General features: G+C 65.5%; 52 protein-coding genes and 2 tRNA genes (2 of these 54 cut by a window edge). 34 read left to right on the top strand and 20 right to left on the bottom strand.

What is annotated here, in order from left to right:
• Both VRZ08_RS11790 and tsaD read right to left on the bottom strand, forming a co-directional pair.
• Positions 1 to 383, bottom strand: partial view of an NAD(P)H-dependent glycerol-3-phosphate dehydrogenase gene (locus tag VRZ08_RS11790; RefSeq protein WP_414532645.1) — the beginning only. It extends 607 nt beyond the left edge of the window; the window shows 383 of its 990 coding nt (coding positions 1–383); its start codon is at positions 381 to 383; the stop codon falls past the left edge of the window.
• Between the two features lie 36 nt (positions 384 to 419).
• Positions 420 to 1,493 carry a tRNA (adenosine(37)-N6)-threonylcarbamoyltransferase complex transferase subunit TsaD gene (tsaD, locus tag VRZ08_RS11785; protein WP_107353853.1) on the bottom strand — a complete coding sequence of 358 codons (1,074 nt, stop codon included), beginning with the start codon at positions 1,491 to 1,493 and terminating at the stop codon, positions 420 to 422.
• Positions 1,494 to 1,735: 242 nt separating this feature from the next.
• On the opposite strand from tsaD, the gene VRZ08_RS11780 reads away from it, so the two are divergent.
• The 4 genes from VRZ08_RS11780 (at position 1,736) to VRZ08_RS11765 (ending at position 5,885) form a co-directional block, all read left to right on the top strand.
• Positions 1,736 to 2,482 carry a uroporphyrinogen-III synthase gene (locus VRZ08_RS11780; RefSeq protein ID WP_264075118.1) on the top strand — a complete coding sequence of 249 codons (747 nt, stop codon included), beginning with the start codon at positions 1,736 to 1,738 and terminating at the stop codon, positions 2,480 to 2,482.
• Between the two features lie 51 nt (positions 2,483 to 2,533).
• Entirely contained in the window at positions 2,534 to 3,943 is a 1,410-nt protein-coding gene (locus VRZ08_RS11775; protein ID WP_414532644.1) for a COG4223 family protein, read from the top strand.
• An 8-nt stretch (positions 3,944 to 3,951) separates the two neighbouring features.
• On the top strand, positions 3,952 to 5,652 hold the full coding sequence (locus tag VRZ08_RS11770) for a heme biosynthesis protein HemY (protein ID WP_414532643.1): 1,701 nt from the start codon (positions 3,952 to 3,954) through the stop codon (positions 5,650 to 5,652).
• A 157-nt stretch (positions 5,653 to 5,809) separates the two neighbouring features.
• Positions 5,810 to 5,885 (top strand) — tRNA-Thr (locus tag VRZ08_RS11765).
• 503 nt (positions 5,886 to 6,388) lie between these two features.
• Here the strand turns inward: VRZ08_RS11765 and VRZ08_RS11760 are convergent.
• On the bottom strand, positions 6,389 to 7,171 hold the full coding sequence (locus VRZ08_RS11760; RefSeq protein WP_107342502.1) for a HAMP domain-containing protein: 783 nt from the start codon (positions 7,169 to 7,171) through the stop codon (positions 6,389 to 6,391).
• 849 nt (positions 7,172 to 8,020) lie between these two features.
• Between VRZ08_RS11760 and VRZ08_RS11755 the strand changes: the two genes are divergently transcribed.
• Positions 8,021 to 8,803, top strand: coding sequence for a B12-binding domain-containing protein (locus VRZ08_RS11755; RefSeq protein WP_414532642.1), 783 nt, complete (start codon positions 8,021 to 8,023; stop codon positions 8,801 to 8,803).
• Positions 8,804 to 8,978: 175 nt separating this feature from the next.
• A complete protein-coding gene (locus tag VRZ08_RS11750) occupies positions 8,979 to 10,064 on the top strand; it encodes a hypothetical protein (protein ID WP_414532641.1) in 1,086 nt (361 codons plus the stop codon).
• A gap of 26 nt (positions 10,065 to 10,090) precedes the next feature.
• On the opposite strand, the gene VRZ08_RS11745 is transcribed toward VRZ08_RS11750, so the two are convergent.
• A complete protein-coding gene (locus VRZ08_RS11745; protein ID WP_414532640.1) occupies positions 10,091 to 11,389 on the bottom strand; it encodes a RuBisCO large subunit C-terminal-like domain-containing protein in 1,299 nt (432 codons plus the stop codon).
• Between the two features lie 107 nt (positions 11,390 to 11,496).
• Positions 11,497 to 11,919, bottom strand: coding sequence for a secondary thiamine-phosphate synthase enzyme YjbQ (locus VRZ08_RS11740; RefSeq protein WP_164636376.1), 423 nt, complete (start codon positions 11,917 to 11,919; stop codon positions 11,497 to 11,499).
• A 224-nt stretch (positions 11,920 to 12,143) separates the two neighbouring features.
• Between VRZ08_RS11740 and VRZ08_RS11735 the strand changes: the two genes are divergently transcribed.
• Complete coding sequence (locus tag VRZ08_RS11735; protein WP_414532639.1) at positions 12,144 to 14,081, top strand: acyltransferase family protein; 1,938 nt, start codon at positions 12,144 to 12,146, stop codon at positions 14,079 to 14,081.
• A gap of 274 nt (positions 14,082 to 14,355) precedes the next feature.
• Here the strand turns inward: VRZ08_RS11735 and VRZ08_RS11730 are convergent.
• Positions 14,356 to 14,430, bottom strand: a tRNA-Gly gene (locus VRZ08_RS11730).
• 308 nt (positions 14,431 to 14,738) lie between these two features.
• Here VRZ08_RS11730 and trxA point away from each other — a divergent pair.
• From trxA to VRZ08_RS11715, 3 genes are all read left to right on the top strand, one after another.
• Positions 14,739 to 15,659: a thioredoxin gene (gene trxA / locus VRZ08_RS11725; RefSeq protein WP_414532638.1), complete on the top strand. Its 921-nt coding sequence runs from the start codon at positions 14,739 to 14,741 to the stop codon at positions 15,657 to 15,659.
• A gap of 26 nt (positions 15,660 to 15,685) precedes the next feature.
• Positions 15,686 to 16,363 carry an LON peptidase substrate-binding domain-containing protein gene (locus tag VRZ08_RS11720; RefSeq protein ID WP_107342517.1) on the top strand — a complete coding sequence of 226 codons (678 nt, stop codon included), beginning with the start codon at positions 15,686 to 15,688 and terminating at the stop codon, positions 16,361 to 16,363.
• Between the two features lie 90 nt (positions 16,364 to 16,453).
• A complete protein-coding gene (locus tag VRZ08_RS11715; protein WP_107342518.1) occupies positions 16,454 to 16,651 on the top strand; it encodes a Trm112 family protein in 198 nt (65 codons plus the stop codon).
• On the opposite strand, the gene VRZ08_RS11710 is transcribed toward VRZ08_RS11715, so the two are convergent.
• A complete protein-coding gene (locus tag VRZ08_RS11710; RefSeq protein ID WP_414532637.1) occupies positions 16,648 to 17,181 on the bottom strand; it encodes a DinB family protein in 534 nt (177 codons plus the stop codon). The genes VRZ08_RS11715 and VRZ08_RS11710 overlap by 4 nt on opposite strands.
• Before the next feature lie 93 nt (positions 17,182 to 17,274).
• Positions 17,275 to 18,636, bottom strand: a complete 1,362-nt coding sequence (locus VRZ08_RS11705) for a ubiquinone biosynthesis hydroxylase (protein ID WP_414532636.1) — start codon at positions 18,634 to 18,636, stop codon at positions 17,275 to 17,277.
• A gap of 97 nt (positions 18,637 to 18,733) precedes the next feature.
• On the opposite strand from VRZ08_RS11705, the gene tesB reads away from it, so the two are divergent.
• The 12 genes from tesB to VRZ08_RS11645 all read left to right on the top strand — a co-directional run bounded on the left by tesB (position 18,734) and on the right by VRZ08_RS11645 (position 30,754).
• The gene (gene tesB / locus VRZ08_RS11700) at positions 18,734 to 19,609 is read left to right on the top strand and encodes an acyl-CoA thioesterase II (protein ID WP_107342521.1); all 876 of its coding nucleotides are present in this window, start codon (positions 18,734 to 18,736) and stop codon (positions 19,607 to 19,609) included.
• A gap of 188 nt (positions 19,610 to 19,797) precedes the next feature.
• Entirely contained in the window at positions 19,798 to 20,136 is a 339-nt protein-coding gene (locus VRZ08_RS11695) for a P-II family nitrogen regulator (protein ID WP_011155840.1), read from the top strand.
• A gap of 75 nt (positions 20,137 to 20,211) precedes the next feature.
• Entirely contained in the window at positions 20,212 to 21,543 is a 1,332-nt protein-coding gene (locus VRZ08_RS11690) for an ammonium transporter (RefSeq protein ID WP_414532635.1), read from the top strand.
• 309 nt (positions 21,544 to 21,852) lie between these two features.
• Positions 21,853 to 22,191: a P-II family nitrogen regulator gene (locus VRZ08_RS11685; RefSeq protein WP_011155842.1), complete on the top strand. Its 339-nt coding sequence runs from the start codon at positions 21,853 to 21,855 to the stop codon at positions 22,189 to 22,191.
• Between the two features lie 37 nt (positions 22,192 to 22,228).
• Positions 22,229 to 23,671: an ammonium transporter gene (locus tag VRZ08_RS11680; RefSeq protein WP_011155843.1), complete on the top strand. Its 1,443-nt coding sequence runs from the start codon at positions 22,229 to 22,231 to the stop codon at positions 23,669 to 23,671.
• 259 nt (positions 23,672 to 23,930) lie between these two features.
• Positions 23,931 to 24,137 carry a nucleotidyltransferase family protein gene (locus tag VRZ08_RS11675; RefSeq protein ID WP_414532634.1) on the top strand — a complete coding sequence of 69 codons (207 nt, stop codon included), beginning with the start codon at positions 23,931 to 23,933 and terminating at the stop codon, positions 24,135 to 24,137.
• Positions 24,127 to 24,486: a DUF86 domain-containing protein gene (locus VRZ08_RS11670; RefSeq protein ID WP_107353873.1), complete on the top strand. Its 360-nt coding sequence runs from the start codon at positions 24,127 to 24,129 to the stop codon at positions 24,484 to 24,486. The genes VRZ08_RS11675 and VRZ08_RS11670 overlap by 11 nt, the downstream gene beginning before the upstream one ends.
• Positions 24,487 to 24,608: 122 nt before the next feature.
• Positions 24,609 to 25,835, top strand: coding sequence for an aminotransferase class I/II-fold pyridoxal phosphate-dependent enzyme (locus VRZ08_RS11665; RefSeq protein ID WP_414532633.1), 1,227 nt, complete (start codon positions 24,609 to 24,611; stop codon positions 25,833 to 25,835).
• A gap of 13 nt (positions 25,836 to 25,848) precedes the next feature.
• Positions 25,849 to 28,320 carry a DNA translocase FtsK gene (locus VRZ08_RS11660; protein ID WP_414532632.1) on the top strand — a complete coding sequence of 824 codons (2,472 nt, stop codon included), beginning with the start codon at positions 25,849 to 25,851 and terminating at the stop codon, positions 28,318 to 28,320.
• A 17-nt stretch (positions 28,321 to 28,337) separates the two neighbouring features.
• Positions 28,338 to 29,282, top strand: coding sequence for an outer-membrane lipoprotein carrier protein LolA (locus VRZ08_RS11655; RefSeq protein ID WP_414532631.1), 945 nt, complete (start codon positions 28,338 to 28,340; stop codon positions 29,280 to 29,282).
• Positions 29,283 to 29,293: 11 nt separating this feature from the next.
• Positions 29,294 to 29,890, top strand: a complete 597-nt coding sequence (locus VRZ08_RS11650; protein ID WP_414532630.1) for a class I SAM-dependent DNA methyltransferase — start codon at positions 29,294 to 29,296, stop codon at positions 29,888 to 29,890.
• A gap of 51 nt (positions 29,891 to 29,941) precedes the next feature.
• Positions 29,942 to 30,754: an exodeoxyribonuclease III gene (locus VRZ08_RS11645; RefSeq protein WP_414532629.1), complete on the top strand. Its 813-nt coding sequence runs from the start codon at positions 29,942 to 29,944 to the stop codon at positions 30,752 to 30,754.
• A 60-nt stretch (positions 30,755 to 30,814) separates the two neighbouring features.
• Here VRZ08_RS11645 and VRZ08_RS11640 read toward each other — a convergent pair whose 3' ends face one another.
• Both VRZ08_RS11640 and VRZ08_RS11635 read right to left on the bottom strand, forming a co-directional pair.
• On the bottom strand, positions 30,815 to 31,264 hold the full coding sequence (locus VRZ08_RS11640) for a cyclic nucleotide-binding domain-containing protein (protein WP_414532628.1): 450 nt from the start codon (positions 31,262 to 31,264) through the stop codon (positions 30,815 to 30,817).
• Positions 31,265 to 31,303: 39 nt separating this feature from the next.
• Complete coding sequence (locus tag VRZ08_RS11635; protein WP_011155851.1) at positions 31,304 to 31,990, bottom strand: response regulator transcription factor; 687 nt, start codon at positions 31,988 to 31,990, stop codon at positions 31,304 to 31,306.
• Between the two features lie 164 nt (positions 31,991 to 32,154).
• Here VRZ08_RS11635 and VRZ08_RS11630 point away from each other — a divergent pair, with 164 nt between their 5' ends.
• Entirely contained in the window at positions 32,155 to 32,724 is a 570-nt protein-coding gene (locus VRZ08_RS11630) for a L,D-transpeptidase family protein (RefSeq protein WP_414532627.1), read from the top strand.
• Positions 32,725 to 32,791: 67 nt separating this feature from the next.
• Here the strand turns inward: VRZ08_RS11630 and VRZ08_RS11625 are convergent, their stop codons facing one another.
• Entirely contained in the window at positions 32,792 to 33,451 is a 660-nt protein-coding gene (locus VRZ08_RS11625) for a YggS family pyridoxal phosphate-dependent enzyme (RefSeq protein WP_414532626.1), read from the bottom strand.
• Between the two features lie 170 nt (positions 33,452 to 33,621).
• Here VRZ08_RS11625 and VRZ08_RS11620 point away from each other — a divergent pair, with 170 nt between their 5' ends.
• The 4 genes from VRZ08_RS11620 (at position 33,622) to holA (ending at position 39,769) form a co-directional block, all read left to right on the top strand.
• Positions 33,622 to 35,295, top strand: coding sequence for a diguanylate cyclase domain-containing protein (locus VRZ08_RS11620; protein ID WP_414532625.1), 1,674 nt, complete (start codon positions 33,622 to 33,624; stop codon positions 35,293 to 35,295).
• Positions 35,296 to 35,500: 205 nt separating this feature from the next.
• Complete coding sequence (gene leuS / locus VRZ08_RS11615; protein WP_414532624.1) at positions 35,501 to 38,131, top strand: leucine--tRNA ligase; 2,631 nt, start codon at positions 35,501 to 35,503, stop codon at positions 38,129 to 38,131.
• Entirely contained in the window at positions 38,118 to 38,681 is a 564-nt protein-coding gene (gene lptE, locus VRZ08_RS11610) for an LPS assembly lipoprotein LptE (protein WP_107342534.1), read from the top strand. Before leuS ends, lptE begins: the two co-directional genes overlap by 14 nt.
• Positions 38,682 to 38,737: 56 nt before the next feature.
• Entirely contained in the window at positions 38,738 to 39,769 is a 1,032-nt protein-coding gene (gene holA / locus VRZ08_RS11605; protein WP_414532623.1) for a DNA polymerase III subunit delta, read from the top strand.
• 254 nt (positions 39,770 to 40,023) lie between these two features.
• On the opposite strand, the gene VRZ08_RS11600 is transcribed toward holA, so the two are convergent.
• The 7 genes from VRZ08_RS11600 to hemJ all read right to left on the bottom strand — a co-directional run bounded on the left by VRZ08_RS11600 (position 40,024) and on the right by hemJ (position 48,213).
• The gene (locus VRZ08_RS11600) at positions 40,024 to 40,914 is read right to left on the bottom strand and encodes a ParB/RepB/Spo0J family partition protein (RefSeq protein WP_414532622.1); all 891 of its coding nucleotides are present in this window, start codon (positions 40,912 to 40,914) and stop codon (positions 40,024 to 40,026) included.
• Positions 40,915 to 41,084: 170 nt separating this feature from the next.
• Complete coding sequence (locus tag VRZ08_RS11595) at positions 41,085 to 41,939, bottom strand: ParA family protein (protein WP_107342538.1); 855 nt, start codon at positions 41,937 to 41,939, stop codon at positions 41,085 to 41,087.
• Between the two features lie 28 nt (positions 41,940 to 41,967).
• Positions 41,968 to 42,639: a 16S rRNA (guanine(527)-N(7))-methyltransferase RsmG gene (gene rsmG, locus VRZ08_RS11590; protein ID WP_414532620.1), complete on the bottom strand. Its 672-nt coding sequence runs from the start codon at positions 42,637 to 42,639 to the stop codon at positions 41,968 to 41,970.
• 163 nt (positions 42,640 to 42,802) lie between these two features.
• Entirely contained in the window at positions 42,803 to 44,671 is a 1,869-nt protein-coding gene (gene mnmG / locus VRZ08_RS11585) for a tRNA uridine-5-carboxymethylaminomethyl(34) synthesis enzyme MnmG (protein WP_414532618.1), read from the bottom strand.
• Positions 44,672 to 44,833: 162 nt separating this feature from the next.
• Complete coding sequence (gene mnmE, locus VRZ08_RS11580) at positions 44,834 to 46,159, bottom strand: tRNA uridine-5-carboxymethylaminomethyl(34) synthesis GTPase MnmE (RefSeq protein ID WP_414532617.1); 1,326 nt, start codon at positions 46,157 to 46,159, stop codon at positions 44,834 to 44,836.
• Between the two features lie 86 nt (positions 46,160 to 46,245).
• Complete coding sequence (gene rho, locus VRZ08_RS11575) at positions 46,246 to 47,511, bottom strand: transcription termination factor Rho (protein ID WP_011155864.1); 1,266 nt, start codon at positions 47,509 to 47,511, stop codon at positions 46,246 to 46,248.
• A 261-nt stretch (positions 47,512 to 47,772) separates the two neighbouring features.
• Entirely contained in the window at positions 47,773 to 48,213 is a 441-nt protein-coding gene (hemJ, locus tag VRZ08_RS11570; protein WP_164571207.1) for a protoporphyrinogen oxidase HemJ, read from the bottom strand.
• 454 nt (positions 48,214 to 48,667) lie between these two features.
• On the opposite strand from hemJ, the gene VRZ08_RS11565 reads away from it, so the two are divergent.
• From VRZ08_RS11565 to dnaQ, 4 genes are all read left to right on the top strand, one after another.
• Positions 48,668 to 49,507: a pyruvate, water dikinase regulatory protein gene (locus tag VRZ08_RS11565; RefSeq protein ID WP_408018331.1), complete on the top strand. Its 840-nt coding sequence runs from the start codon at positions 48,668 to 48,670 to the stop codon at positions 49,505 to 49,507.
• Positions 49,504 to 50,112: a Maf family protein gene (locus VRZ08_RS11560; protein WP_107353891.1), complete on the top strand. Its 609-nt coding sequence runs from the start codon at positions 49,504 to 49,506 to the stop codon at positions 50,110 to 50,112. The genes VRZ08_RS11565 and VRZ08_RS11560 overlap by 4 nt, the downstream gene beginning before the upstream one ends.
• A gap of 96 nt (positions 50,113 to 50,208) precedes the next feature.
• Positions 50,209 to 50,808, top strand: a complete 600-nt coding sequence (gene coaE / locus VRZ08_RS11555; RefSeq protein WP_107342544.1) for a dephospho-CoA kinase — start codon at positions 50,209 to 50,211, stop codon at positions 50,806 to 50,808.
• Between the two features lie 35 nt (positions 50,809 to 50,843).
• The gene (gene dnaQ, locus VRZ08_RS11550) at positions 50,844 to 51,542 is read left to right on the top strand and encodes a DNA polymerase III subunit epsilon (RefSeq protein WP_414532616.1); all 699 of its coding nucleotides are present in this window, start codon (positions 50,844 to 50,846) and stop codon (positions 51,540 to 51,542) included.
• An 80-nt stretch (positions 51,543 to 51,622) separates the two neighbouring features.
• On the opposite strand, the gene secB is transcribed toward dnaQ, so the two are convergent.
• On the bottom strand, positions 51,623 to 52,096 hold the full coding sequence (secB, locus tag VRZ08_RS11545) for a protein-export chaperone SecB (protein WP_011155870.1): 474 nt from the start codon (positions 52,094 to 52,096) through the stop codon (positions 51,623 to 51,625).
• A 462-nt stretch (positions 52,097 to 52,558) separates the two neighbouring features.
• Here secB and VRZ08_RS11540 point away from each other — a divergent pair, with 462 nt between their 5' ends.
• From VRZ08_RS11540 to VRZ08_RS11530, 3 genes are read left to right on the top strand one after another with little or no spacing between them, the layout of a single operon-like run.
• Positions 52,559 to 53,266 (top strand): Tim44/TimA family putative adaptor protein, encoded by a 708-nt coding sequence (locus VRZ08_RS11540; RefSeq protein WP_107353894.1) that lies wholly within the window; start codon positions 52,559 to 52,561, stop codon positions 53,264 to 53,266.
• Complete coding sequence (locus tag VRZ08_RS11535; RefSeq protein ID WP_414532615.1) at positions 53,244 to 54,737, top strand: MltA domain-containing protein; 1,494 nt, start codon at positions 53,244 to 53,246, stop codon at positions 54,735 to 54,737. Before VRZ08_RS11540 ends, VRZ08_RS11535 begins: the two co-directional genes overlap by 23 nt.
• Positions 54,738 to 54,742: 5 nt before the next feature.
• On the top strand, positions 54,743 to 55,327 hold the full coding sequence (locus VRZ08_RS11530; protein ID WP_414532614.1) for a Smr/MutS family protein: 585 nt from the start codon (positions 54,743 to 54,745) through the stop codon (positions 55,325 to 55,327).
• Between the two features lie 331 nt (positions 55,328 to 55,658).
• Here VRZ08_RS11530 and hslU read toward each other — a convergent pair whose 3' ends face one another.
• Positions 55,659 to 56,662, bottom strand: the 3' portion of a protein-coding gene (gene hslU / locus VRZ08_RS11525) for an ATP-dependent protease ATPase subunit HslU (protein WP_012494055.1). Its footprint extends 298 nt past the window's final position; 1,004 of the gene's 1,302 nt are visible here — the last part of the coding sequence; the start codon falls outside the window, past its right edge; it ends in the stop codon at positions 55,659 to 55,661.

Below are 56,662 nucleotides of genomic sequence, written 5' to 3'. Positions count from 1 at the left end.
GCGGCCGGTGCCGCTTCGGCGATGATCTCGGTCATGAACCGGTGGGTGCCGTGCTCGATGCCCTTGGCGCAGGCGACCAGCGGGGTTCGCGGCGCGATCAGCGGCTGCAGCGACGTCACCACCTGGCGCAGCACCTGTGCCGGCACCACCAGCAACAGTGCGTCGGCGCGCGCCGCCTCGGCGAGGTCGCGCGTCACCTCGATCGAGGGTTCGAGCAGCACGCCGGGCAGGAAGCGGCTCTCGCGCGCCGCAATTAGATGCTCGGCATTGGCGGCATCATGCTCCCACAGCGTCACGCTTCGGCCCGCCCGCGCGGCGGTCTGCGCCAGCGCCGTGCCCCAGGCTCCGCCTCCGAGCACGGCAATCGACTTCAACGAACTCATCGCAACATCATCCAAGCCACCGACTTGAGCCCGGCCTTAGAACCCGGCGCGCGTGTTGGCAAATTTGGCCGGCGCGGTGGCGCCAGCGTCGAGCAGCCAGCGCGCGCGCGGCGCGGTATCCATCGTGTCGGTGAGGCCGAGCGCCAGCCGTTCGGCGCCGGCCCAGGCGATCATCGCGCCGTTATCGGTACACAGCGCCGGCGGCGGCACCATCAGCGTGGTCTGCGCCTTGGCGGCGACTTCACGCAGCATCCGGCGGATCGCCTGGTTGGCGGCGACACCGCCCGCCGCGACCAGCGCTTTCGGCGGGCCGAACCGTTCTTTGAACAGACGCAGCCCGGTGCCGAGCCTGTCCGCCACCGAGTCGAGCACCGCGGCCTGAAAGCCCGCGCACAGATCGTTGATGTCCTGCGGATCGAGCGGCGTCAGCTTGCCGGCCTCGTTGCGCACCGCCGTCTTCAGCCCGGACAGCGAGAAATTGGCATCCTGACGTCCGAGCATCGGACGGGGAAACGCGAAGCGGTTGGGATCGCCGGCTTCGGCCGCGCGTTCGACCTGGGGACCGCCGGGGTAGGGCAGGCCGAGCATCTTGGCGATCTTGTCGAACGCCTCACCGACCGCGTCGTCGACTGTCGTCCCGAGCCGGACGTAGTTACCGACGCCGAGCACGGCGACGATCTGGGTGTGGCCGCCCGAGGCCAGAAACAGGCAGTAGGGAAACTCGACCGCATCGGTCAGCCGCGGCGTCAGCGCGTGAGCTTCGAGGTGATTGACCGCAATCAGCGGCGTGCCGTGCACCAGCGCAATCGCCTTCGCGGTGGTCAGCCCGACGATGACGCCGCCGATCAGTCCAGGGCCCGCGGCCGCGGCCACCCCCGACAAACCGGCAAACGCCACGCCGGCTTCGTTCATCGCAGCTGCAATGATTCCGTCGAGCACGTCGACATGGGCGCGCGCGGCGATCTCAGGGACGACGCCACCAAAGGGTGCGTGTTCGTCGGTCTGGGAACGTACGATATTGGAGAGAAGCCGGCCGCTACCGTCGGCGCGGCGCTCGACCACGGCGGCTGCGGTTTCATCGCAGGTGGTCTCGATCCCCAGCACCAGCAAGGCTTGTTCACTAGTCAAATTGAGCCCTTGCGTTTGCGCCCGAACCAGCGTTCTCCTTGCCTCGCGTAGCATTGCGGGGTCTTGGAATGCAATCATCCCCTTGGCGCCCTGCGGCCCCGGCAGATTGCGTGGGAGCAGCGAAGCGGGGCGCTGCGGCGCGACCGGTTTTCACGCGGCTCAGGGTCATGCGGCCGGGCTACTTCGGATTCACTCTCATCAATCGACAGCCGAGGACGTAACGCGTGGCTTTGCTCGTCACCCGCCCGCAACCCGACGGCGACGCGACTGCGAAGACGCTGCGCGCCAAGGGTTATGACGTGTTGCTGGCGCCGATGCTGCGGTTCGAGCCGGTGCCGTTCCCCGACGATCCCGACGCGCACTACACCGGCGTGATCGTCACCAGCGCCAATGCGCTGCGTGCGCTGGACGACCAGCCGGTGCTGGCGCGGCTGTTGAAACTGCCGCTGTTCGCGGTCGGCAAGCACACCGCCCGCAAGGCGCAGGACGCCGGCTTTAGCGACGTGATCATCGCCGACGGCGATGCGGCCAAACTCAGGATCAAGATCCGCGACACCTTCAGCGGGAAAGACAAGCGCGCTGGCGCGTTGCTGTATCTGGCGGGCGCCGATCTGTCGCGCGACCTCGCCGGCGAATTGCGCGAAGATGGCTTCGAGGTGGTGATGCAGACCGCCTACCGGATGATGCCGGTACCGAGCCTGCCGGCCGAGGTGTGCGACGCTTTCGCGGCCAATCGCATCGAGGCTGTGCTGCACTACTCGCGGCGCAGCGCCCGGGCGTTCATCGACGCGACGCGGACCTCCGGCATCGAGATTTCGGCGCTGGCGATTCCGCAATGCTGCCTGTCGGAGGCGGTCTCCGAGGTGGTGCGAGAAGCCGGCGCCAACCAGGTGATGGTGGCGCGCAAGCCGGACGAAAAGGCGCTGCTCGAAGCGCTGGATCGGGCGCTCAGCCCGGCCAAAGTGAATTGATGCCGCGCCGGACCGCCGGCGCCGACAGGTAGCGACGAGGAAAATCCAGGGATGGTCCAGAACAGGCCCGAACACGAACAGGCTGCGGAACCGGCCGAGCTGGCTCAGCCGACCGGCGAGGAGATCAGCGCCGCGCCCGCCGGCGCCGAGGCGGAAGCCGCAACGGAGACAGCACCCGAGGCCGAACCGGCGCGGGGACCGGAGCAGGCGTTCGACATCGCCGCCGATCAGCGCGAGCAGGCCGAACAGGCTGCCGGGCTGCCGGAACCGGAATTTGCCACCACCACGGCTGCAGCCGATGCGTCGGCGACCGCGCAAAGCGCCGCAGCGCCGCGGAACAGCATCGCGTCGCTGATCCTGCCGCCGGTCCTGACGATCGCGATCGCCACCGGCCTCGTGGTCGGCGCCGCCAAGATGGGGCTGTTGCCGCAGTTCCTGTCGTCGACCGGCGTCACCGCCCCGCAGGCCGACTCGACGGCCCTCGACGCGCTGAACGCACGAATCGCCAAGCTCGAAGCCGCTCCCGCAACCGGCGCCGCCGCAGCCGCGGCGAGCGACACCGCGGCGCTGGAAGCGCTCGCGATCCGGATCACCAATCTCGAAGCGCGGCCAAAGGCGGCGGCCGATGGCGCTGCCACTTCCGATCCCGGAGCCACCGGCCGGATCGACGCACTGGAGAAGTCGGTGGCGTCGCTGCGCGACGATCTGACCGCGCTACGCGGCCAGACCGATCAGCTCGCCGCGACCATCAAGGAGCTGAAGGCGTCTCCGGACGCCGGCGCTGGCGAGGCCAAGCCGACTGCGGACGCAGCCGCCGCTGACAAAACGGCCGCGCTGGAGCAGACCACCGCCGCGATGGCGGCGATCGATCGGCGCCTCGGCGCACTGGAAACTGCCGCCAAGGCCGAAGCCGAAAAACCCGCGCCGAAGACGGCCCCCGCCGAAGACGGCGCGCTGCGCCGCGCGGTCGCCGCCACCTTGCTCGACCTCGCCGTCACGCAGGGCCAACCGTTTCAGGCGCTGCTGAAGGCCGCGGCGCCGCTCGCGCCCGATGCTGGCGCGCTGAAGCCGCTCGACCGCTTCGCTGCGAGCGGCGTGCCCAGCGCCCGTGCGCTCGGCCAGGAGCTGGTCGATCAGCTGCCCGGCCTGCTGCCCGACAAGAGCACCACGAACGCCAACTTCATCGACCGGTTTCAGGCCAACGCCGAGCGGCTGGTGAAGATTCAGCGTTCGGACGCGGTCGAAGGCATCGATCGCACCGCGATCGTCGGCCGGCTGACCGCGGCCGGCAAGCAGGGCGACATCGCCGCCGCGCTGAAGGAGCTGAAAGCGCTTGCGCCGGGTGACCGCGCTCCTGTTCAATCCTGGATCGACAAGGCGGAGGCGCGCGACCAAGCGCTCGCCGCGTCCCATCAATTCGCCACCGCAGCGCTCGGGGCGCTGCAGAAACCGTCGCCATAGGTCTGCCCATGCTGCGCATCGTTCTGTTTCTCGTGATCATCGCGCTCGCGGCGGCGGGCGCTGCCTGGGTGGCCGAACAGCCCGGCGAAGTGGTGCTGTCGTGGAACGACTGGAAGGCGTCGATGACGCTGCCAGTGTTCGCGCTGGTGCTCGGCGCCGGCGTGGTCGCCGTGATGCTGGCCTGGGCGATCATCCTCGGCGTGCTGCGCGCACCCGGTTGGATGAAGCGCGGCCGCAGCTCGCGGCGCAGCGCCCGCGCCCGCAACGCCATCACCCAGGGCCTGCTCGCCGTCGGCCATGGCGACAGCAGCGCCGCCCGTGCCCACGCCAACGCGGCGCGGCGCCATGCCCCGCACGATCCGCTCGCTCTGCTGCTGCAGGCGCAGTCGGCACAGCTCGAGGGCGACCGCGAAGGCGCCCGTCGCGCGTTCCTGGCGATGGCCGCCCGCAAGGACACCAAGTCGCTCGGCATGCGCGGGCTGTATATCGAGGCGCAGCGCGCCGACGATCCCTACGCGGCGTTGGCAATCGCCGAAGAAGCACTGCGGCTGCAGCCGACCTGTGCCTGGGCGTCGCAGGCGGTGCTCGGGTTCCGCTGCGCCCGCTCGGACTGGACCGGCGCGCTGGAGATTCTCGAGCGCAATCTCTCGGCCGGCCTGATCGACAAGAAGGCGTTTCGCCGGCAGCGCGCGGTGCTGCTGACCGCGCGGGCGACCGATCTGCAAGAAAGCGACGAGAGCCTTGCCCGCGACAGCGCGCTGGAAGCCAACAAGCTGGCGCCGACCCTGGTGCCCGCGGCGGTGCTGGCAGCCAAATATCTGGCCGAAGCCCATCAGGTTCGGCGCGCCATGAAGGTGATCGAGGCCGCCTGGCAGGCGCAGCCGCATCCGGATCTGGCCTCGACCTACGCCAACCTGAAGCCGGGCGACACCGCGACTGCGCGGCTCGGCCGGGTCGAGAATCTGGTCGCCAAGGGTCCGCAGCAACTCGAGAGCGCCGTTGCGATCGCCCGCGCGGCGATCGACGCTGGCTCGTTCAGCCGCGCCCGCGCCGCACTGCAGCCCTATCTCGACATGCCGACCCAGCGCGTAGCGATGCTGATGGCCGAGATCGAACACGGCGATCGCGGCGACACCGCGAAGGCGCGGGCCTGGACGCTGCGGGCAGTGCGCGCGCTGCACGACCCGGTGTGGACCGCCGACGGCTATGTGTCGGATCACTGGCGGCCGGTGTCGCCGGTCACCGGACGCCTCGACGCGTTCCAGTGGCAGGTGCCGGTGTCGGCGTTGCCGTCCAACAAGGTCGAGGTGATCGACGACAAGTTCCACGACGCCCTGATCGCCTCGGCGGCCGGCGAAGCGCTTCCCGCCAGCACGACGGCGGAAGCCGTCACCGTCACGGTGGAGGCGGCCCCGGAAACACCGATCGTGACGCCGAAGGAAACCACCGTTGTGGCCGATGAGCCCGCCAAATCGGACAAGCCAGCCAAGGCGACTGAGGCTCCGACTGAGGTGGCGGCCGCACCGGCGTCGTCTGCGGCGCCGCTGTTCCACCGCCGCAAGGAGGCGGCCCCAGTGATTCCGATCGTGCGGGCTCCCGACGATCCGGGCGTCGACGAAGACGCGGCACCTGAAGAGTTCGCCGAACGCTCCCAGGCACCGGCGACCGGGCAGAGCACTGGCTGGCGGGGTTACCGGCCGCCGCGCTGAGCCCGCGGCACGCTTCTGTTATTGGGACAACGTTCAACAAAACCACACCGGCGGCCGCTCCGACCGCCGGTTCAGGCACCCTGGTTCTTGCCAATCGGGCCGCCGCCCGATATCAGGAGCCGACGTTTCGGGCCGCTTCGTTAGCGCGCTCGCGGTCGCCGCAATAGCTCAGCTGGTAGAGCACGTCATTCGTAATGACGGGGTCGGGGGTTCGAATCCCTCTTGCGGCACCACCCTTTCTTCCTTCACCCGCACCGATCCTGAATCCGCCACGCCACGCGTGAGCTCGGGCGCAGCCGGGCCTCGGCTTCCAAGGGCTTGGTCAGGACGCTTCCGAAGCAAGCGCGTCCAGCGGAACATCTTGTTGTCGCCGGGTGTGATCTGACGCCGAGCCGGTCTCCATCCTGGCTCGCTCAAGCGCTTGGCACGACTAGGCCTGCCTTGGAGCGAACACCTGTCTGGCTGCATCGAACGCCCAGCGGAGCGTTCGGAGACATAGTCGACACATCGGACTGCGTTGGACGGGGCAGGGGGCGATGCTCCGTATCTTGGCCAGGCACAACCTCAAGACATTCGCCCGCCCCAAATAGAAAAGCCCGCGCGATGCGCGGGCTTTTGTTGGTACCGGCTCACCCGCCTGGGTGAGCCTCGATGTGATGATCTCAACGCTTGGTTTTGATCGTCGCGCCTTCAATGACTCGAGGAGGCGCGTTCAGGGTCTCGGAAGAGGCGCCGATCAGGCGCGCTTCGGAACGCCCAAACCGTTGTGCAGCCAGCTGCTCCACGATCGCGACAGCGTCTCGCTGACCGTCCGGCCATCCGTGAACAGCATCTCGCGGGCATTGCTGACGGCCCCCTTCAGATCCATCCACATTTCCTTGAGATTGGCCAGAATACCGTTCGTGCCGTCGAGGACGCGATGGCTCTTCAGCTTGGCCAGCTCGATCAGAGACTGCTGGATCTTGGCGATCGACCGCGCGATCCGGCCGATTTCATCCGAGCGGCTCAGCGCATGGATGCGAACGCTGGTGTCGCCAGATGCGAGGCGTTCCACGTCCTTCTCCAGTTCGCCGAGCGGGGCGAGCAGGCCGCGCGAAATCCGGGTGCCGACCAGACCGACCACCGCGAACACCACGACACCGGCGAGCAGCAGCATGGTGCGGGCAGCGCCGACACCGTAATCCGGAGTCGAGGTGACCACCGTCTCCGAAGCCTGAACCACCAGACCCTGACCTTCGTACGACGCCGGCATTACCACCGGCCCGGCATCCTGCTGCATCACCAGCATGCCGACGATGCTGCCGTCCGCGGCGCGGACTGGCGACAGCGTCGCTCCCCCTTGGCCGACCAGGCGGTCGAGCGACGCAACGCTCGCAGCCTGCTTGGCATGGCTATCGGTGACCTTGTGCAAGACCATTTCGCCGACACCACCGATGGCGACCGAGGCGAACAGCGTAATTCCCAAGACGAGGATCGAGATCTTCTGGGCTAGGTTTCGGTTGGACAGATCGAATTGCATCGTAGTTCTCCAGCTTTCTTCAATTAGGGGCGGCTTGCCCCCTAAGGTGAACAGCGTGAACAACGCTTTACTTATTAACGTTAACGATTTGCTAACTCCCGCGTAGACCTGCTTGGGACCACGCTAAGAAAACGCCTCACGCTGGAACGGTGAACGAGCGCTGGTAACCAGGCACTCGTTCGAGAGAATCGCGAATCACCATGAGCCAATTAGCCGTCTAACTCTTTGATTAAACAGGTAGTTGCTCAGTAAAACACGATCCGTGGAATCAGTTTTGCTCCGATTCGCGCGGCTGTAAATATATAGAGAAGTCAGTACCGTCGCTCGGCCGATCGCAATGGGAGTAAGTGGGCTTCACTCCTTTGACGGAGCCCCGATCGAGCGGTGTTCGTTTACTAATTCCCGACACCTGACATACCGCTCGACCGATCTACCGTCATGCCGAAGTAACAGTCGGCGACGCCGCTGCCTCGCGGCTTCTGCAGTGGCACGCAGCTCGATCCTGATCATATGGCCGCCGACTGCCGCCCAGGTCTGGGGCGCACCTCGGCCGAGCAGACGCGTTCATGCGCCGCGACCCTATGCCGCTGGCCGTGCTGCGCTGCAGTCCGGCGCCGCCGCTTGATCGCGGCGGCAGATGCGAATGCTTCGTTTTGATCCAGAGCAAAGACGAGTCTCCGTTTCCGGGGCTCCCTTCGCACCGCGGCAACGGCGCTGCCGGCTTTTCGACGGGCCAACAGCCGCGCGAGGCGATCCAATCCCTGCTTCCCCTCGGCAGCGGCCACGGTCTCATCGCACTCGTTCAGCATTCTGTTTTTTGGTCGAGGGCAACCAGATCGAGTGCGTGCCGTGCATACTGAAAGCATTGTCTCGACTGTTATTCCGCATCTCGTCGTCAAGCACACCTCCGCCAAGACGCGCGTCGCGCAGGATCCGGCGGAAGCTCGCGCCGCGGAACTCGCCCGACTCCTGATCGCGCCGAACCTCGCCGACGCGTTCGACCTGATCGACAAATCGCTAGCGCGGGCTGCGTCGCCGACCGCGTTGTTCACCGGCCTGTTCGAACCGACCGCCCGCAGCCTCGGCAATCTGTGGAGCGAAGACGCCTGCAGCGAATTCGAAGTCACGATCGGCCTCTGCCATCTGCAGACGGCGATGCGCCGGATCAGCTTCGATCTGTTGTCAGCGCCGCTGGCGCGCTCGCAGCCGCGCAGCGTGCTGCTGGTGTCGCAACCCGGGGAGCCGCATTCGTTCTGTGCGGCACTGCATGCCGAGCTGCTGCGTCAGGCCGGTTGGAATACCGTGAGCGAATTCCCCGACACTGATCGCGCGCTGTCGGATCTGGTCGCCAACGGCTGGTTCGATGCCGTCAACATCTCGCTGTCGCCAGCGCTGCGCCGCGAGCACTGGCTGCCGCGGATGGCCGAGACCATCCGCAAGCTGCGCGCCGCGTCGCGCAACCCGGCGCTCGCAGTGGTCGCCAGCGGCCGCGTATTCGCCGAACGCAGCGACGCCGTTGCTCTCGTCGGCGCCGATGCCGCGACGATTTCGTCGGTGCAGATCGAGCGCTGCCTGATGCGCTCGTTGCTCAATCGCACCGCGCGTCCGGCGGCGAACTTCGCCTGGATCTGATCTTCGCCGCACCTTCCGTTCATCTCGCGGCCGCTTCGGATACCGAGGCGGCCGTTGCGTTGAGTCGCACCTGGCATCTGTGTTGGCCGGATTGCCAACTCGCCCGACTCGCGCCCCACCGCCATATTCCAATCGTGCGTCCGTGCTATCGGTGATGCCTTCAGAGGGGCTGGTCATGCAATCCGAAACGAAATCCTATCCGTTCGATCACCTGCCGATGATCGACTACGACGCCCACCCGGCCTATGGGCGCGTGATGTCGATGCCGATGCTCGGCGCGCGGCTGAAGGCGATCACGATTTTCGGTTACGGATTCTGTCTCACCACCGCGCAGCGGATGATCGACGTCGAGCACCTGCCGCGCCCCGCCGAGGCCGGCAACCGCTTCGTCACCACGCTGCGCAGCCTGCCGACCTATCTACGCCTGATCATGCTGCAGCGGCTTGGCCGGTTCAGCGCCGGCTCCGCCTACGCGCCGAAGACCGAACGCGGCACCGCGGTGTTCGCTTCGCTTGACCGCGACGGCTTTGCCGCCGTGCAGCTCGGTGCGGACAAAATCGTCGAACTGCGCAATCAGCTCGACGCCGCGTTCAAGATACTTGAACATCGCGTCGCGATTCCGGGCGATCCGGATTCGACCCGCGTGGTGCTCGATCCGGCTGCTGCTCCCGACCTTTACAAATGGTTCAACCAGATCGCCGCCGACGCCGGCCTGACCGAGGCTGCCAGCGGGTATCTGAAACGCCCGGTCGGCATCGGACGGATCGCCGCCGAACTGACCGAAGCGCCAAGCGGCGCGCTGTCGAGCCCGTTCGCCGATGTCAGCGTCGACGTCTCGCCATGCGACGGCTTCAAGGTCGACACCGGCTACAACGTGCTGAAGATGGTGGTGTATCTCGGCGAGACCGGCGCCGCGAACGGCCCGCTCACCTATGTGGCGGGCAGCAATCGTGCCGGCCGCCGGTTCTGGGACGCGATGATCCGCCGCGCCAATGATCTGTGCGGTCTGTCGTCGACGCTGCCGGCCGCGCGCGAGACGTTCTACGCGCTGCCGGCCGGCCTGCAGCGCAAGGCGACGTTCGGCACCGATCTCGTCGCCGACAGCAACTTCACAGCAGCCATCGCCGAGAACCAGGTTGCCGTGACCAGCAGCCAGGGCAATGCGGTGATCTACGATCCGGCCGGCATCCACCGCGACGGAGCGCCGAGCCAGGGACGGCGCAGCGCCGTGATCGTCACCTTCACCGAACTGCCCCGCTAAGGCGCGGACCAACGCGGCGGGAGCTATCAGCGCCCGCCGAAAGCTTTCAGCGCCGCCGCCAATTCAGGATGGCCGGCGGCGTGATCAGCTACCGGGATGCCGGCGGCGATCGCATCCCAGGCTTGCCTGATCGACGCCGCGCCCGCGGCCGGTCCCATCGGGTGGCCGAATACGCCGCGGCCGGGCACGAAGCCGAAATCCGCGCTGCCGACCTTGCGATACACAGTCTCCAGCGTCGCCGCAGAATCGCTGCCGCCTGGCACCGGCAGACACGGCTTGATCGGTCCCATCGGCTCCAGGCAGGCCCGGATGCAATCGAGCACCTCGTGCTCCGGCGTCATCATCCGCGGACCGAAGCCCGGCATGATCACGACGTCGAAACCAGCGAGCCGCTGCAGCCGCGTCATCACCCGCGAATGGATGCCGTAGTTCGCCAGCCGGCTGAACGCGGCGATAAAGGGAAAGTGGGCGATCAGCGGCACGGTGGCGTGCTTGCGCAGCATCCGCACTGCGGAGAGCCCAACCGGCATCGCGTTGACCAGCAGCGCGCCGGCTCCCTTGGCGACCGCGACGTCGTGCAGTTCGGTCAGCCGATCGACCTCGTCGGTGATGTTGGCGAGATAGATTTTCGGCACACCGGTTTCTGCCGAAGCCCGACGGCACGCATCGCCCAGTAGCGCGGCGCGCTCGGCCAGCGGACACCAATCGACATCCGCCAGCATCTCGTCGTCCTTGGCGATGTCGAGACCGCCGGTCCAGCTCTGATAGCCGAGCTCGGCGAAAGGCTGCGGCGGCAGGCCGATATTCGGCTTGATCACCCCGAAGAAGATCGGGCGATCGTAGGCCTGTAGTCGCTCACGCACACCAGCGATGCCGAAGCGCGGACCATCGAACGCCGCGAGATACGAATCCGGGAAGCGGATGTCCTGTAGCCGGATCAGCGGAATGCCGGGCGAGAAGAACACCCCCTCGCCGCACACTGCCGACAACAGATTTGGAATCTTGGCGCCGAAATTGCCGTGCGGATGCGCGATGGTGACGCGGCACGCATGCACCTCGCCGCGCGCGGCGCACTCGACCGGAACGCTGAATCCCGAAGGGCGCGGCTCGGCCGAGAGCTCCAGCACCTTGGCGGCGAAGCGCGGACGGAAATCTTCGTCGAACCCGACGCGGCGCCACTGGGCGGTCGACTGTTCGCTGCACAGATGCGCTGCCGCTTCGCGCGGATCGCCGGCGCATTCGAAGTCGAAATCCAGCTCGATGTATTGGTCGAGGTCGAGATCGGCGCGCTTGGCGTAGAAGCCTGCGATGTCGTCCGGCGTCATGGCTGAAGACCTGTTTGGTGATACCGCTGCGGTCATACGCGGGCGCGGCCCACGCATCTATCCGGAATACCCCGTTCTTTCGGCGGAGGCGCGGGCGCGACTAGCCCTTACCCGATGATCTGCAGCTCGACGCCGCGGCGCTCGCGCGGACCATCGAGCTCGATGAAGAACACCGATTGCCATTCGCCGAGCACCATGGCGCCATGCGCCACCGGGATCGTCTCCGACGAATTCATGAACAGACCGATCAGATGCGAGTGCGCGTTGTCGCGGCCGTCGACCGGGTCAAGATTGTGCAGATAGTCGCCGTCGCGCGGCGCGAAGCGCTTCAGAAACGTCAGCATGTCGCGCTCGAGCTTCTCCTCGCGCTCGTTGACGTTGATCCGCGCGGTGGTGTGCAGGCAGCTCACCGTGACCAGACCATCCTTGATGCCGCTGGCGGTGACGAAGCGGCGGACCTGATCGGTGATGTCGATCAGCTGGATCGGCGCGGTCGTGGCGAGTTCGATGCGGTGACGTTGAATCTGCATGGCGACGTCCTGACTGGAACCACCCGAGTGTTAGCCCGGTGCCCGCGCCCGGGCAACGCAAGCCGTTGCCGCATGCGCGACCTGCGATCCGGTCGCAACCTGGCACGACCGTAACTTGACAGTGCGGGAGGGCTTCGCGATGACGCGCTGCTTGCATCCCTGCGTGTTGACGGAGCCCGCAGCGCCCAGTTCGACCTTTTCGCTTCTCAGGACAACGATTCCCGATGAGACCGGCCTATCGCAGCGATATCGATGGCCTGCGCGCGATCGCGGTGCTGCTGGTGGTTGGGTTCCACGCCTTTCCGGCGGAGGTCCGTGGCGGCTTCATCGGCGTCGACGTCTTTTTCGTCATCTCCGGTTTCCTGATCACGTCGATCATCTGCCAGGCGCTCGACCGCGGCGACTTCAGCTTCGCGACGTTCTACGCCCGCCGCATCAACAGGATCTTCCCTGCCCTGCTGCTGGTGCTGGCGGCCTGCGCGATCGGCGGCTGGTTCCTGCTGTTTCCGGTCGATTATCGCGACGCCGGCAAAGCGATCGGCTTCGGCGCAGCATTCCTCGCCAACATCGCACTACTGCATGACGCCGGCTACTTCGACACCGCCTCCGAGCTGAACCCGCTGCTACATCTGTGGTCGCTCGGCGTCGAGGAGCAGTTCTATCTGCTGTGGCCGCCGGTTATCATTCTGGCGTGGCGCTGGAGGAACGGCGCCGTGGTGGCCGCAGTGGCGATCCTGCTGGCTTCGTTCGTCACCAATCTGCTGCTGACACCTGTCCATCAGTCCGCCGCGTTCTATCTGCCGGTGACGCGGTTCTGGGAGCTGATGACCGGCTGCCTTCTGGCGATCGCCACGGCGAACCGCGCGGCGCCATTCGCGCGGCACGCCGTCACGCTGCGCACCATCGGGGCGATCACCGGCCTCGCGCTGATTGCTGCCGGTGCGGCCTTGATCGACCGCAGCCGCGCTTTTCCGGGCTGGTGGGCGGTGCTGCCGGTGCTCGGCGCCGCGCTACTGATCGGCACAGGCCCTAGCACCTGGGTCGGGCGGTGGCTGCTCGGCAATCGCGCCATGGTTTATGTCGGGCTGATCAGCTACCCGCTATATCTGTGGCACTGGCCGGTGCTGGCCGCGATCCGGATCGTGCGGCTCGGCGAGGAGCCGCCGCCGCTGATGAAGCTGATCGCGGTCGTGGTGGCGTTCGGGCTCGCCGATTTCACTTACCGGTTTGTCGAGCCGAAGATTCGCTATCGGCCGACCCGCGCCAAGACCGCCGGCGCTTTCGCCGGCGTCGCGCTGGTCGGACTTCTCGGTGCAGGTATCTACTTGGCGAGCGGCTTTCCGGCACGCTTCAGCCCCAGCGTGCAGCTCGTCACCCGCGATCATCAGGCCGAGGCGATGCCGGCGTATCGGCTGAAGAGCTGCTTCCTCGGCTCGGGCTCGACCTTCGCGCGCGAGTGCGATGACGCCGCAATGCCCGGTGTGCCGAGGATCACACTGTGGGGCGATTCCCATGCCGCGCATCTCTATCCCGGGCTGCGCGCCTTGCAGGAGACCGAGGGCGGCTTTGTGTTGTCGCAATACACCACCGCGGGGTGTCCGCCGATCTTCGGCTACGTCAGCGTTCAAACACCGGGCTGCACCGCCGCCAACGCCAATGCGCGCGAGCGGCTGAAAGAGATCAAGCCGGACACGGTGATCCTGGTGGCGCGGCAGTGGCACGACTACGATGGCGCCGACCGCGATCCCGCGGCGATCGACGCCATGATCAAGGCGACGCTCGCTGAACTGCGCAGCATCGGCGTCAGGCGGATCGTCGTGGTGGGGAAATTTCCGAGCTGGCGAACGCCGCCGAAGCGTATTTTGGCGCAGGCCTACCGGTCCGAGGCCGCCGGCCTGATCTCCGCGTCCGAGATACCGACGCGCGACGGCCCGCCACGGCTGGATCGCTCGGAAGCCGAAGCCAATGAACGGCTGCGCGCTTTCTTCGCCGCGCAAGGCGTCGAGTTCATTTCGCCGACGCCGGTCTATTGCAACGACCACGGCTGCCTGCTCGCGGTGCCCGGCAGCGGCACCCCGGTGACGTTCGACGGCAGCCACCTGACGATCGCGTCGTCGCAGTATTTCGTCAGGCAGATCGCGAAAGAGCTGGTCGGCCGCTGAGTGTTTAGGTCAGAAAGCTGCCGCGCGAGCACGGGCGGGAAGCGTCGGTCGCCGAAGGATCGCGCGTCACTACCCTGATCACGATCGCCAACGGTGCAGCGGGCTCGCGCGGTGTCATCCCGTGCGGGGCCCGATTTCGTTGCGGCGATCTAAAGTTCAGGACGAGCGTCGGGCGAATCACAAGTCTGCTCGGCGCTTTGCGCGCGCGGACAACTACCGTCACGACAAGCGGATCGATAGACTGGAAAAGCAATCGCCTGATTTGACGGATCTCTGGAGCGGGCGAAGGGATTCGAACCCTCGACCCCAACCTTGGCAAGGTTGTGCTCTACCCCTGAGCTACACCCGCATCCGAGAAACGGCGCGCCGTGGGCACGACCGTGGGCAGTCGTATGCCAAATGCCGCGAGCGATTGCAACAGCCGTTCGACATTTCATGTGCCGGCTTTTTGCGGATCGATGACCGCGTGAGAGATTTTGCCTCAAATGCGACCGAGCGCGGGGGCGAGGCGCGTCAGCCGGCGCAATATCCACCCGGTCGGGCTGGCTGACGGGATGCCGGCGCAGACCCGGTTCCCGTTGCAAATCGAACTTCCTGCGCCATCTAGAGCGGGGGCCGTGCTAAAACGGCGAACCGACGGACAACAGCGAGGACGACGTGACGATTTTGGAGCAGGGCAGCGGTGCGGCGCCTCAAGCAGCCGCCGATCTGATCAAGGACACCACGACCCAGACCTTCGTCCGCGATGTGATCGAGGAATCCAAGCGCCAGCCGGTTCTGATCGACTTCTGGGCGCAGTGGTGCGGTCCGTGCAAACAGCTCACCCCGATCCTGGAAAAGGCGGTTCGGGCCGCGAACGGCAAGGTCAAGCTGGTCAAGATGAACATCGACGAGCATCCGTCGATTCCCGGCCAGATGGGCATTCAGTCGATTCCGGCGGTCATTGCCTTCGTGGACGGCCGTCCGGCCGACGGCTTCATGGGTGCGGTGCCGGAGAGCCAGGTCAACGCCTTCATCGAGAAACTGACCGCCGGCATGCCGGGCGGTGCGCCGACCGCCGCCGAGCTTCTGCAGGAAGCAGAGGCGGTGCTGGCGGAGGGCGATGTCCAGACCGCGGCCTCGATCTATGCCGAAGTGCTGCGGGCCGACGGCACCAACATCCAGGCGATCGCCGGACTGGCCCGCTGCTATATGCAGACCGGCGCCACCGAACAGGCCAAGAAGACGCTCGGGTTGGTGCCCGAGGCCAAGCGCGAGGATGCCTCCGTCAAGGCCGTGCAGGCGATGATCGATCTTGCCGAACAGGCACAGTCGCTCGGCCCGATTGCCGAACTCGAACAGAAGGTCGCAGCCGATCCGCTCGACCATCAGGCGCGATTTGATCTGGCGATCGCGCTGAACGCCGCCGACCGGCGCGAGGATGCCACCACGCACCTGCTCGACATCGTCAAGCGCGACCGTAAATGGAACGACGACGGCGCCCGTAAGCAGCTGGTGCAGTTCTTCGACGCCTGGGGACCGACCGACGACGCCACCGTCGAAGGCCGCAAGCGGCTGTCGACGATTCTGTTCTCGTAATCGAAATTCAAAGCGCGGAGCCGGCGATGCCGATCAATGCCGCCTATCGCGGGCCAGCCGATCTTCCCGAAGTCATTCCAGTGTTTCCGCTGGCGGGAGCGCTGCTGCTGCCGCGCGGCCAGATGCCGCTGAATATCTTCGAGCCACGCTATCTGGCGATGATCGACGATGCCCTGCGCGACGGCCATCGGCTGATCGGCATGATTCAGCCGGATACGGCACATTCATCCGAGACCGCCGAGAAGCCGTCGCTGTTCAACGTCGGCTGCGTCGGGCGAATCACCCAGCTCGCCGAATCCGGCGATGGCCGCTACATCCTCGAACTGACCGGCGTTTCGCGCTTCAAGGTGGTCGAGGAGCTGGAGGTGCTGACGCCGTACCGGCAGTGCAAGGTCGACTATTTCCCGTTCGTCGACGATTTTACCGCTCGGAAGGGCGAGGATGAGGTCGATCGGGAGACCCTGCTGTCGGTACTGACCGACTTTCTCAAGGCCAACAACCTCAAGGTCGATTGGGACGGCGTCGAAAGCGCGCCGAACGAAGCCCTGGTCAACGCACTGGCGATGATGTCGCCCTATGGGCCGGCGGAGAAGCAGGCGCTCTTAGAGGCTCCCGACCTCAAGACCCGCGCCGAAATCCTGATCGCCGTGACCGAGATGGACCTCGCCAAGAAGCGCACCAGCGGCGACCCGCCGCTGCAGTGACGACACAGCAATTTGCGCGGGCGCGTTGACGGCGCCGCGCTGCTGTCCGATCAAGCCCGATGCGAGCCCGTTGTTCTGGAGCCTGAAGCTATGACCATTTCGCCGTCCGAGCGGCCCGACACCGTCGACCGCAAGCTGCTCGACATCCTGGTCTGTCCGGTCACCAAGGGACCGCTTGAGTTCGACGCCGCCCGCCAGGAGCTGATCTCGCGAGGCGCCAAGCTGGCCTACCCGATCCGAGACGGTATTCCGATCATGCTTCCGGAAGAGGCACGTCGACTCGACTAACGACCCGCCGCGAGTGCGGCGAGATCCGGCGCCGTCACCCCGCGCTGAAATGCCAGCAGATCCAGCGTCGGCGGCTCGGCTCCGGTCAGGATCGACAGGCAGGCGTGGGCCTGGCCGCGGTGGTGCGTCTGGTGATTGAAGACGTGACTGAGAATCTCGGCGCGCGGCTGATGGAAGGATTTGCTTGAGGTCGTCGCGTAATCGACCATTCCGGCCAACGCCGCAGCGTCGTGGCCGTCGATCATCTCGATGATGCGCTCGTCCTCCGCGACACGGGCACCCGCCAGCGCACGAAGGTCGTCGAACAAGATCTCATCAAGGCGGGTTGGCGCCTCGCCCGCGCCGGTCAGTCGCTTCAGCCAGATACGGTCGGCCACCAGCACATGGTTGAGCGTGCCGTGCAGGCTGCCGAAGAACACACCGACGCTGCGGCGGTAGACGTCATCGGGCAGCGCCAACGCGGCCTGATAGAGCCGGGCGTTTGCCCAGCGGTTGTAGGCCGCGAGTTGTGCGAAATGGCGTCCATCCATGCCCTGATTCCCTCTCGGCAGCACCGTAGCCAGGAGGCTCGTGCGGCACGGCTGAGATATTTCAGCTTTTTGCAACGCGCGAAGGGCGCCGACTTACAGCGCCTCGCCCTTCAGCAGCCGCGGCGTCTCGCCGGTGAGGCCGGCAGCCTGACGGATGAAGGCGCCTTTCAGAGGCGGCAGGCGGTCGACCAGACCGAGGCCGATGTCGCGAATCCCGCGCAGCAGCGGCGAGTTGTTGGAGAACAGGAAGTTGAGCCCGTTGGTGGCGACGCCCATCGCCATGGTGTCGAACCGCCGCCAGCGCTGATAGCCCTCCAACACGTCGACCTGACCGGGATCGATTCCGAGCCGCGCCGCATCGACCACCACCTCGGCCAGAGCCGCGACGTCGCGCAGGCCCATATTGAGGCCCTGCCCGGCGATCGGATGGATCACGTGCGCAGCGTCGCCGATCAGTGCGAGCCGCGGCGCGATGAACGACTGCGCGACGAAATAGCCGAGCGGAAACGACTTCGGCTTATCGAGCGGCTTGACGTCGCCGAGCCGCAGCCCGAACCGCTTTTCCAGCTCGCGCTGGAATTCCTTCTCCGGCAGCGCGACGATCCGCTCGGCATCGCGGCGGCTCTCGCTCCACACCAGCGACGAGCGCCGGCCGGTGAGCGGCAGGATCGCGAACGGACCGGCGGGCAGGAAGTGTTCTTCGGCGCAGCCATTGTGGTCGCGCTCGTGCTCGACCGTGACGACGATGCCCGACTGGTCGTAATCCCAGCCATAGGTGGCGATGCCGGCACGCTGGCGCAGTCTCGACTTGGCGCCGTCGGCGGCGACCAGCAGGCTGGCATCGAGCACGCTGCCGTCGCCGAGCGTCACGCCGATCGCTTCGGTGCGGGCGTCGTAGGAGGTGACCGGGGTGGCGCGCAGCTCGACGCCTTCGGCCTCGGCGCGCTTGGCCAGCGCTTCGACCAGATATTTGTTCTCGACCATGTGGGCGAACGGCTCGCCAGGCTGCACTTCGCCCGCGAACGTCAGAAACACCGGCCTGGTCGCATCTTCGAGATGGCTGTCGGTGACGATCATGTCGACGATCGGCTGCGCGGTCGGCACCACCTCGTCCCAAACTCCGAGCGCCTCGAACAGCCGCCGGCACGCCGCGACGATCGCGGTGGCGCGCGGGTCGCGGCTCGGTCGCAGCGCGAGCGCCGGATCGGCGACGATCACCGGCACCTCGGGCCCGAGCCCCTGGCGCAGCGCCAGTGCCAGCGCCAAGCCGGCGAACGCCCCGCCCCCAATCACAATGCTTCGCGGTGCCGTCATATTTCTCACTCTCGCGCCATGATCCTTGCGCCCGGATCGGAGCTGGGCGAAACAGGTTTCAAGGACCAACCCGCTGTTGCTGGGGCGGTTTCTAACAGACAACGCCGGCGGTGGGAAATCACCTGCATGGCCGCGCGGCATTCCGCCCTGGTCGCTGTTGCGGCGGGCCAACTTGTTGTTTCGACGCTTTGTTGCGCGTTGTCCCGCCTCGCCCAAACGCCCTGAAGGAGCTCGACCGGTGTCCAAGAGCCTGATCGATCTGATCTCGATTCTCGATCTCGAACCGCTCGAGGTGAATCTGTTCCGCGGCACCAGCCCGAAGACCAGCTGGCAGCGGGTGTTCGGCGGCCAGGTCATCGGCCAGGCGATGGTCGCCGGCTGCCGAACCGTCGAGAACCGGCTGCCGCATTCGCTGCATTGCTACTTCATCCTGCCGGGCGACCCGCAGGTGCCGATCATCTACCAGGTCGAGCGGCTCCGCGACGGCCGCAGCTACACCACCCGCCGGGTCACGGCGATCCAGCACGGCAACGCGATCTTCTCGCTGATGATGTCGTTCCACGACGACGAGCCGACCAACTTCGACCACCAGGACAAGATGCCAGACGTGCCGCCGCCCGAAGCGCTGTCGGCCGAGGAGATCATCAAGCAGCCGTTCTTCAAAGAGATGCCGGACTTCATCAAACGCTATTACGAGAGCGACCGGCCGATCGAGCTGCGCCCCGTCGAGCTGTCGCGCTATTTCGGCCAGAAGATCGATGACGGCCGCATCCACGTCTGGATCAAGACCGCTGCCAAGCTGCCGGACGATCCGGCGCTGCACATGTGCGCGCTGGCCTACGCGTCGGACTTCTCGCTGCTGGACGCGGTGATGGCACGCTACGGCCGCACTTTGTTCGACAAGCGGATGATGCCGGCCAGCCTCGACCACGCGATGTGGTTTCACCGCCCGTTCCGCGCCGACGAATGGCTGCTATACGCGCAGGACTCGCCGTCGGCGCAAGGCGGCCGCGGCCTGACCCGCGGCCAGATCTTCAAGACCGACGGCACCCTGGTAGCCTCCGTCGCTCAGGAAGGCTCAGTGCGCGAACGCCGCGAGGCGCCCAAGGGCTGACCGCCGCTCCGGCGCTGCGGCCGGCCCCTCGGCTGCCAGCAATGACGACCTCTGGCAGTCAGCCTTCTCGCTGAGCAGTCAATCAGCTTATTTTCTGCGCGCCTTGCCGCTAAACCCGGCATATACACGGGACCGGAGCACCGCTGCGGCGGTGTCAAATGGCTTTGCGCGAATGAGGGGGCTAACGCATGAAACTGGTCGTCGCCATCATCAAACCTTTCAAGCTGGACGAGGTCCGCCAAGCGCTGACCGAGATCGGCGTTCACGGCATGACCGTCACCGAGGTCAAGGGCTACGGCCGCCAGCGCGGCCATACCGAGATCTATCGTGGTGCCGAGTACATCGTGAATTTCCTGCCCAAGCTGCGGATCGAGATCGCGGTCGATTCCGCGCTCGCCGACAAGGCGGTCGAAGTGATCACCCGCGGCGCCCGCACCGGCCAAATCGGTGACGGCAAGATCTTCGTCACGCCGATCGACCGCGCGCTGCGGATCCGCACCGGCGAGACCGACGTCGACGCGCTGTAAGCCGGCCTTCGACAGCCATTTCCCAACCCCGCGGAGCCGGGGGGCGCCGCGCACAGTTCCAACAGGACGGGCATCATGACCTTGTTGCTACGCCGCGCGGCGTCGGCCGCGACGGGCTACATCCTTGCAACACTCGGCCTTGCGGCAGCCGGCATGACGCCGGCGCTGGCGCAGGGGACGGCCACGGCGGCGCCGGGTATCAGCCCGGCCGACACCGCCTGGATGACGGTCGCGACCGCCTTCGTGCTGATGATGACCATCCCCGGCCTGGCGCTGTTCTACTCCGGCATGGTGCGCAAGAAGAACGTACTGGCCACGATGGCGCAGAGCCTCGCGGCCGTGGCGTTGATTTCGATCCTGTGGGTGGCGTTCGGCTATTCGCTGGCCTTCACCGGCGGCGGCAGCCTGATCGGCTCGTTCGACCGCATCTTCCTGGCCGGCATGACCATGGACAGCGTCAATCCGGCGGCCAAGACCATCCCGGAAGCGCTGTTCATGCTCTACCAGATGACGTTTGCGGTCATCACGGTGGCGCTGGTGGCCGGCTCGGTCGCCGACCGGATGCGGTTTTCCGCCTACCTGTTGTTCTCGATCGGCTGGTTCATCTTCGTCTATGTGCCGCTGGCGCATTGGATCTGGGGCGGCGGCTTCCTGGGCGCGATGGGCGTGCTCGATTTCGCCGGCGGCCTGGTGGTGCATCTGTCGGCCGGCACCGGGGGCCTGGTGGCTGCGCTCGTGATCGGCCGCCGCCACGGCTACGGCATGGAAAACCTGTCGCCGTTCGACCTGTCGCTCGCCGTCATCGGCACCGGCCTGTTGTGGGTCGGCTGGTTCGGCTTCAATGGCGGCTCCGCCCTAGCGGCTGATTCCCGCGCGGTGTTCGCCATCACCGCCACCCACCTCGCCGCCTGCTCGGGCGCGCTGACGTGGGGTGCGATCGAATGGATGGCGCGGCGTAAGCCGTCGGTGCTCGGTATGATCTCCGGCGCCGTCGCCGGTCTCGGCACCATCACGCCGGCGTCGGGCTATGTCGAACCCTGGCATGGCGTGGTGATCGGTATCGTGGCGGGCCTAATCTGCTACTGGGCTTGCACTTGGCTGAAGCACAAGCTGCGCTACGACGACTCGCTCGACGTATTCGGCGTCCACGGCATCGGCGGTCTCACCGGGACCTTCCTTGCCGGCATCTTCGCCACCGCCTCGATCGGCGGCGTCTCGGGCGCCCTCGAGGGCTCCTGGATGCAGCCGCTGACCCAGCTTGCCGGTATCTTGGTCACCTTCGTCTGGTCCGGCGTGGCCACTTATGTGCTGCTGAAGGCTGTCAGCCTGTTCGTCGCGCTCCGCGTCTCCCGCGAGCACGAGATCGAGGGCCTGGATATTTCGCAGCATGGCGAGGCGCTGCAATAAGCCAGCGCCCGACTTTAGACTAAGCGGTATGCCCTTCGGTTGGGCAATCATTGTGTCCGCAAGCTGGCATGCCTGATTTTTGATCAGGTATGCCCACCTGTTGAGCGCGACCGAATAGCGCAGCTGGTGCTCCAGTGCCGCACCGCGAAAAAGGCGCTGATTCCGAAACGATTCCAAAGCCCCGCCCGACTGGCACGGCATTTGATTCTAAGGGGCCGGCTGTGCCCGCGTAGTGATGCTCCGCGTGGGGATTTTCAGTCGAGATCATTTCCCGGCCAGTTCGGTCGGGACCTAGCGGGGATAGGACCCATGAAAATTGTTATGGCGATCATTAAGCCATTCAAACTCGAAGAAGTCCGTGACGCCCTGACCGCCATCGGCGTTCACGGTTTGACGGTGACGGAAGTGAAGGGATACGGCCGCCAGAAAGGCCACACGGAGATCTACCGCGGCGCTGAATACGCGGTGAGCTTCCTGCCCAAGATCAAGATCGAGGTCGCGATTGCCAACGAGCAGGTCGAGAAGACCATCGAGGCGATCACCAGCGCCGCCAAGACCGGCCAGATCGGCGACGGCAAGATCTTCGTCATCGGCCTCGACCACGCCGTGCGCATCCGCACCGGCGAGGCCGATGCGGCCGCCCTCTGATCCCCTCACCTTCATTGCTTCACTCAGGAGACGACAAATGACGTTCAAACGTCCCTACGGCGCGGGACTGGCGGTCCTTGCGGCCGGCATGTTCGCCGCAACCGCGGCCTACGCCGAGCCAACGGTCAACAAGGGCGACAACGCCTGGATGCTCACCTCGACGGTGCTGGTGCTGTTGATGACCATCCCGGGCCTGGCGCTGTTCTACGGCGGTCTGGTCCGCTCCAAGAACATGCTCTCGGTGCTGGCGCAGGTATTCTACACCGTGTGTATCGCCTGCATCATCTGGGCGCTGTACGGCTACAGCCTCGCCTTCACCGGCGGTTCGGACTTCATCGGCGGCTTCTCCAAGGCGTTCCTCGCCGGCGTGACCACCGACTCCAAGGCCGCGACCTTCTCGGTCGACGCCAATATCTCGGAGCTGGTGTACGTCTGCTTCCAGATGACCTTCTGCGCGATCACTCCCGCGCTGATCGTCGGCGCCTTCGCTGAACGCACCCGGTTCGCCGCCGTGGCGCTGTTCATCCCGCTGTGGATCACCCTGATCTACCTGCCGATGGCCCACATGGTCTGGTACTGGGCCGGTCCGGACGCGATCAACGACGCCGCCAAGGCGCTCGCTGCCGCTGCCGACGAAGCCGCAAAGACCGCCGCGCAGGCCAAGCTCGACGAAGTCAACGCCGACTCCGGCTTCCTGTTCAAGAAGGGCGCGATCGACTTCGCGGGCGGCACCGTGGTGCACATCAACGCCGGTATCGCCGGCCTGGTGGGCGCCCTGCTGGTCGGCCGTCGCACCGGCTACGGCAAGGAGCTGATGGCTCCGCACTCGCTGACCATGACCATGATCGGCGCCTCGCTGCTCTGGGTCGGCTGGTTCGGCTTCAACGCCGGTTCGAACCTCGAAGCTTCGGGCGGCGCTGCGCTCGCCATGACCAACTCCTTCGTCGCGACTGCGGCGGCGGCGCTGTCGTGGATGTTCGCCGAGTGGATCTTCAAGGGTCATCCGTCGGTGCTCGGTGCGCTGTCGGGCGCCGTCGCCGGTCTGGTCGCGGTCACCCCGGCCGCCGGCTTCTCCGGCCCGATGGGCGCGATCGTGCTCGGCCTGGTGGTCGGCGTGGTCTGCCTGTTCTTCTGCACCGTGGTGAAGAACGCGCTGAAGTATGACGACTCGCTCGACGTGTTCGGCGTCCACGCGGTCGGCGGCATCGTCGGCGCGATCGGCACCGGCATCCTGGTGAACCCGGCTCTCGGCGGCACCGGCGTGTACGACTACGTGGCCGGCAAGGTCGGCGACTACGACATGACCACCCAGCTGATCTCGCAGTGCTGGGGCGTCGGCACCACCGTGCTGCTGTCCGGCATCGGCTCGGCGATCCTCTACAAGGTCGTCGACGTGATCGTCGGTCTGCGGGCCCCGGTGGAAGTCGAACGCGAAGGCCTCGACCTCGTCGAGCACACCGAGCGCGCTTACAACATGTAAGTTCTCCCGAGGGCGCGGCGTTCTCCAGACCGCCGCGCCCAGACCTACGGTTCGGGCAACTACCCGGCAATGTCCGAACCGTCGAGGGGTCCCAGCGCAAGCTGGGGCCCCTTTCTTTATGGAGCGCGGCCCGCAAGGCTTCGGACCCGAAACCTGCTATACTGCGTCCATGGACCGCTGCACCGCACTTGAGATCTTGAGAAACTCGGAGGCCCCGCTACGTGCGCGTGGTGTCCGGCGGGCTGCCCTGTTTGGATCGATGGCGCGTGGTACCAACCTTCCGGACAGCGATATCGATGTGCTGATCGAGATCGATCCGACGGCTCGCATCACCGTGTTCGACTACGTGGAGCTGAAGGATTACATCGCAGGCCTATTCGACCATCCGGTCGACGTCGTGAACCGCGACCAGCTCAAGCCGTCCATTGCGCCGAGCGCCGCGCAAGATGCCATCTATGCGTTCTGACGCATCGGCGGTCGCACTAAGCGACATCCAGCATCATATCGAACTCGCGATCGCGTTCAGCCGCGGCCTGACCGAGACGGAATTCAAGAACGATCTGCGAACCGTGTACGCGGTCACGCGCTGCCTCGAGATCATCTCCGAGGCGTCCCGCCGCGTGTCTGACGACATCAAGAACCGGCACAGCTCGATCCCTTGGAAGCAGATTGCAGGATCCGGCAACGTCTACCGGCACGATTACGAGGACGTGGCCGCGCAGATGATCTGGGAAACCGTCCACCGTGCTCTGCCCGCGCTGAAAGCAATGGTGGCGGAAGAGCTTGCCCGCCGCGACGAGCAGCGGCCGCAGTGAAGGCTGTGTTGCCGCCCGTCGATGGTTAATCGCGTCTTAACCTCGCCGTATCTATGGTGGCTGATCTGTTTCCGCTCGATCCACCACGGCGATCAGGTGCGGTGAAAACTGGCGTATTTCGAATGGCTTTGTCCGCTTCCACCACACCGGCGCGTGCGGCCGGCAGCGTCGACGCTACCGGGCAGAGCGAGCGCTCGCCGTTCGCGCGGCTGACCGAACTGCTGGCGCCGTATCAGCCGGGCCAAAGCCTGATCAATCTGTCGGTCGGGGAACCGCAGCATCCGGTGCCGGATTTCGTCGGCGCCGTGCTGGCGCGGCATACGGCCGAGTTTGGCCGCTATCCGCTCGCCAAAGGCATCGAGCCGTTCCGCAAAGCCGCATCCGCCTGGCTGACCAAGCGCTTTGCGCTCGGTCGCGCGCCTGATCCCGAGACCGAAGTGCTGGTGCTGAACGGCAGCCGCGAAGGGCTGTTTCTCGCCGCGATCGCGGCCGCGCGCTACGTGCCGAAGCGCGACGGCACGCCGGCGATCCTGATGCCCAACCCGTTCTATCCGGCCTATGCGGCCGGCGCGCGCGCCGCCGGCTGCGAGGCGGTGTTCCTCCCGACCACACTCGCCAACGGCTTCCTGCCGGATCTCGATCGGCTCGACGAGGCCACGCTGAAACGAACGGTGGCGATCTATCTGGCTTCACCGGCGAACCCGCAGGGCTCGGTCGCCTCGCGCGATTACTTCGTGCGGCTGAAGCAGCTCGCCGACCGCTATGGCTTCATGATCCTCAGCGACGAGTGCTACTCGGAGATCTACACCCAGGTCGCGCCCGGCAGTGCGCTGCAGGTCACAGGTCGGGATTTCCGCAACGTCGTCGTGTTCCAATCGCTGTCGAAGCGATCGAATTTGGCCGGCATGCGGGTCGGCTTCGTCGCCGGCGATAAGGACTTTCTCAAAGCCTATCACGAGCTGCGCAACGTCGCGGGGCCGCAGGTGCCAATCCCGCTGCAGCATGTCGCAGTCGCCGCGTACTCCGATGAAGCGCATGTCGAGGAGAACCGGCGGCTGTATGGGCTGAAGTTCGATCTCGCCGATCAAATCCTCGGGGCCCGTTACGGTTATCAGCGGCCCGCCGGCGGCTTCTGCCTGTGGCTCGACGTCTCCGCTCATGGCGGCGACGAGGCCGCGGCGGTGAGCCTGTTCAAGGACGGCGGCGTCCGCGTGGTGCCGGGCAGCTATCTGGCCCGACAGCAGAACGACGGCAGCAATCCCGGCGCCGGCTATATCCGCGTCGCGATGGTGCAGGACAGCGAAACCACCGCAGAGGCGCTGCATCGCCTGGTGCGGATTCTCGGATGATGCGCAGGGCCCCATGAGCATGCCGGCGATCGAACGAGCCTTTCCTCTGGTCGGACACCTGCCGCCCTCGGTGCGCGAGGTGCTGACGCGGCGGCTGCGCGAGCTCGCCGGCTTCGGCCTCATCGCGATCGCCGCGGTGGCGGCGGCTGCGCTCGCGACCTGGTCGGTGCAGGACCCCAGCCTCAGCCACGCCACCTCGCGGCGCATCCATAATCTGCTCGGCTACCCCGGCGCGATCGGCGCCGATCTGGCGATGCAGATCCTCGGCCTCGGTGCGATCGGACTGTTGATGCCGGTCGCGGTGTGGGGCTGGCGGATGCTCAATCACCGCCCCTTCGACCGCACCGCCCTGCGGATGGGCGCCTGGTTCCTGTGCACGATCTTCGCCGCCGGCTTCGCCTCGTCGTTTCCGCATGACACCGCGTGGCCGCTGCCGACCGGACTCGGCGGCGTGGTCGGCGACGCGCTGGTGCGGGCGCCGTCGCTGGTGTTCGGTCCCGGCCTGATCTTCCGCGTCATCCTCAGCTTCATCCTCGGCGCCGCGGTGCTGGCGACGTTCCTGATCGCAGGCGGTTTCGGGTCGCGCGAGCGCGAACCCGACGAGGTGGCGTCCGATGAGGATCTGCCGCTCGAAGACGAAGAAGAATCCGACCGCGGCTCGGTGTCGCTCGGCTGGCTGGTACACGCGATGCTGAGTGCAAAGGCCCGGCTGTGGCGGCTGGCGAAGCTGTCCTATCAGGGCCTCGTCAGCAGTGCACCCGCGGCCGGCAAGCAGGGTTTCGAACGGCAGGAGCCGCGGCTCGGCGGTCGCGCCGCGCCGCCGATCGCCCCGGACGTCGATCACCACGACGACTACGAACCCGAGCCGGTCGACGAGATCGAAGACGAGGACGACGAAGAGGAGGAAGCTCCTCCGGTCGCCCGCGCGCCGCGCAAGAAGGCGGCGCCGAAGCCGGCCGCCAAGAAGGCGCGGTTCGACCTGCCCTCGGTTAACGTTCTATCTGCCCCGAAGGCCTCGGATCGGCAGCCGCTCAGCAAGTCCGAGCTCGAAGCCAATTCGCGCGCGCTGGAAGGCGTGCTGCAGGACTTCGGCGTCCGCGGCGAGATCATCAAGGCGAGCCCGGGCCCGGTGGTCACGCTGTACGAGCTGGAGCCGGCCCCCGGCATCAAATCGTCGCGCGTGATCGGCCTCGCCGACGATATCGCCCGCTCGATGAGCGCGCTGTCGGCGCGCGTCGCGGTGGTGCCCGGCCGCAATGCGATCGGCATCGAACTGCCCAACGCGCATCGCGAGAAGGTTTACTTACGCGAACTGCTCAGCGTGAAGGACACCAACGAGACCGTGCACAAGCTGCCGCTGTGCCTCGGCAAGAACATCGGCGGCGAGTCGATCATCGTCGACCTCGCCCGCATGCCGCATCTGCTGATCGCAGGTACCACCGGCTCGGGTAAGTCGGTCGCGATCAACACCATGATCCTCAGCCTGGTGTACCGGCTGCGGCCGGATCAATGCCGGCTGATCATGGTCGATCCGAAGATGCTCGAACTCTCCGTCTATGACGGCATCCCGCATCTGCTGACGCCCGTCGTCACCGATCCGAAGAAGGCGGTGGTGGCGCTGAAGTGGGCGGTGCGCGAGATGGAAGAGCGCTACAAGCGCATGGCCAAGCTCGGCGTCCGCAACATCGACGGCTACAACACCCGCCTCGGCGAAGCCAAAGCCAAGGGCGAAGAGCTGACCCGCACGGTGCATACCGGTTTCGACAAGGAGACCGGCAAAGCGATCTATGAGGAAGAGAAGCTCGACCTCGAACCGCTGCCCTACATCGTCATCATCGTCGACGAAATGGCCGACCTGATGATGGTGGCCGGCAAGGACATCGAAGGCGCGGTGCAGCGCCTTGCCCAGATGGCGCGCGCCGCCGGTCTGCACGTGATCCTCGCCACGCAGCGCCCGTCGGTCGACGTCATCACCGGTACCATCAAGGCCAACTTCCCGACCCGCATTTCCTTCCAGGTGACGTCGAAGATCGACAGCCGCACCATCCTGGGCGAGATGGGCGCCGAGCAGCTGCTCGGCCAGGGCGACATGCTGTACATGGCGGGCGGCGGCCGCATCAGCCGCGTGCACGGCCCGTTCGTGTCGGATGAAGAAGTCGAAAAGGTCGTCAAACACCTCAAGGCGCAGGGCGCGCCCGAATATCTTGAGGCGGTCACGGCCGAAGAGCCGAGCGAAGAAGACGGCGCGGTGTTCGACGCCACCGGCATGGGCGGCGATGGCGGCGGCGATCTATTCCAGCAGGCGGTGGCGATCGTCAAACGCGACCGCAAGGCCTCGACCAGCTATATTCAGCGCCGGCTGCAGATCGGCTACAACCGCGCCGCGTCGCTGATGGAGCGGATGGAGCTCGAAGGCATCGTCGGCCAGGCCAACCACGCCGGCAAACGCGAGATCCTGGTCGCCGAAGAGGATTCCAACTTTTGAGGCGCGGGATCAGGGTCATGCAGGGAGCCGACATGGGGTCGCGAAATCGCCACAGCGCCCCTGTAGCGGCAGACCAGCACCGCGGCGACGCCGTCACGGCCGTGCAGGACATGAGCTTGATCAAACGATTCAACGACTTGATGCCGAATTGGACGACCGCGCCCCGGCTGCGGCAGCTTTGCGCAGCCGCCGCTGCGGTCATGATCGTCGGCGCCGCGATTCAGCCGTCGGCGGCCGAACCGGTGCCGGCCCCGAAGCCGTCGCCGCGCGCGACCCAGCTCAGCGCGGCCGAACCGAAGCAGCGCGCCCCGCAAGCCCCCGCCCAGCCGCCGGTCGCCAAGCTGACCACCCCGCCCGAGCCGGTGATTCCCGATCCGCGGCGCAACGTGCCGGCCTCGATCTTCACCACCTTCGATGCCGCTCAGAAGGCGGAAGCCGCCAAGGCCAGCACGTATCTGTCGTCGCTGCAGACCTTGGTCGGCCAGTTCGTCCAGGTCGGGCCGGACGGCAGCAAGCTCACCGGCGATTTCTACATCATGAAGCCCGGCCGGGTGCGGTTCGAGTATGATGACCCGAGCCCAATCTCGATGATCGCCGACGGCCAGTCGGTGGTGGTGCGTGATCGCAAGCTCGCGACCCAGGACGTCTATCCGCTGTCGCAGACGCCGCTGCGCTATCTGCTCAGCGACCGGCTCGATCTGCTCCGCGACACCAACGTCGTCAGCATCACCTCCGACGATCTGTATTCGAACATCATCATCGAAGAGAAGAACGCCGTCATCGGCACCAGCCGCTTGCTGCTGATGTTCGGCACCAAGGACGGTCAGCTCAAGCAATGGACCGTCACCGATCCGCAGGGCTACGACACCACCGTGGCGGTGTACAATCTCGACACCACGAGGCGCCCTGATCCGTCGATGTTCAAGATCGACTACACCAATTACGGCACTCCGCCCGGTTAGTCGTCCAAACCATGACCGCGGATGCGATCATCGGTCTTTACACACGACACGCACAGCAATGGGATCGTGAACGCGGCCGGACGCTGCTCGAGCGCGCCTGGCTCGAACAGTTTCGCCATTGCGCCGGCGATGGCGCCGCCGTCTTGGACCTCGGTTGCGGCTCGGGCGAACCGATCGCCCGGTTCTTGATCGCAGCGGGGCATGGTGTAACCGGGCTGGATTCTTCACCCGGCTTGATCGAGCTGGCCCAGCGGCGCTTTCCGGATCAGCATTGGGTCGTGGGCGATATGCGGCGCGCCGATCTGAAGCGCCTGTTCGGCGGCATCCTCGCTTGGGACAGTTTCTTTCATCTGTCGCCCAACGATCAGCGCGCGATGTTCGCGGTGTTTCGTGCGCATGCGGCCCCCGGCGCAGCGCTGATGTTCACCTCAGGTCCGGCTGAAGGCGTCGCGACCGGCTCGTACCAGGGCGAGCCGCTGTATCATGCAAGCCTTGCTCCGGCCGAATATCGGCGGTTGCTCGCCCGGCATGGGTTCACGGTCGTAGCCCACCGCGCCAATGATCCAGATTGCTGCGGTCATACCGTGTGGCTGGCGAAATCCGGTTGAAGCCTCCTACCCAGGCTTGCCCCCCTGGCTGCGATCCGCTAGGTCGCGCAGATGCGTCTCACGCTCACGACTTGGAACATCAACTCGGTGCGGCTTCGCATCGAGCTGGTGGCGAAATTCCTCAAAGCCCAGCGTCCGGACATCCTGTGCCTGCAGGAGACGAAGTGTCCGGACGATGCGTTTCCGCTGAAGCGGTTCAAGCGCCTCGGCTACGAGCACATCGCGCTGAACGGACAGAAGGGCTACCACGGCGTCGCGGTGATTTCGAAACTGCCGTTTGCCGCCACCGACATCCGCACCTTCTGCGACATCATCGACAGCCGCCACATCTCGGTCTCGGTGAAGACCGACGAGACCGCGCCGCCGCTGGTGCTGCACAATTTCTACGTTCCGGCCGGCGGTGACATTCCAGATCCGGCCGTGAATCCCAAGTTCAAGCACAAGCTGTCGTTTCTCGACGAGATGAAAGCCTGCGAGCCGCTGCATCCATCCGGTGATCAGCGGCACATCCTGGTCGGCGACCTCAACGTCGCGCCGCACGAGCACGATGTCTGGTCGCACAAACAGCTTCTGAAAGTCGTGTCGCACACACCGGTCGAATGCGACAAGCTGCTCGCGGTGCTGCGCGCCGGCAACTGGGTCGACGTCGCGCGCGATCGCATCCCGCTCGATCAGAAGGTCTATACGTGGTGGAGCTATCGGGCTGCCGATTGGACCGTCGGTGACCGCGGCCGGCGGCTCGACCACATCTGGGTGTCGGAAGCGCTGAAGGACCGCGTCATCGACTTCAAAATCCTGCGCGATGCGCGCAGCTGGGAGCGGCCGAGCGACCACGTCCCAGTCACGATGACGATGGAGCTGTAGTTAGTTGCTTCGCCGCGCGGCCGTCGCGCGGCCCCAGCAATCCAGTTCGCAGCGAAGTCGCTACGACGTCAGCTTGCTGCCGACCATGACGATGTCGTTGGCAACCTGAGTGGTGCGGGCGGCGAATTCGTCGCGCAGCCGCAGCGCTGCGCCGGGATCGCTTTCGAGCACCCGCTGAAACAGGCTGCGGGCGATCCGGATCGCCGAGGAATATTCCAGCGCCACCGCGGTGGTCGGGCGCCGCATCGGCATCACCAGAGCGAGTTCGCCGATCAGGTCGCCCGGCCGCGCCACCATCTCGTGCAGGCCGCCGTCTTCCTTTGTGATCTGAAACGCGCCGCGCTGAACCACATAGCCGGCATCGGCAGGCTCGCCGGCATTGAACATCACGTCGCCGCGCGCGAAGTCGCGCTGTTCGGAGCCGATCGCCAGCATCCGCAGCGCCTGCTCGCCGAGCAGACGCAGCGTCGGAACGCGCGCGAGCAGGGCAACATCATCTTCGATCGACATGCGGGACCGGGAAACGAGTGAATCGGCCCCTTATTGGTATCACGGCACGAGTTTGTAGCCACCGGCCTCGGTGACCAGAATCTCCGGATTCGCCGCGTCACGCTCGATCTTTTGGCGGAGACGGTAGATGTGAGTCTCGAGCGTGTGGGTGGTGACGCCGGAATTGTAGCCCCACACCTCCTGCAGCAAGGTTTCGCGCGACACCGGCGCCTGTCCGGCGCGGTACAGGAAGCGCAGGATCGCGGTTTCCTTCTCGGTCAGCCGGACCTTCTTGGCGTTGGCGCCGGTCAGCATCTTCGAGCCGGGGCGGAACGAATACGGCCCGACCGTGAACACCGCGTCCTCGCTGGCTTCGTGCTGGCGAAGCTGGGCGCGGATCCGCGCCAACAGCACCGCGAACCGGAACGGCTTGGCCACATAGTCGTTGGCGCCGCTTTCCAGGCCCAGAATGGTGTCCGAGTCGGTGTCGTGGCCGGTCAGCATGATGATCGGCGCCTTGAAGCCGCCCTTGCGCAAGCTGCGCACCACTTCGCGGCCATCGGTATCGGGCAAGCCGACATCCATCAGCACCAGATCGGGCGACAGCGCTTTGGCGGTCTGCACGCCCTTGGCACCGGTGTCGACCGCGGAAGCCTCGAACTCTTCGTGCAGCGACAGCTGCTCGACCAGCGCGTCGCGCAGATCATTGTCGTCGTCCACGATCAGGATCTTGCGGGCGTTCGGCATCGGCGCTGTCCTTCCGTCGTCTGGCGGCGCGGCTCTCATGGGGGCGCGCACGCAAATCACGCGCGATTGTATCGCAGATCAGCAGATAGGGAGCGATTCCGCGGAATTTAACTGCGGCCACCTAAATTTGCCGCCATGATGCCTGCGGCAAACTTCCTCGACGCATGAAAAAGACAGCCAGATCAGCACCTTCGCGAAAATCGCCGCAGACCGGGCCGTTGCTTCGGCTGATCGTGCGCAGGGCTGCCGGCGAGCTTAGCCGCGGCTGGCTGATCGCCGGTGGGCTGACCATCCCGGTGGCGCTGGGTCGCGGCGGCATTCTGGCCAATAAGCGCGAAGGCGACGGCGGCACCCCGCGCGGCACATTCCGCCCGCTGCGGCTGTGGTGGCGTGCCGACCGCGGCCCACGCCCCCGTACCCATCTGCCGATCCGCATCATCAGTCCTGACGATGCCTGGTGCGAAGACCCGGCAAGCCGGCACTACAACCGGCCGATCCACCGATCACCGGCCGGCGAAGGCGACCGCCTGATGCGCGACGATCATCTCTACGACCTGATCGTCGTGATCGACCACAACACCCGGCCGCGCATCGCCGGCCGCGGCAGTGCGGTGTTTCTGCATCTGGCCCGCGATAATTTCGGCCCGACCGCCGGCTGTGTGGCGATGACCCGCCCGAACCTCACACGCCTGCTGGCCCGGCTCGGCCCCAACACGAAGATCGTGATCGGGTAGCCGCACCACCGTCATCGCGCGGCGAGCGGGCAGATCGGTCTTCGACGATGCCGTGCAAGTCGCGACGTCAGCGATGCCCGAAGATCGCCGACCCTACTCGCACATGGGTGGCGCCGAATTGGATCGCGGTGGCGAAGTCGGCGCTCATGCCCATCGACAGCTTCGCAAGTCCATTGCGCTTGGCGATCTTGGCGCACAGCGCAAAATGCGGCGCCGGAGCTTCATCGACCGGCGGGATACACATCAGCCCGCCGATCGTGAGCCCCCAACGCTCGCGGCAGGCGACCAAAAAGGCGTCGGCATCCTGCGGTGCAATGCCGGCCTTCTGCGGCTCCTCGCCGGTGTTGATCTGAACGAACAGTTCGACCTTTCGGCCAGCCTGCGGCAGCACCTTGCTCAGAGCTTCGCACAGGCTGTCGCGGTCCACCGAGTGGATCGCATCGAACAACGCGACCGCGTCTTTGGCCTTGTTGGACTGCAGCGGCCCAATCAGATGCAATTCGGTGCCAGGGTATTGTTCGACCAACGCCGGCCATTTGCCCTTGGCTTCCTGGACACGATTTTCCCCAAACACCCGCTGGCCGGCTGACAGCACCGGGCGGATCGCGTCCGCCTCGAAGGTTTTCGACACCGCGATCAGCGCCACCTCGCTGCGCTCGCGCCGTGCATCCTTGCAAGCATTGACGATTTCGGCCTCGACCGCGGCCAGATTGTCGGCGGCGCTCATCGGCTCGAAGCTCCAGATGACAGTGGGCGGCGGATGACAGGCGACCTTGGCGGCGCGCTCAGAGCTGCAAGTTTGGGCACGGTTCCGGCTTCGCTCAAATTGTAATGAATCGAAGAAAGGCTTCTTGAAGCCTTCCACCTAGGGTGATTGCGGGGGGTCGAGGGGCAACGATGTCACGCATCGCAATCGTCCGCAACAAAGCCAAACTGAGGGCGTTGCTCGGGATCCGGGCCAGGCTCGTGGTGCTGGCGCTCATCCTGGTGTGTCCGCTGATGCTGGACCGGGTGCGTCTGCTCGAAGAGACGCGCACCGCTCAGCTCGCCGCCATGGCCAATGAGCTGTCGACGCTGGCGCAGCGCACTGCGGATGCCGAGCGCGAGGTGATTTCGTCGGTCGAAGCGGTGCTGAAATCGGCCGCCTATGTGCACGCCGCCGCCGCCCAGGCGGGGCGAAGCTGCAGCATTCTGCGCGCCAGCCTGCGTGTCGATCTGCCCTCGATCCGGATGCTGATGGTCGCCGGCCCCGACGGCGTGGTGCACTGCTCGACCTCGTCGATGTTCGTCGGCAGCAACATCAGTGACCGTTCCTATTTCCGTAAAGCTCTGGAAACACACGACTTCGTCGTCAGCGACTTCCTGGTCGGCCGGCAGACCCAGAAGGGTACGATCCTGGCCGCCTACCCGGTGTCAGCGATCGATACCGGCGAAGAGGCGGTGATCGTCGCCGGCATGAATCTGGACTGGCTGTCCGACATGATGAGCAGCCTGGCCGGCCGCGTCGGCGTCAACGCCGCCCTGATCGACGGCGAAGGCACTGTGCTGGCGGCACCGCCGGATGAGCGCAGCCTGATCGGCAAGAAGCTCGACCGTATGTCGCTGCTGCCGGCGATGGCCGAGACGCCGCAAGGCCGCGGCAGCATCACCATGCACGACGACGCCGGCCGGCTGATGACCGTGAGCCGGATTCCCGGCACCAGCGCCCGGCTGGTCGTAACCGTGGACGAGAACAAGGTCTCGGCCGGCATCAATCGCGACATCCGCACTGCCTATCTGCAGCTGGCGCTGGTCTGCCTGTTCGTGCTGCTCGGCGCACTGATCGCGGCCGAACGCCTGATCGTGCAGCCGATTTCGGTGCTGACCGGAGTCGCCAAGAAATTCGCCGAGGGCAACTGGTCGGCCCGGGTCGCGCGCAAGCGGCTGCCGTCAGAATTTGTGCCGCTGGCGCGGGCATTTAACGCGATGGCGGCGCAGCTCGGCCAGCGCGAACGCGAGCTCGTCGCCAGCAACAGCCGCCTGACCGTGATGGCCTCGATGGATCTGCTGTCCGGCCTCGCCAACCGCCGCGGCCTGCAGAGCCGGCTCGATTTCGAATGGATGAAGGGCCAGCAGACCGGGCATCGCCTGGCGCTGATGATGATCGACGTCGACCATTTCAAGTTGTTCAACGATTCCTACGGTCATCCCGAAGGCGACGCCTGCCTCAGCCGGATCGGCGAGACGCTGGCGGCGGTGGCCGACCAGACCGGCGGGTTCGCGGCGCGTTATGGCGGCGAGGAGTTCTGCCTGCTGCTGCCGGAAACCGGGATCGGCCGCGCCCTCCAGGTCGGCGAGCTGGTCCGCACCACCGTCGAACAGCTCGCCCTGCCGCATAAGACCAGTGCGTTCGAGCACGTGACCGTCAGCATCGGCGTCGCCTGTACGTTGCCGAGCGAACACGCTTCCCCGGCCGAGCTGATCGAAGCCGCCGACGCGGCGCTGTACGCGGCCAAACATCGCGGCCGCAACAACGTGGTCGAGCACGGCTTCATCCGGGCCAGCGACGGCCCGGTGGCGATGGCGAGCTGAGGCCGCCCAAGGGCTGCCCGGCGAGCCGTCCGGCTTGCGCCATCCCATTGACCCGACACCATGTTTCATGGCCTAGTCCGCGCGCTTCGCGCGCGATTTGAACCGAGCCCCCGCACCGGTTGGCGACCTCGGCCGCGCCCCGTTTTTCCGCCCTGATCCGCGCTCGAACCGGCCGGCCGTCTTCTGATCTTCCGAACCTGATCTCATGAGCAACGAACGATACAACGCCCGCGAATCCGAGCCGAAGTGGCAGGCTAAATGGGACGAGGCGAAGATCTTCGCCACCCGCAACGACGACCTGCGCAAGAAGTATTACGTGCTGGAGATGTTCCCGTATCCGTCGGGGCGGATCCACATGGGCCACGTCCGCAACTACACCATGGGCGACGTGGTGGCGCGGACGATGCGGGCGCGCGGCTACAATGTGCTGCACCCGATGGGGTGGGACGCTTTCGGTCTGCCGGCGGAGAACGCGGCGATCGAGCGCAAGGTCGCCCCAAAGGCTTGGACCTACGACAACATCGCGGCGATGAAGAAGCAGCTCCAGACCATGGGGTTGTCGCTCGACTGGGCGCGTGAATTCGCGACCTGCGATCCGTCCTACTACAAGCACCAGCAAAAGATGTTCCTCGACTTCCTGAAGGTCGGGCTGGTCGAGCGCGAGAAGCGCAAGCTGAACTGGGACCCGGTCGACATGACCGTGCTGGCCAACGAGCAGGTGATCGACGGCCGCGGCTGGCGCTCGGGCGCGGTGGTCGAGCTGCGCGAGATGAACCAGTGGGTGTTCAAGATCACCAAATACGCCCAGGAGCTGCTCGACGCGCTGGATACGCTGGATCGCTGGCCCGACAAGGTGCGGCTGATGCAGCGCAACTGGATCGGCCGCTCCGAAGGCCTGATGGTGCGGTTCGCGCTCGATAGCGCGACGACGCCGGCCGGCGAGACCGAGCTGAAGATCTTCACCACCCGCCCGGACACGCTGTTCGGCGCCAAGTTCATGGCGATCGCGGCCGACCATCCGCTGGCGCAAGCCGCGGCGGCGAAGGACCCGAAGGTCGCGGCGTTCATCGAGGACTGCAAGAAGCGCGGCACCGCGCAGGCCGAGATCGACACCGCCGAGAAGCAGGGCATCGACACCGGCATCCGCGCCGTGCATCCGTTCGACCCGAATTGGAAGCTGCCGGTCTATGTCGCCAACTTCGTGCTGATGGAATACGGCACCGGCGCGATCTTCGGCTGCCCGGCGCACGACCAGCGCGACCTCGACTTCGTCAACAAGTACCAGCTCGGCAATACGCCGGTGGTCTGTCCCGAAGGCCAGGACCCGGCGAGCTTCGTCATCACCGACACCGCCTATGACGGTGAAGGACGGATGATCAATTCGCGCTTCCTCGACGGCAAGACGATCGCCGAGGCGAAGGAAGAAGTCGCCAAGCGGCTCGAGACCACGCAGCTCGGCGGCGCACCGGTCGGCGAACGCAAGGTCAACTTCCGCCTGCGCGACTGGGGTATCTCGCGTCAGCGCTATTGGGGTTGTCCGATCCCGATCATCCACTGCCCGACCTGCGACGTGGTGCCGGTGCCGGACGCGGAGCTGCCGGTGGTGCTGCCGGAGGACGTGTCGTTCGACAAGCCGGGCAATGCACTCGACCATCACCCGACCTGGAAGCACGTCACCTGTCCGCAATGCGGCGGCAAGGCCGTGCGCGAAACCGACACCATGGACACCTTCGTGGATTCGTCCTGGTACTTCGCCCGCTTCACCGATCCGTGGAACACCGAGGCGCCGACCACACCGGACGTCGTCAACCGGATGATGCCGGTCGATCAGTACATCGGCGGCGTCGAGCACGCGATTCTGCATCTGCTGTACAGCCGGTTCTTTACCCGGGCGATGAAGGCGGCGGGTCATATCGACATCAAGCATGACGAGCCGTTCGCCGGCCTGTTCACGCAGGGCATGGTGGTGCACGAGACCTATCGGAAGGTCGACGGCCACTTCGCCTCGCCCGCCGAAGTGTCGATCGTGGTCGATGGCGATCAGCGCCGCGCCACGTTGATCGACGGCGGCAGCCCGGTCGAGATCGGGCCGATCGAGAAGATGTCGAAGTCCAAGCGCAACACCGTCGATCCCGACGACATCATCGGGACCTACGGAGCCGACACCGCGCGCTGGTTCATGCTGTCGGACTCGCCGCCGGATCGCGACGTGATCTGGAGCGAGGAAGGCGTCAAGGGCGCGTCGCGCTTCGTGCAGCGGCTGTGGCGGATGGTGAACGATGCGGCGCCGATCGCCGCGTCGGCTCCGGCCGAACGGCCGGCGAGCTTCAGCGCCGATGCGCTCACCTTGCGCAAGGCCGCACATGGTGCGCTCGACAAGGTGCTGTCCGGCATCGAGCGGCTCGCCTTCAACGTCAGCCTGGCGCATATCCGAGAGTTCTCGAATACCCTCGGTGACGCGCTGGCCCGTTCGCAAACGCCCTCGCCCGATCTCGCCTGGGCGATCCGCGAATCGACCGTGATCCTGGTGCAGCTGTTCCACCCGATGATGCCGCACCTCGCCGAGGAATGCTGGACCGTGCTCGGCCAGACCGGCCTGGTCTCCGAGGCGCTGTGGCCGCAGATCGAACCGGATCTCTTGGTCGAGGACAGCATCACGCTGCCGGTTCAGGTCAACGGCAAGAAGCGCGGCGAGGTGACGGTACCGCGCGACGCTCCGACCAGCGAAATTGAGGCTGCCGTTTTGGCGCTCGATGCGGTAAAACAGGCCCTGGGTGACAAGCCCGTTCGCAAGGTGATCGTCGTCCCGCAGAGGATCGTGAATGTCGTCGGCTAAGCCAGCGGAGCTCAAGAAGTTCGTCGTCCGGTTGGCGCTGGCGGTTGCGCTGGCCGCCCCGGTCGCCGGCTGCTTCCAACCGATGTACGCCGATCGCGGCGACGGTTCGCCGACGCTGCGCGATAAGCTGAACGCCATCGAAGTCCCGCCGCTCGATATTCCGAATGGGTCGCGCAACTCCCGCCTCGGCGTCGAGCTGCGTAATAAGCTGATGTTCAAGCTGTACGGCAGCGCCACCGGCGCGCCGCCGCTGTACACGCTGAAGATCTCGATCTCGACCTCGCGGTCGTCGCTGATCGTCGATCCCAGCACGCAGCTGCCGACGATCGAAAACTACGCGATCGATGCCAGCTATCAGCTCAAGGACATCGCCACCGGCAAAACGGTGATGAGCGGCAACACCTTCTCGCGCGTCGAATACGACGTGCCCGGTCAGTCGCAGCGCTTCGCCCGCACTCGCGCCGGCCGCGACGCGGAAGATCGCGCCGTGCAGGAGATCGCCGAGAACATCAACACTCGGCTCGCCTCGTTCTTCTACGCCGGGATGTGATCCGCGATTCCGCCGACCACGCGGTGTTGGTTCACATTCGGCTCTGGCGCTGAGTGATGGTTGCGCTTCGCGGCAAAGATGCCACCTCGTTTCTGAGCCGACCCGATCCGGGCCGGCCGATCGTGCTGCTGTACGGACCTGATGCGGGGCTCGTGCGCGAACGCGCTGATGCGCTGATCGCCGCCTCGCTCGACGATCCCAAAGATCCATTCGCATTGGTTCGGCTCGACGGCGACGAACTCGCCGCGGAGCCGTCGCGGCTGGTCGACGAAGCCCTCGCCATTCCAATGTTCGGCGGACGCCGCGCAATCCGGGTTCGCGCCGGTTCGCGCAGTTTCGTCGCCGGCGTCGAAGCGCTGATCTCCTCGCCGCCGAAAGAATGCCGGGTCGTCATCGAAGCCGGCGACATCAAGCCGGACAATGCGCTGCGCAAGGCCTGCGAAAAGGCCACGACTGGCGCGGTTGCAATCGGCTGCTATCCGGATGCCGAAGCCGACATCGCCCGGCTGATCGACGACGAACTGCGCGGCTCGAATCTACAGATCGCCAAGGATGCAAAGGCGGTGCTGACGAGCCTGCTCGGCGGCGATCGCCAGGCCTCACGTAATGAGCTGCGGAAGCTGGCGCTGTACGCGCACGGCAAGGGAGAGGTCACGCTCGACGACGTGATCACCTGCGTCTCGGATGCGTCGGATCTCAAGCTCGATGCGATCGTCGACGCCGCATTCTCGGGCAAGCCCGTCGTGGTCGAGACTGAATTCGCCAAGGCGATGGTGGCCGGCACTTATCCGGGTCAGATCATCCTCGCGGCGCAGCGCCACGCAGCGTTTCTGCACAAGACCAGCCTCGTGGTCGAAGGCGGCACGCCAGCCGCCGTGGTGCTCGATTCCGGATTTCCGCGGCTGCATTTCTCGCGCAAGGCCGCAGCCGAGACGGCGCTCCGCAATCTGTCGACGACGCGGCTGGCGCAGATCATCGAGCAACTCGCCAGCGCCGCGCTCGAAACCCGTCGCCAGGCTACACTCGGCGCGGCGATCGCACAGCGCACGCTGCTGTCGATCGCGGTCAGTGCGCGGCGGCGGAGTTAGTTGGTATCATCCGTAGTGCTGAGCGCAGCGAAGCCCACCCGGCTCGCCACACGAAACCCCTCTCGTTCGTCATTCAGGGGCGCCGTGCAGCGGCGAACCCGGAATCCATACTCCCGGCGCTCGTGAGAGCGCACGGCGGTGGATGACGAACCATTGACGGCAGTGGTTATGGATTCCGGGCTCGCGCAGCGTGGCTGCGCGCCCCGGAATGACAACGAGAGATCGTCGCCTCAGGCGACCACAAACAACGCGAACTAACCGCCGGCCTCGAGCCGGCGGATGATGTCATCGAGCTGATCGAGATCGGCGTAGCGGATCTGGACCGCGCCGGTGCCTTCGTGGTCGTCGATCGTCACCTTCATGCCGAGCGCGTCGCTCAGGCGTTTTTCCAGCGCTACGGTGTCGGCGTCCTTCACCGCCTTGGCACCCGAGGCGGCGCGGGGCTTCTGCGGCTTGCGTTCCGGCACGCCTTCTTCATGCGCCAACGCCTCGGTCTGACGGACGTTGAGACCTTCGGCGACGATCCGCTTGGCGATCGCCGACGGGTCGGGCAGACCGATCAGCGCACGCGCATGGCCAGCGGTCAGTTCGCCCGAGGCGATCAGCGCCTTGACGTCGTCGGGCAGCTTGATCAGCCGCATCATGTTGGCGACATGGCTGCGGCTCTTGCCGACGATCTTGGCGATCTCTTCCTGGCTGCGATTGAACTCGGCGGCCAGCGCCTGATAGCCCAGCGCCTCTTCGAGCGGATTGAGATCTTCGCGCTGAACGTTTTCGACGATGGCGATTTCCAGCGCGAGCGCATCCGACACGTCGACCGGAACGATCGGCACTTCGTGCAGACCTGCGCGCTGCGCCGCCCGCCAGCGCCGTTCGCCGGCGATGATCTCGTAGCGATCGGCGGTGCCCTTCACCGGGCGGACCACGATCGGCTGGATCACGCCGTGCTGCTTGATCGAGTCGGACAGTTCACCAAGCTCGGCGTCGGTGAAGGTGCGGCGCGGGTTGCGCGGATTGGCCTTGATGAATTCGATCGGCACCTTGCGCTGCGCCCGCGGCCGTTCGGCCTGCGTGGCCTCGCCGCCGACATCGCCGATCAGACTCGCCAAGCCGCGCCCCAGTCGCGAACGGTGCTCATCGGCCATCGCCAGCTCCCTTGGATTCACGTCGCTACTCCGCACTGATGAAATGAAAGTTGTTAGTTCGCATCGTCACTGACAAGCGGCATCGCAAGCAAGCCGGCGCCCTGCCCGGCTCTGGATCGCTTACTTCGCCCGCAATGACGAGACCTGGTCGGCGCCGCCGGCCGCGCACCTCAATGCGTGGTGCGGAGTTCGCGCTCGCGCTGAATCACTTCGGTGGCGAGCTTCAGATAGGCTTCGCTGCCGACGCATTTCAGATCATAGACCAGCACCGGCTTGCCGTAGCTCGGCGCTTCCGAGATCCGCACGTTACGCGGGATCATGGTGTCGTAGACCTTCTTGCCCATGAACTGGCGCACGTCGGCGACGACCTGGCTCGACAGATTGTTGCGGCTGTCGAACATCGTCAGCACGATGCCATGGATCGTCAGGTTCGGATTGAGGTTGGCGCGGACCTGCTCAACCGTCTGCAGCAATTGCGACAGACCTTCGAGGGCGAAGAACTCGCACTGCAGCGGCACCAGGATCGCATCCGCGGCCGCCATCGCATTCACAGTCAGCAGGTTCAGCGACGGCGGGCAGTCGATCAGCACGTAGGTGTAATCGAGCGGCGGATCGATGTCCTTGTTGAGCACGCCGATGGCGTCGCGCAGTCGGAACGCGCGGTCGCCGCGATGGCCGAGCTCGAGCTCGAGGCCGGACAGATCCATCGTCGAAGCCGCAATGTGCAGCCGCGGCACCGCGGTCGCAACCACCGCGTCGCGCAGCGGCGCTTCGCCGGCCAGCACATCGTAAGTCGAGGTGTTGCGATCGCGGCGATCGATGCCGAGCCCGGTCGAGGCATTGCCCTGCGGATCGAGATCGACGATCAGCACGCGTTCGCCGATCGCGGCCAGCGCCGTGCCGAGATTGATCGCGGTGGTGGTCTTGCCGACCCCGCCCTTCTGGTTGGCGAGCGCGATGATGCGCGGACGCCCGGGCTCTGAATTCGCCCTATCCCCTTGATAAATCTCGTCAATTACGGTCATGGCAGGTTCTTCGGCTGGTTGGTGGCGATTATGTGCGTCGTTCGATGTGGTCGATTTCGACGATCCAGCCTTGGCCACCGGTCGCGCTGGCATGCAGCTTAGGCTGGAATTTCCAATATTTAGTAGCTTCCGTCAATTCTGCATCTACATCTTGACCTTTCAGAAACAACGCTTTCGTGGTTCCGGAGGTCATCAGAGGTTCGGCAAAACCGATGAGCTGGTGTAGCGGAGCGACCGCACGGGCGGTGATGCAATCAAGCGCCTGTGGGAATCTATCCACGTTATCCCCGATGTCCGCGAGCATTACTGTGCCCGGCGCGGCCGCCACGCGGAGCGCCTCGCGCAGGAACGCCGCCTTCTTGGCGATCCTCTCCACCAATGTGACGTGTCCACCGACGTCCGCCATCGCGCAGGCCAGCACCACGCCGGGGAACCCGCCTCCAGATCCAAAGTCGAGCCATCGCCGAGCCTGCGGCATAAGGCTGACGAGCTGCAGCGAATCCGCGACGTGGCGCGTCCAAAGCTGCGGCAGGGTCGAGGGAGCGACCAGATTAGTCTTAGCCTGCCATTGCTGCAGCAAAGCGACATAGGCATCGAGCCGCGCTTCGAGCGCTGATGAGATCGGGACGAGCTTCAGCGCCGCCGCCTTGTCGGCGTCGAGATCAGAGAGAGAAACGAGAGGTTTGGCAGCGCGCTGCATGGAACTTCACTGCGGAGAAACGGCCGCTGCGGGCCTGTTTTGACTATATTCTTGCAAACCGATTCCGGCCATCGAATACGGCACCGATCTGCAATCGACGGCTCGCCTTTCACATGAAACAGGGCGGGAGACCGCGTGTTTCACGTGAAACACTCTCGGAACCTTACCCTGCCGATTTCCGCTTTCGTTGTTCACGCCGCAGATAGGCCGCCAGAATTCCGAGGGCGGCCGGCGTGATCCCGTCGAGCCGACCCGCCTGCCCGACGGTATGGGGCCGATGCCGTTCCAGCCGCGTGCGAGCCTCGTTCGACAGACCCGGGACCGCTGCGTAATCGACATCCGTGAGCCGCAGGCTCTCATCCCGACGAAACGCCTCGACGTCCGCGGTCTGCCGCTCCAGATAGACATGATATTTGGCGTCGATCTCGACATGGACCGCGATTCCCGGATCGACCTTGCCGAGCTCCGGCCAGATCGCGCGGACCTGAGCCCACTCGATCTCCGGATAAGACAACAGATCGAACGCCGAGCGGCGCTGGCCGTCGCGGTTCAGCGCCAGCCCATGCTTGGCGGCTTCGTTCGGGGTGATCGATAGCGACTCGGCGAGCGCTTTAGCCTCAGAGAGTGCCGCCATTTTTTCCTGATGGAAGGCTGCCCGCTCCGTGCCGACGCAGCCGATCGCTAGCCCTTTGTCGGTGAGGCGCTGGTCCGCATTGTCGGCCCGTAGGGTCAGGCGATATTCGGCCCGTGAGGTGAACATCCGGTACGGCTCGGTGATACCGCGGGTCACCAAATCGTCGATCATCACGCCGAGATAGCCGTCGGCGCGATCGAACACCGCCAGGTCGCCTCCCCCGGCGGCCAAAGCCGCGTTGAGACCCGCAACCAAACCTTGGGCCGCGGCCTCTTCATATCCGGTCGTGCCGTTGATCTGCCCGGCTAGAAACAGCCCGCGCAATCGCTTGGTCTGCAGCGTTGGTTCCAGTTCTCGCGGGTCGACATGGTCGTATTCGATCGCGTAGCCAGGGCGGAACATCTCGGTCCGCTCCAGGCCAGGAATCGTCTTCAGGATTGCGCGCTGCACGTCTTCGGGCAGCGAGGTCGAAATCCCGTTGGGATAGACCGTCGGATCGTCGAGCCCTTCCGGCTCCAGGAAGATCTGGTGGCCGTCGCGGTCGCCGAATTTGACGATCTTGTCCTCGATCGACGGGCAATAGCGCGGTCCGGTGGACTGAATCTGCCCGGAATACATCGGCGAGCGATGCACATTGGTGCGGATCACCTCATGGGTGGCCGTCGTGGTCCGGGTGATGCCGCATTCGATCTGCGGCGTGGTGATCGCGGGCGTCAGCACCGAAAACGGCTCCGGCGGATCATCACCGGGCTGCATTTCGACCGCGCTCCAGTCGATCGTCCGGCCATCCAGACGTGGTGGAGTGCCGGTTTTGAGCCGGCCGAGGGCGAATCCGAGCGCTTCGAACGATCCTGACAGCCCCATCGCCGGGGCTTCGTCGATCCGGCCCGCCGGCCAGCTTCGCTCGCCGAGGTGAATGAGCCCCCGGAGGAAGGTCCCGGTGGTGATCACGACCGCCGCGGCCGCAAACTCCCGGCCGTCGCCAAACCGAATGCCGGTCACGCGGCCATTCTGCCAGAGCAGTGCGTCGGCCTCCCCTTCGATCACCGACAAGTTCGGAATGGCCTGGATCGCGGTCTGCATCGCAGCCGCATACAGTTTGCGATCGGCTTGAGCGCGGGGACCACGGACGGCGGGGCCTTTGCGACGGTTCAGCATCCGAAACTGAATGCCGCCAGCGTCGGCGACCCGGCCCATCAAGCCGTCCAGAGCATCGACTTCGCGGACCAGATGACCTTTGCCCAGCCCTCCGATCGCCGGATTACAGGACATCGCACCCACGGTGGCAAACCGATGGGTGACGAGGGCGGTAGCCGCGCCGATCCGGGCAGCCGCAGCCGCAGCTTCGCAGCCGGCGTGGCCGCCACCGATGACGATGACGTCGAAAGAGGTGCGCATGGTGGGGTTGTAGCTCAGCTCCGAGGAGCTTTGAAGGCGAGTCCGCCGACCTTGATACCGGCTAAACCTCACCGGACTGTTTCACGTGAAACAGCGGTGCCGAAATCCCGGTATCGTGGTTAACCAATCGTAACCACGCCGCTGATCGGCAACCCGGTGAGCCTATTTGCCGATGCAGAACCGGCTGAAGATCTCACCGAGGACGTCCTCGACGTCCACCCGCCCGAGCAATCGGCCGAGGCTGTGAGCTGAAGCACGAAGTTCTTCGGCGACGATTTCTTCGGCCAGTCCCGGCACGAGACTGCGCTCCAGTGATGCCGCCGCTTCGGCGAGCAACAGCCGATGGCGGCCCCGCGTGATCAATCCGGCTTCTGCAGACCCGAAATATTGCGCAGCAAATTGCGTCAGCTCGCGCAGCAACTCCGCAAACCCCTCGCCCGTCGCCGCGGAAATCCGGAAACCGGGCTCTGACGAGCTCAATCCTGCGACCTCACTTACCGCCAGATCGATCTTATTCCGGACCCGCCAGACTTCCGGACCGCTGACATCCGGATCCGACGCATCCGTGGCCGTGCTCAGCCACAGCACCAGATCCGCCGCCGCGGCCCGCAAGCGGGCGCGTCGCACACCCTCCTGCTCGACCGGATCGTCACTGTCTCGCAGTCCTGCGGTATCAATCACCGTCACCGGGTAGCCGTCGAGATCGAGCTGGACCTCGATCACATCCCGGGTCGTGCCGGCATGCGGCGAGACGATCGCCACCTCGCGGTGCGCCAGGCGATTGATCAGAGTCGACTTGCCGACATTCGGCGGCCCGGCGATCGCCACCACCATCCCGTCGCGAAGCTTTTCGCCCCGGCCCTGCTCGGCCAACACCTCGGCGATCTCTGCCGACAGCTCGGCGATCTTCGCCCGCGCCGGCCCCATCAGCTCATCGGCAACGTCACCCTCGTCGGAAAAGTCGATCCCCGCTTCGACCAGCGCCAGTGCTTCGATGATCTGATCGCGCCATCTCCGCGCCCGGTCGCCGAGCACGCCGCCGAGCTGGCGCAGCGCCTGACGCCGCTGCGCGTCGGTGTCCGCATGGATCAGATCGTCGAGACCTTCGGCTTCGGTCAGATCGAGCTTGCCGTTTTCGAAGCCCCGCCGGGTGAACTCGCCTGGCTCCGCCGGCCGCACGCCTTCGAACGCCGAGAGGGTCTTGATCAACGCCGCCGCCACCGCGCGGCTGCCGTGGATGTGCAATTCGGCGACGTCTTCGCCGGTCGCGGACGCAGGCGCCGGAAACCACAACGCCACGCCGTCATCGATCAACTCGCCGCCGCGGGTCCGAAGATCACAGCGCACGGCGCGCCGCGGCGACGGCAGAGATCCGGTCAGCGCTCTCAGCACGTCGCCCGCTCGCGATCCGGAGACACGCAGGATGGCGATTGCCGACGGCAGCGGTCCGGTCGCAAGGGCGAAGATGGTCTGGTCGCTCGGATGCATGGCGCTGTCTTGCCGAGGCGCTGTTCCGAACGCAAACAAAAAGGGCGCCCGCTGGGGCGCCCTTGATGGCCGGTTATTCGACTCGGTCAGGTGTTCATCGAGTCGAAGAATTCCGAGTTGTTCTTGGTGTTGCGCAGCTTGTCGAGCAGGAACTCGATCGCGTCCATCGTCCCCATCGGGTTGAGGATACGGCGCAGCACGTACATCTTCTTCAACAGCTGCGGATCGGTGATCAGCTCTTCCTTGCGGGTGCCGGACCGCGAGATATCGATCGCCGGGAAGGTGCGCTTGTCGGCGACCTTGCGGTCGAGGATCAGCTCCGAGTTGCCGGTGCCCTTGAACTCTTCGAAGATCACTTCGTCCATGCGCGAGCCGGTATCGACCAGCGCGGTGGCGATGATGGTGAGCGACCCACCCTCTTCGATATTACGGGCGGCGCCGAAGAATCGCTTCGGCCGCTGCAGCGCGTTGGCGTCGACACCGCCGGTCAGCACCTTACCCGAAGACGGCACCACCGTGTTGTAGGCGCGGCCGAGGCGGGTGATCGAATCGAGCAGGATGACGACGTCGCGGCCGTGTTCGACCAGGCGCTTGGCCTTTTCGATCACCATTTCGGCGACCTGAACGTGGCGGACTGCCGGTTCGTCGAAGGTAGAGGAGATCACCTCGCCCTTCACCGAGCGCTGCATGTCGGTGACTTCTTCGGGCCGCTCGTCGATCAGCAGCACGATCAGGTAGCACTCGGGGTGATTCGCCGTGATCGAGTGCGCGATGTTCTGCATCAGCACCGTTTTACCGGTGCGCGGCGGCGCGACGATCAGCGCGCGCTGGCCCTTACCGATCGGAGCGACGATGTCGATGACGCGGGCCGACAGATCCTTGCGGGTGGGGTCGTCGATCTCAAGCCGGAAGCGTTCATCCGGAAACAGCGGCGTCAGGTTGTCGAAATTGACCTTGTGCTTGGACTTCTCGGGATCTTCGAAGTTCAGCGAGTTGACCTTGAGCAGCGCGAAGTAGCGTTCGCCTTCCTTCGGGCTGCGGATGTGGCCTTCGATGGTGTCTCCCGTGCGCAGACCGAAGCGGCGGATCTGCGAAGGCGAAACGTAAATGTCGTCCGGGCCCGGAAGGTAGTTGGCATCCGGCGAGCGCAGAAAGCCGAAACCGTCGGACAGCACCTCGACGACGCCCTCGCCGATGATGTCGGTCTCTTTAGCCGACAGCTGCTTGAGGCAGGCGAACATCAGCTCCTGCTTGCGCATCGTGCTGGCGTTCTCGACCCCGAGCTCTTCCGAAAACGAAACGAGTTCGGCCGGCGTCTTGGCCTTCAGGTCTTGAAGTTTGATTTCCCGCATGGGGGTGGTCCTGTGGAAACGAGACTGGGGATTCGTCAGCGGAAGAAAAAGCGGGAGGAAATAACCGGAGTCCGCAGGTCTTCAGGTCGACGGTGTCTTGAGCAAGGAAGGTGCGGGAGGTTTCAGACCCGATGCGGCGGCCGGTTCAGAAAGGAACCTGATCGCAACCACATTCGCCTGCTTTAGGTGGGACGAATGCCAGTATAGAAAATCCGTTGCGTCCACGCAAGACGATCGACGCCGTACCGTCATCCAGGGCCGTCAGAACGGCTTGACGATCACGAACAGCACCGCCGCGATCATCAGGAGCGTCGGTATCTCATTGATAACGCGATAGAATTTATGAGACCGGGTATTCCGGTCGGCGGCGAAGTCGCGCACGTAGCGGCCGAGCAGGAGATGAATCACGGTCATCAGCACGACGGCGGCGAGCTTGGCGTGAAACCAACCCGAGGTGAAATAGCCCTGCTCCCAGGCGATCGCCAAACCAGCAACCCACGCGACCATCATGGCCGGATTCATGATCGCCCGGTACAGTCGGCGTTCCATGATCTTGAAAGTCTCGGACTGGGTCGATCCGACTTCGGCGGCGCAGTGGTAGACGAACAATCGCGGCATATACAGCATGCCGGCCATCCAGGAGATCACCGCCACCACGTGCAGGGTCTTCACCCACGGATAGACATCCACCCAGTCGATCATTCGATCTTCCATTCCGCTGTGCCGCGAAGCCGCCAGACGATCCGGAACGCAGGACCCGCATCGCGCGTTGATCGAATGCTCGAATGCGGAGATTTCCGCAAGCGCCCGCTTTCTTATCAATATTTATAGATTCTTAAGGTTTGAGTCTAAGTGGCCGTGGATTTGACTCACCCAACGGCATTCCAGAGTTCTTCCGCATCGACCCACATCTTCACAGTCATCCCCAACTGCTGGTCTGTTCGTCGGGCTCTTGCAGGATCAGAGGGTTGCGCCGGATCGTCGCCGCATTACCGAGAGACAAATCCACATTCACCCGCTAACCTCATTGCCATCCCGAAATGCTTCTCTCACCCGACGCCTGTGAAGAAAAAGCCGGGTTATCCCGACCGCGACGGCCGGGGGTCAGCTTTGGTGCGATTCTCGCCCCGTTGTTCACAGGTTACACAGGGCTACGATGCTGACCGACGGCAGCTACTTTCACCTTCATCTGGTCTCGGACTCGACCGGCGAAACTCTGATCACGGTGTCGCGTGCGGTGACGGCGCAATACGCCAACGTCACCCCGGTCGAGCATGTCTATCCGCTGGTGCGCAGCCAGAAGCAGCTCGATCGCGTGCTGCAGGAGATCGAGGAAGCGCCCGGCATCGTCTTGTTCACGCTGCTGGAGACCGAGCTGGTCACCCGGCTCGAGGCGAAATGCCAGGAGATCAACAGCCCGAGCCTGTCGATCATTGGTCCGGTGATGCAGCTGTTCGAAGCCTATCTCGGCGCGTCGACGATGGGCCGCGTCGGTGCGCAGCACACGCTCAATGCCGAATATTTTCAGCGGATCGATGCGCTGAACTATTCGATGATGCACGACGACGGCCAGCACGTCGAAGGACTTGAAGAAGCCGATGTGGTGCTGGTCGGTGTGTCGCGCACCTCGAAGACGCCGACCTCGATCTATTTGGCCAATCGCGGCATCCGCACCGCCAACGTGCCGCTGGTCGCCGGCATTCCGATTCCGCATCAGCTTGAGACGTTAAAGAAGCCGCTCGTGGTCAGTCTGCACGCGTCGCCGGAGCGTTTGATCCAGGTGCGACAGAACCGGCTTCTCAGTCTCGGCGCCGGTACGGGCAACGACTCTTATATTGATCGTCAGGCCGTGACCGACGAGGTGCTGCTGGCGCGCAAGCTCAGCGCCAAATATGGCTGGTCGCTGCTCGACGTCACCCGCCGTTCGATCGAAGAGACTGCGGCGGCGATCATGAAACTGCTTGCCGATCGGCAGCGCCAGAGGGTGCCGGAATGACGCTGTGGCTTGGGCCGCAGCCGCTGGTGCTGGCTTCGCAGAGCCGCGCCCGCCAGACGGTGCTTAGCAACGCCGGAATTCCGTTCGATGCGATTCCGGCCGACATCGATGAGCGCGGCATCGCGGACGCATCTGGCCTCAGTGCGCCGGGTGAGATCGCCGCGCTGCTGGCGCAGCAGAAGGCGGCGTTCGTCAGCAACCATCATCCCGGCCGCCTGGTGCTCGGCGCCGATCAGACGCTGGCGCTCGGCGCGCGTGGTTTCAACAAGCCCGCCGACCGCACCGCCGCTGCCAAGCAACTCCGCGAACTCGCCGGCCGCCGTCATGAATTGCATTCGGCGATCGCTATCGTCCGCAACGGCATCACGCTGTTTGCCGATGTGTCGATCGCGCGGATGACGATGCGGCCGCTCACCGAGGCGGAGATCGACGCTTATCTCGACGTCGTCGGCGACAAGGCCACCACCAGCGTCGGCGCCTATCAGATCGAAGGTCTCGGGGTCCACCTGTTCGACGGCATCCACGGCGATCATTTCACCATCCTCGGTCTGCCGCTGTTGCCGTTGCTCGGTTTTCTGCGTAGCCAGAACCTGCTGGCGGTCTGAGGCGCGGGCGACGAACCAAACAACAAGCGAGACGCAGCACCGATCGGGATCGGATCTGAAACGTCTCGCGCGGAAGAAAAAGACGGAGGCGACGGAATGCTGGTGCTCGGACTGACCGGTTCGATCGGGATGGGCAAATCGACCACCGCCAAGCTGTTCGCGGAAGCCGGGGTGCCGGTCTACGATGCCGACGCCACCGTGCATAAGATCTACGAGAACGAAGCCGTGCCGGCGATCGAAGCGGCATTTCCCGGCACCACGGTCGGCGGCAAGGTCGATCGCGCGCTGTTGTCCGCGAAGGTCGTGCATGATCCGGCCGCGATGAAGCGGCTCGAAGCAATCGTGCACCCGATGCTGCGCGCCCATCACCAGCAGTTTCTCGACGATGCCGAATCATCGGGCGCGCCGGTCGCGGTGGTCGATGTCCCGCTGCTGTTCGAGACCGGCGGCGAAAAGCGCGTTGACGCGGTGGTGGTGGTGACGACCTCGCCGGAGGTCCAGCGCGAACGGATTCTCGCGCGCGACAACATGACCCCTGAAAAACTCGATGCGATTCTGGCCCGGCAGATGCCCGATGCCGAGAAGCGCAAGCGCGCGGATTTCGTGGTGGATACCTCCAACGGACTCGACCCGGTGCGGCTTCAGATCCGCGAAATCCTCGAGGCCGCTGCTAAAATGCCGCGCCGGCGCGACTGATTCGCACGGCGACCAACACGGCCTGATCAAAAGCGATGCGTGAGATCGTCCTCGACACCGAAACCACCGGCCTCGATCCGCTGCGCGGCGATCGACTGGTCGAAATCGGCTGCGTCGAGATCTTCAACCGGATGCCGACCGGCCGCACCTATCATCAATACCTCAATCCCGAACGGGACATGCCGGCTGAAGCCTTTGCGGTGCATGGGCTGTCGAGCGAATTCCTCGCCGACAAGCCGCTGTTCGCACAGGTGGCCGACGAGTTTCTCGAATTCATCGGCGATGCGCCGCTGGTGATTCACAACGCCTCGTTCGACATCGGCTTCATCAATGCGGAGCTGTCGCGGCTGTCGCGTGCGCCGGTGCCGCGCGATCGCCTGGTCGACACCCTGCTGCTGGCCCGCCGCAAGCATCCGGGCGTGTCGAACCGGCTCGACGACCTGTGTTCGCGTTACGCGATCGACAATTCGCGCCGGACCAAACACGGCGCGTTGCTCGATGCCGAGCTGTTGGCCGAAGTCTATATCGACCTGATCGGCGCCCGGCAGTCGCAGCTCATTTTGGCCGATGTGCCGGCCGAGGTGGTCGGGGCTGCCAGCGAGAACCGTCGCCGCCAGCGACCCGCGCCGCTACCGAACCGGCTGACCGACGCCGACCTCGAAGCCCACCGCGCCTTCATCGCCACGATGGGCGACAAGGCGATCTGGCCGGACTATCTGGCGGTCGGCGCCTGAGCTTTATATCCCCCCGAAACGACAATGCCCGGCACGTCGGCCGGGCATTGCAGAAGTCATGAGCGTGAGCGGCGAGCGGATCAGCTCGGCTGGCCCTGCTGCTGGGCGCGCTCGAGGTTCTGGCGATACAGGCCGATGAAATCGACCGGGTCGAGCATCAGCGGCGGGAACCCGCCGTCGCGCACGGCGCTGGCGATGATCTCGCGGGCAAACGGGAACAGCAGCCGCGGGCATTCGATCATGATCAGCGGATGCAGGTTCTCCTGCGGCACGTTCAGCACGCGGAACACGCCCGCATAGGCCAGCTCGAAGCTGAACAGGACGCTGCTGCCGGATTCGGCCTTGCCTTCGATCGACAGCGTCACTTCGTATTCGTTCTCGCCGACGTTGTTGGCGCCGACGTTGATCTGGATGTTGATCGCCGGCTGCTGCTGCTGCGGGGCGAGCGACGCCGGAGCGTTCGGGTTCTCGAACGACAGATCCTTGGTGTACTGCGCCAGCACATTGAGTTGCGGAGGAGCACCCTCGGGAGGCGTGCCGTTACCGTTGGTCATCGATGGTTCTCCTGGAAGCGGATTGGATGGCGGCCGCCGACTTGCAGAGGGCGTCGCAACAATGGGCAGGTGCTTTGGCGAGTGGCTATCATACGCCCCCGGCGTTCCACAAGGTAGACAGAGGCTGCGGCCGCAGCCCGGCAGGCGGGTGCCGGATACCGCGCCCACAGCCTAAAGGTCCCGGGATGGCCCGCCGAAACCTCTCCTTAACCGCCCACCGGCCAGGTTTTCGGGCCTCTCACCGGTTTCCGGCGGGGCGCGAAGCGCGTAAGCTCGCCGGGCCACAGCTCCAAAGATCGCTGTGTGGGGTTGCCAACCCCACCGGCTGTGCCAAAACGCGCCATTGGCGCGCCGCGGTTGATGCCTACATGGTGCAAACCGGCTCTCTGCCGCGTTGGCGTCGCGAGGCCGGAGACCAAAGCGCGCCGGCAGGCCCCGGCCCGATCAGAAAGTGAATGCGACGTGGATATTTACACCATCATCTTCCTGGCGCTCGCGGTGTTCATCTTCCTGCGTCTGCGCAACGTGCTCGGCCAGCGCACCGGCAGCGAACGGCCGCCGTTCGATCGCGCTGCCGCGCGGGACATGATTCCCGGCAAGCAGGACACCAACGTGATCTCGATGCCCGGCACCGTGATCGACCAGGCGCCAATGGCGCCGAACGCGGACGTGGTGCCGCCCTCCGATCGCTGGAAGGGCATCGCCGAGCCGGACTCCGAACTTGAGCACGGCCTCAACGCCATCGCCCAGAACGATTCCTCGTTCGACGCGCAGCACTTCATCGCCGGCGCCAAGAGCGCCTATGAGATGATCGTGATGGCGTTCGCCAATGGCGACCGCCGCGCGCTGCGGGATCTGCTGTCGAGCGAGGTCTATGAGAGCTTCGATGCGGCGATCAAGGATCGCGAGAAGAACGATCTCAAGGTCGAGACCCGCTTCGTGTCGATCGAGAAGGCCGAGCTGATCGGCGCCGAGCTGCGCGATCGCACCGCGATGCTGACGCTGAAGTTCGTATCGCAGATGATCTCGGCGACCCGCGACAAGACCGGCGCGGTGGTCGACGGCTCGCCCGACAAGGTCGCCGATATCACCGACGTCTGGACCTTCGCCCGCGACACGAGCTCGCGCGATCCGAACTGGAAGCTGGTTGGGACCGGCAGCGGCAGCTGACGTACGCGGCGCGTACCGCGCCGCCCTGGCCGGCTGCGTTCTCGCAGCCGCGCTATTGTCTGCGCCGAGTGAGGCGGACGCGCGCAGCCGGCATCACCATTCTGGCGCCCGATCCGTCTCGAAATTCGCCCAGCATCACGCAAAGTATCGGCATCCGCTGTGGCCGCTGGAAATCCCGGGCGGCCAATATCTGCCGGTCGCCTGGCCGGACGTCCCTGGTTGGGACGCCGACGATCAGCTCGCCGCGCTGAAAACCTTCCGCGTCAGTTGCCGCCCGATCCTGGCGGCGGGCCGAGTGCCCTCGATCGACAAGCCGCTCGGCGGCTCGTTGTGGGAGCCATGTCATGCGGCGCGCTCGGCGCACGTCACCACCGCGGCCGAGGCTCGCGCGTTCTTCGAACAGCATTTTGTGCCGCTGCAGATCTCCCGTCTCGGCGAGCCGCTCGGCTTCGTCACCGGCTATTACGAGCCGGTGATCGAAGGCTCGCCGGTCAAGACCGACGACTACACCGTGCCGGTGTATCGCCGCCCGTCGAACCTGTTCGTCCGCGGCTACAAGCAGGATGCGGCCCTGCCGAATGGTGGGCCGGTGTTTCGTAAGATCGGCCGGCGCAAGCTGGTGCCGTATTATGACCGCGGGGAAATCGAAGACGGCGCGATCGACGGTCGGGGTCTGGAGATCTGCTGGCTGAAGAGCCAGACCGATCTGCTGTTCGCACAGATCCAGGGATCAGCGCGGATCAAGCTGCCCGACGGGCGGGTGATCCGAATCAATTACGACGCCCACAATGGTTTCCCCTACACGCCGGTCGGTCGCATCCTGATCGAGCGCGGCATCATCCCGCGGGAAGAGATGTCGATGCACCGCATCCGCGATTGGATGGAGGCCAATCCCGAGGGCGCCAAGGAGCTGCGGCGGGCAAACCGCTCGTACGTGTTCTTCCGCAAGGTCGAGCTGAAGGACGACGACGAAGCGATCGGCGCCCAAGGCGTGCCGCTGACCCCCGGCCGCTCGATCGCCGTCGACAAGGGGCTGCACGTCTACGGCACGCCGTTCTTTATTACGGGCGAGCTGCCGATCGATTCGCCGACGGCGAAGACAGCGTTTCGGCGGTTGATGATCGGCCAGGACACCGGCTCGGCGATCGTCGGTCCGGCGCGGGCCGACCTGTATTTCGGCGCCGGTGCCGAAGCCGGCGCGATCGCAGGACGGATCCGGCATCCGATCGCCTTCGCCATGCTGGTGCCGAAGAGTCTCGATCCGGTTGCGCGCGCCCGCAGTCTGCCGGTGCCCGAGCCGCGCCCGCCCGCCAAAACCAACAAACCCGCAGCGACGCCGCCGAAGGCCGGTGGTAAAGACGGTGCCACGACTGTCCCGACACCGGATAGTCGGCCGGCCACGGCGCCGTCACGGCCGCCGGCTCAACGGCATCGCTCCCACCACTCGCGGCTCCATCGCCACCTGCGCTGATCTCGATGAAACGCATCATCCCGCCGCTCGACCCGCCGATGTCGCGCCGCAAGCGCAGCCTGACTGAGGACGAGCGGGCGCTGTGGGACGGCGTAGCTCGTCAGATCAAACCGCTGCGCGGCCGGCCGCGGCTGATCAAGGTCGAGATTGCCGATCCGCAGGTCCCTGCACCCGCGATCAAGCCGGCGCCGGTGGCGCCGCCGCAACCGCTCAAGCGGGCCGCGAAACCACCGCTCCCGACCGCCCCGCCGCCGCTCGCCACGCTGGGCCGCCGCGAACGGGCGCATCTGTCGCGTGGCCGCAAGGACATCGACGCGCGGATCGATCTGCACGGCATGACCCAGGCGCGCGCGCATCACGCGCTGCTGTATTTCCTGCAGCGCGCCAGTCATGACGGGCTCGGCTTCGTGCTGGTGATCACCGGCAAGGGCAAGAGCGGCGACACCGAACGCGGCATCCTCCGCCGCCAGGTGCCGCAGTGGCTCGCTCTCCCCGAATTCCGCGCCTATGTGGTCGGCTTCGACGAAGCCCACATCGGCCACGGCGGCGAAGGCGCGTTGTACGTGCGGGTGAGACGAGCGCGCGGTTAGTGCGCAAAGCACAGGGTGTTCATCGGCCGACGAGCCCCCGTTCCCAACGTCATCACCCGCGCATGCGGGTGATCCAGTCTCCCAGAGAGGTTGTTAATTGGACGCAGACGCTCTGCAATACTGGGTCGCCCGGACAAGCCGGCGATGACGTGGTTGGGTGGAGCGAGGACTGTTGTTACTTGCGGCGTATCATACATAAAAATCCGTCATCGCCGGGCTTGACCCGGCGATCCATCGTCTTGCGAAGAAGGATGGATGCGCGGGTCAAGCCCGCGCATGACGTTTGTACTTGTGGCGGCGTCGTGGGCAAACGAAGTGCCGTACAACCCCGCTACAAAATAAACCGGCTCAAATCCGTGTTCTTGGCCAGATCTCCGACATTGGTCTTCACGTAGTCCGCATCGACCTGGAAGGTCTCACCGTGGCGGTCGGGGGCGACGAAGGAGATCTCGTCGAGGACGCGCTCCATCACGGTCTGCAGCCGGCGGGCGCCGATGTTCTCGACGGTGGAGTTCACCGCAACCGCGACATCGGCCAGTGCGTCGATGGCGTCGTCGGAGAAGTCCAGCGTCACGCCCTCGGTCTTCATCAGCGCCACATACTGCTTGATCAGCGAGGCTTCCGGCTCGGTCAGGATCCGGCGCATGTCGTCGCGGCTGAGCGCATTGAGTTCGACGCGGATCGGCAGCCGGCCCTGCAATTCGGGCAGCAGGTCGGAGGGCTTGGCGATGTGGAAGGCGCCAGAGGCGATGAACAGGATGTGCTCGGTCTTCACTGCGCCGTGCTTGGTCGACACTGTGGTGCCTTCGATCAGCGGCAACAGATCGCGCTGCACGCCTTCGCGCGAGACTTCGCCGCCGCTGCGGCCGTCGCGCACGCAGATCTTGTCGATCTCGTCCAGGAACACGATGCCGTTGTTCTCGACCGCGGCGATGGCTTCCTGCACCAGCTGATCGGTGTCGAGCAGCTTGTCGGCTTCTTCGTTGACCAGGATCTCGTGCGAGTCCGCCACCGTCAGCCGCCGCTTCTTGGTGCGGCCGCCCATCTTGCCGAAGATGTCGCCGAGCGACACCGCGCCGATCTGGGCGCCCGGCATGCCGGGGATTTCGAACATCGGCGAGCCCGACCCGGCCTGGGTCTCGATTTCGATTTCCTTGTCGTTGAGCTCGCCGGCGCGCAGCTTCTTGCGGAACGAGTCCCGCGTCGCCGGCCCGGAACCGGGTCCGACCAGCGCATCGAGCACGCGCTCTTCGGCGGCGACCTGGGCGCGGGCCTGTACGTCCTTGCGCTTCTTCTCGCGCACCTGCGCGATCGCGACCTCGACGAGATCGCGGA

The sequence above is a fragment of the Rhodopseudomonas sp. G2_2311 genome (genome assembly GCF_047501505.1).
Classification (GTDB): domain Bacteria; phylum Pseudomonadota; class Alphaproteobacteria; order Rhizobiales; family Xanthobacteraceae; genus Rhodopseudomonas; species Rhodopseudomonas palustris_H.
This window is presented reverse-complemented; position numbering and strand designations above follow the sequence as displayed.

Bases quoted from the DNA above. Each gene is read 5' to 3' on its own strand.
- mnmG (WP_414532618.1), bottom strand. From the start codon at position 44,671: ATGCGCACCTCTTTCGACGTCATCGTCATCGGTGGCGGCCACGCCGGC.
- hemJ (WP_164571207.1), bottom strand. From the start codon at position 48,213: ATGATCGACTGGGTGGATGTCTATCCGTGGGTGAAGACCCTGCACGTG.
- coaE (WP_107342544.1), top strand. From the start codon at position 50,209: ATGCTGGTGCTCGGACTGACCGGTTCGATCGGGATGGGCAAATCGACC.
- VRZ08_RS11760 (WP_107342502.1), bottom strand. From the start codon at position 7,171: ATGCAATTCGATCTGTCCAACCGAAACCTAGCCCAGAAGATCTCGATC.
- rsmG (WP_414532620.1), bottom strand. From the start codon at position 42,639: ATGCAGCGCGCTGCCAAACCTCTCGTTTCTCTCTCTGATCTCGACGCC.
- VRZ08_RS11745 (WP_414532640.1), bottom strand. From the start codon at position 11,389: ATGACGCCGGACGACATCGCAGGCTTCTACGCCAAGCGCGCCGATCTC.
- VRZ08_RS11650 (WP_414532630.1), top strand. From the start codon at position 29,294: ATGACCGCGGATGCGATCATCGGTCTTTACACACGACACGCACAGCAA.
- dnaQ (WP_414532616.1), top strand. From the start codon at position 50,844: ATGCGTGAGATCGTCCTCGACACCGAAACCACCGGCCTCGATCCGCTG.
- VRZ08_RS11750 (WP_414532641.1), top strand. From the start codon at position 8,979: ATGCAATCCGAAACGAAATCCTATCCGTTCGATCACCTGCCGATGATC.
- VRZ08_RS11675 (WP_414532634.1), top strand. From the start codon at position 23,931: ATGGCGCGTGGTACCAACCTTCCGGACAGCGATATCGATGTGCTGATC.
- VRZ08_RS11735 (WP_414532639.1), top strand. From the start codon at position 12,144: ATGAGACCGGCCTATCGCAGCGATATCGATGGCCTGCGCGCGATCGCG.
- VRZ08_RS11595 (WP_107342538.1), bottom strand. From the start codon at position 41,939: ATGACCGTAATTGACGAGATTTATCAAGGGGATAGGGCGAATTCAGAG.
- VRZ08_RS11560 (WP_107353891.1), top strand. From the start codon at position 49,504: ATGACGCTGTGGCTTGGGCCGCAGCCGCTGGTGCTGGCTTCGCAGAGC.
- VRZ08_RS11565 (WP_408018331.1), top strand. From the start codon at position 48,668: ATGCTGACCGACGGCAGCTACTTTCACCTTCATCTGGTCTCGGACTCG.
- secB (WP_011155870.1), bottom strand. From the start codon at position 52,096: ATGACCAACGGTAACGGCACGCCTCCCGAGGGTGCTCCTCCGCAACTC.
- VRZ08_RS11715 (WP_107342518.1), top strand. From the start codon at position 16,454: ATGACCATTTCGCCGTCCGAGCGGCCCGACACCGTCGACCGCAAGCTG.
- leuS (WP_414532624.1), top strand. From the start codon at position 35,501: ATGAGCAACGAACGATACAACGCCCGCGAATCCGAGCCGAAGTGGCAG.
- holA (WP_414532623.1), top strand. From the start codon at position 38,738: ATGGTTGCGCTTCGCGGCAAAGATGCCACCTCGTTTCTGAGCCGACCC.
- VRZ08_RS11720 (WP_107342517.1), top strand. From the start codon at position 15,686: ATGCCGATCAATGCCGCCTATCGCGGGCCAGCCGATCTTCCCGAAGTC.
- VRZ08_RS11640 (WP_414532628.1), bottom strand. From the start codon at position 31,264: ATGTCGATCGAAGATGATGTTGCCCTGCTCGCGCGCGTTCCGACGCTG.
- VRZ08_RS11740 (WP_164636376.1), bottom strand. From the start codon at position 11,919: ATGCAGATTCAACGTCACCGCATCGAACTCGCCACGACCGCGCCGATC.
- VRZ08_RS11630 (WP_414532627.1), top strand. From the start codon at position 32,155: ATGAAAAAGACAGCCAGATCAGCACCTTCGCGAAAATCGCCGCAGACC.
- lptE (WP_107342534.1), top strand. From the start codon at position 38,118: ATGTCGTCGGCTAAGCCAGCGGAGCTCAAGAAGTTCGTCGTCCGGTTG.
- VRZ08_RS11600 (WP_414532622.1), bottom strand. From the start codon at position 40,914: ATGGCCGATGAGCACCGTTCGCGACTGGGGCGCGGCTTGGCGAGTCTG.
- VRZ08_RS11665 (WP_414532633.1), top strand. From the start codon at position 24,609: ATGGCTTTGTCCGCTTCCACCACACCGGCGCGTGCGGCCGGCAGCGTC.
- VRZ08_RS11690 (WP_414532635.1), top strand. From the start codon at position 20,212: ATGACCTTGTTGCTACGCCGCGCGGCGTCGGCCGCGACGGGCTACATC.
- VRZ08_RS11645 (WP_414532629.1), top strand. From the start codon at position 29,942: ATGCGTCTCACGCTCACGACTTGGAACATCAACTCGGTGCGGCTTCGC.
- VRZ08_RS11680 (WP_011155843.1), top strand. From the start codon at position 22,229: ATGACGTTCAAACGTCCCTACGGCGCGGGACTGGCGGTCCTTGCGGCC.
- VRZ08_RS11530 (WP_414532614.1), top strand. From the start codon at position 54,743: ATGAAACGCATCATCCCGCCGCTCGACCCGCCGATGTCGCGCCGCAAG.
- VRZ08_RS11620 (WP_414532625.1), top strand. From the start codon at position 33,622: ATGTCACGCATCGCAATCGTCCGCAACAAAGCCAAACTGAGGGCGTTG.
- mnmE (WP_414532617.1), bottom strand. From the start codon at position 46,159: ATGCATCCGAGCGACCAGACCATCTTCGCCCTTGCGACCGGACCGCTG.
- rho (WP_011155864.1), bottom strand. From the start codon at position 47,511: ATGCGGGAAATCAAACTTCAAGACCTGAAGGCCAAGACGCCGGCCGAA.
- VRZ08_RS11660 (WP_414532632.1), top strand. From the start codon at position 25,849: ATGAGCATGCCGGCGATCGAACGAGCCTTTCCTCTGGTCGGACACCTG.
- VRZ08_RS11770 (WP_414532643.1), top strand. From the start codon at position 3,952: ATGCTGCGCATCGTTCTGTTTCTCGTGATCATCGCGCTCGCGGCGGCG.
- VRZ08_RS11705 (WP_414532636.1), bottom strand. From the start codon at position 18,636: ATGCCGCGCGGCCATGCAGGTGATTTCCCACCGCCGGCGTTGTCTGTT.
- VRZ08_RS11710 (WP_414532637.1), bottom strand. From the start codon at position 17,181: ATGGATGGACGCCATTTCGCACAACTCGCGGCCTACAACCGCTGGGCA.
- VRZ08_RS11635 (WP_011155851.1), bottom strand. From the start codon at position 31,990: ATGCCGAACGCCCGCAAGATCCTGATCGTGGACGACGACAATGATCTG.
- VRZ08_RS11775 (WP_414532644.1), top strand. From the start codon at position 2,534: ATGGTCCAGAACAGGCCCGAACACGAACAGGCTGCGGAACCGGCCGAG.
- VRZ08_RS11655 (WP_414532631.1), top strand. From the start codon at position 28,338: ATGCAGGGAGCCGACATGGGGTCGCGAAATCGCCACAGCGCCCCTGTA.
- VRZ08_RS11670 (WP_107353873.1), top strand. From the start codon at position 24,127: ATGCGTTCTGACGCATCGGCGGTCGCACTAAGCGACATCCAGCATCAT.
- VRZ08_RS11625 (WP_414532626.1), bottom strand. From the start codon at position 33,451: ATGAGCGCCGCCGACAATCTGGCCGCGGTCGAGGCCGAAATCGTCAAT.
- VRZ08_RS11685 (WP_011155842.1), top strand. From the start codon at position 21,853: ATGAAAATTGTTATGGCGATCATTAAGCCATTCAAACTCGAAGAAGTC.
- VRZ08_RS11695 (WP_011155840.1), top strand. From the start codon at position 19,798: ATGAAACTGGTCGTCGCCATCATCAAACCTTTCAAGCTGGACGAGGTC.